Genomic DNA, 56,641 nt, shown 5'->3' with positions numbered 1-56,641 from the left:
GTTGATCCGTAGAAACGTCCAACTTCGGAATAGGTAAGGGCGGCACTTGATGAGTGCAGTCATTCGGGGCAAGTAGTTGCAATCGACACTGCACGACCCGTGCAGTGCCTGGCGAGCTCCAGTCCCGATCATGCAACCGGGCGGACCTGCGCATAGCGTGCATTATAGCGGCGCATTTGAATAACACTATCAGCATAAAGTTAAAAACCGTCAACTTTGTGTGAGCGTTTTGTTACACGACCCCTTGGGTAACTGCGCAAATATTGGCGTCATAAACTCACCTAACTTCGGAGATTAATAAGCACCGCTTAATTTCCAACAGCCCTGCACCCCGGCCATGGCTGTCCGCCGGCAAATTGCGATAATCGATTGGCCGTCCGATAATCGCACAATGTTGTCGGCCCTGCCTTGTGCATCCCGGCTGACGCGGCTTGTAATAGCAGCCAAACCTCCCCTGCGGTTGACAATAAGAGAAAGGATCCCGACATGAACGATCAATTGCGCAATTCCTTCGCGTCAGTGGCGCCGCCGATCGTTGCTTCGCCGGCCAAGCGCATCCAGGCGTTTACCGGTGATCCGGACTTCATGACCTCCCTGGCCCGTGGCCTGGCCGTGGTGCAGGCGTTTCAGGAGCGCAAGCGTCACCTCACCATCGCGCAGATCAGCCACCGTACCGAAATCCCCCGCGCCGCCGTGCGCCGTTGCCTGCACACCTTGATCAAGCTCGGCTACGCCACCACTGACGGGCGGACCTATTCGCTGTTGCCCAAAGTCCTGACCCTGGGCCACGCCTACCTGTCGTCGACGCCGCTGGCGGTGTCGGCCCAGCCTTATCTGGACCGCATGAGCGAGCAACTCCACGAAGCCTGCAACATGGCCACCCTCGAAGGCGACGACATTCTCTACATCGCCCGTTCGGCCACCACCCAGCGCCTGATTTCCGTGGACCTGTCGGTGGGTGGCCGGCTGCCGGCCTATTGCACCTCCATGGGGCGCATCCTGCTCGCGGCGCTGGACGACGCCTCGCTGCAGGATTACCTCGACCATGCCGATCTGCAAACCAAGACCAGCCGCACCCTGACCACGCCTGAGGCGCTGTTCGAATGCCTGCAACAAGTGCGTCAGCAGGGCTGGTGCATCGTCGACCAGGAACTCGAACAGGGCCTGCGTTCCATTGCCGTGCCGGTCTATGACGCCTCCGGCCAGGTGCTGGCTGCGTTGAACGTCAGCACCCACGCCGGCCGGGTCAGCCGCAGCGAGCTGGAACAACGCTTCCTGCCGAGCATGCTCAGCGCCAGCCGCGAGTTGAGCGCGCAGCTGTTTGCCTAAGCTGTTCGGTGACCGCACAGATCCCGGTCTGGTCAATTGACGCTGTTTCCCCTGGCTTATTAATGTGCGGCAGCGCTTTGAGCGCCGCCCAATAATAACGACGACCCCAGGTCGTCAGCCCGCCATCGGTGTGGAAATAAAAATAATGAATCAGCCCTCTGTCGGTACTACGTTGGACGTCCAGTCCTTCATCAACACCCAGCCACTGTCACGCTACCAGTGGCGCGTGGTGATCCTGTGTTTCCTGATTGTCTTCCTCGATGGCCTCGACACCGCCGCCATGGGCTTCATCGCGCCTGCGCTGTCCCAGGACTGGGGCATCGACCGCGCCAGCCTCGGCCCGGTGATGAGCGCCGCGTTGATCGGCATGGTTTTCGGCGCGCTGGGCTCTGGCCCCCTGGCGGATCGTTTCGGTCGCAAAGTGGTGCTGGTGGGTGCGGTGCTGGTGTTTGGCGCGTTCAGCCTGGCCTCGGCCTACAGCAGCAACGTCGACCAGCTGCTGGTGCTGCGCTTCCTCACCGGGCTGGGCCTGGGCGCGGGCATGCCGAATGCGACAACGCTGCTGTCGGAGTACACCCCCGAACGCCATAAGTCGCTGCTGGTGACCAGCATGTTCTGCGGCTTCAACCTGGGCATGGCCGGGGGCGGGTTTATCTCGGCCAAGCTGATCCCGGCGTTCGGCTGGCACAGCCTGCTACTCATCGGCGGCATCCTGCCGTTGATCCTGGCGTTGGTGTTGTTGGTGTGGCTGCCGGAATCGGCGCGTTACCTGGTGGTGCGTAACCGGGGGACCGACAAGGTGCGCAAAACCTTGTCGCCCATCGAGCCTTCTATCGTTGCGCAGGCCAGCCATTTCAGCGTTCCCGAGCAGAAAACCGTCAAGGCGCGCAACGTGTTTGCGGTGATCTTCTCCGGCACCTACAGCGCCGGCACCTTGCTGCTGTGGCTCACCTACTTCATGGGTTTGGTGATCGTGTACCTGCTCACCAGCTGGTTGCCGACCCTGATGCGCGACAGCGGCGCCAGCATGGAACAAGCGGCGTTTATCGGTGCGCTGTTCCAGTTCGGCGGCGTGTTGAGCGCGGTGGGCGTGGGGTGGGCCATGGACCGCTTCAACCCCCACAAGGTCATCGGCACGTTCTACCTGCTGGCCGGGGTATTTGCCTACGCAGTAGGGCAGAGCCTGGGCAATATCACCTTGCTTGCCACCCTGGTGCTGATTGCCGGGATGTGCGTCAACGGTGCGCAATCGGCGATGCCCTCCCTGGCCGCACGCTTCTACCCGACCCAGGGCCGCGCCACGGGCGTGTCGTGGATGCTGGGTATCGGTCGCTTCGGCGCGATCCTGGGTGCATGGATGGGCGCGACCTTGCTCGGCCTGGGTTGGAACTTCGAGCAGGTACTCACCGCGCTGGTGATCCCCGCCGCGTTGGCCACGGCGGCTGTCGTCATCAAAGGGATGGTCAGCCACGCCGATGCTACCTGACGTTCCCTTGTAGGAGCCGGCTTGCCGGCGATGGCATCACCTCGGTAAACCTGATTGACCGAGGTGCCTGTATCGCCGGCAAGCCGGCTCCTACAGAGCGTCGTACCCAGATAAATAGCCAGGCAACAATCCGTTCGATAATCGAACACTGAGTCGATTATCGGATTGTTCGGCCCATTTCCCCGGCTTAATCTTCAAGCACTTCGGCGCCACCTCAGCGCCTTTTTCGATCAACACCGGGAGCCCGAACCCCATGGCTGAAATCCTCGCGCTGCGTGACGCGGTGAAGCAATTCGTGAACGACGGCGATACCGTCGCGCTGGAAGGCTTCACCCATCTGATCCCTACGGCAGCGGGTCATGAAATCATTCGTCAGGGCAAGAAAGACCTGACGCTGGTGCGTATGACGCCTGACCTGATCTACGACCAGTTGATCGGTGCCGGCTGCGCCCGCAAGCTGATTTTCTCCTGGGGCGGCAACCCAGGTGTGGGCTCCCTGCATCGCCTGCGCGACGCGGTCGAGAAGCAATGGCCGCAACCGCTGGAAATTGAAGAGCACAGCCACGCCGACCTGGCCAATGCCTACGTCGCCGGTGCATCGGGCCTGCCTTTTGCGGTGCTGCGTGCCTACGCCGGTTCCGACCTGCCCAAGGTCAATCCACTGATCAAGACTGTGACCTGCCCGTTCACCGGTGAAGTGCTGGCGGCGGTGCCCTCGGTGCGTCCGGATGTCACCGTGATCCATGCACAAAAAGCCGACCGCAAGGGCAACGTGTTGCTGTGGGGCATCCTTGGCGTGCAGAAGGAAGCGGCCCTGGCGGCCAAGCGCTGCATCGTCACCGTCGAGGAAATCGTCGACGACCTCAACGCGCCCATGAACAGTTGCGTGCTGCCGACCTGGGCCCTGACTGCGGTGTGCCATGTTCCCGGTGGCGCGCATCCGTCCTACGCTCACGGCTACAACGAGCGTGACAATCGCTTCTACCAGGCGTGGGACCCGATCGCCCGCGACCGTGAGACCTTTACCGCCTGGATCAACGAATACATCCACGGCACTGCCGACTTCACCGACTTCCAGGCCAAGCTGGCCACCGCGCAGGAGGCCAAGTAATGGCTTACTCGACCAATGAAATGATGACCGTCGCCGCCGCGCGCCGCCTCAAGAACGGCTCCGTCTGCTTCGTGGGCATCGGCTTGCCGTCCAAGGCGGCCAACTTGGCGCGCCTGACGTCGTCGCCGGATGTGGTGCTGATCTACGAGTCTGGCCCGATTGGCGCCAAGCCCACGGTACTGCCGCTGTCCATCGGTGATGGCGAGCTGGCGGAAACCGCTGACACCGTGGTGCCCACCGGTGAGATCTTTCGCTATTGGCTGCAGGGCGGGCGCATTGACGTCGGCTTTCTCGGGGCGGCCCAGGTCGATCGCTTCGGCAATATCAACACCACCGTGGTCGGTGACTACCACCAGCCCAAAGTGCGCCTGCCGGGTGCCGGTGGGGCGCCGGAAATTGCCGGCTCGGCCAAGAGCGTGCTGATCATCCTCAAGCAGTCGGCGCGTTCGTTTGTCGACAAACTGGACTTCATCACCTCGGTCGGCCACGGCGAAGGCGGCGACTCGCGTAAACGCCTGGGGCTGCCGGGCGCGGGGCCTGTAGGGATCATTACCGACCTGTGCATTATGGAACCGGAAGCGGGCACCCATGAATTCGTAGTCACCGCGCTGCACCCTGGCGTAACCCGTGAGCAAGTGGTGGCGGCCACCGGTTGGGCGATTCGTTTTGCTGACCAGGTCGACACCACCGCCGAACCGACTGAAGTAGAGCTGACCGCCCTGCGTGACCTTGAAGCACGCACCGCGGCCGCCCATGGCCAAGCGCCGGGAGAAGCCTGATGCGCGACGTATTTATCTGTGATGCCATTCGTACCCCCATCGGCCGTTTCGGCGGTGGCCTGTCCACCGTTCGTGCCGATGATTTGGCGGCGCTGCCGATCAAGGCCCTGATTGAACGTAACCCGTCTGTGGACTGGCAGGCCGTCGATGAAGTGTTCCTCGGCTGCGCCAACCAGGCCGGCGAAGACAACCGCAACGTGGCACGCATGGCGCTGTTGCTTGCGGGCCTGCCGGAGAGCATTCCGGGTGTGACCCTCAACCGCTTGTGCGCCTCGGGCATGGACGCGATCGGCACCGCCTTCCGCGCCATCGCCAGCGGCGAAATGGAGCTGGCGATTGCCGGTGGCGTCGAGTCGATGTCCCGCGCGCCGTTCGTCATGGGCAAGGCCGACGCGGCGTTCTCACGCAACATGAAGCTGGAAGACACCACCATCGGCTGGCGCTTTATCAACCCGTTGATGAAGGCCCAGTACGGCGTGGATGCGATGCCGCAGACCGCCGACAATGTGGCCGACGACTACAAGGTGTCCCGCGCCGACCAGGACGCCTTCGCCCTGCGCAGCCAGCAACGCACTGCTGCGGCGCAGGCCGCCGGCTTTTTCGCCGAAGAGATCGTGCCGGTGCGGGTTGCGCATAAAAAAGGCGAAACCGTGGTGGAGCATGACGAGCATCCACGCGACACCACCCTGGAAGCCCTGGCCAAGCTCAAGCCGGTCAACGGCCCGGACAAAACCGTCACCGCTGGCAACGCCTCGGGCGTGAACGACGGTGCGGCGGCGCTGATCCTGGCCTCCGCCGAAGCGGTCAAGAAACATGGCCTGACCGCCCGCGCCCGCGTATTGGGCATGGCTAGCGCTGGTGTCGCGCCGCGTGTGATGGGCATCGGCCCGGTGCCGGCCGTGCGCAAGCTGGTCGAGCGTCTTGGCCTGGCCGTGACCGATTTCGACGTGATCGAACTCAACGAGGCCTTCGCCAGCCAAGGCCTGGCCGTGCTGCGTGAACTGGGCATCGCCGACGACGCGCCGCAGGTCAACCCGAACGGCGGCGCCATCGCCCTCGGCCATCCACTGGGCATGAGCGGCGCGCGGCTGGTGCTGACGGCCCTGCATCAACTTGAAAAAACCGGTGGCCGCAAAGGCCTGGCGACCATGTGTGTCGGTGTTGGCCAAGGCCTGGCCCTGGCGATTGAACGCATCTAATAAGAGAGGATTGCTCCATGAGTGACAAGCCCGGATACCGGCGCCCGCAAGCGGGCACTCAACCTGATTACCTGCACCCGGCCTACCAGTCGACGAACCTGCGTTCGCCGTCGCAGCCCTTGGTATTCCTGCCCCATTCCTTGTCGGAAATCACCGGCCCGACCATCGGCGCCGAGCGCGTCAATGAGAAGGACAACGACCTCACCGCCCAGCATGAAGGCGAGCCCCAGGGCGAACGCATCATCATCCACGGCCGTGTGCTCGACGAAAACGGCCTGCCGGTGCCGGGCATCCTTGTCGAGATCTGGCAAGCCAACGCCGCCGGCCGCTACAACCACAAGCGCGATGTGCACGACGCGCCGCTGGACCCGAACTTCACCGGTACCGGCCGCACCGTCACCGACGCCGATGGCTGGTACCAGTTCCAGACCATCAAGCCCGGTGCCTACCCGTGGGGCAACCACCACAACGCCTGGCGCCCGGCGCATATCCACTTTTCGCTGTTCGGCCCGAGCGTGCTGACGCGGCTGGTCACGCAGATGTATTTCCCCGGCGACCCGCTGCTGGAGTACGACCCGATCTACAACTGCGTGCCGGACACTTCGGCCAAGCAACGTTTGATCGCCAGCTTCGACCTGGAAAAAACCATTCCTTCCTATGCCCTCGGCTACCGCTGGGACATCGTCCTGCGCGGCCGCGACGCCACGCCGATGGAGAAATGAGATGACACTCAACGCGACCACGTCCCACACCGTCGGGCCGTATTACCACATCGGCCTGACCTGGCTGAACCGCGAAGACCTCACCGTGGCCGCCACCCTTGGCGAGCGTGTGGCGATCAGCGGGCAAGTGGTGGATGGCAACGGCGATGTCGTCAATGACGCCATGCTCGAAGTCTGGCAGGCCAATGCCGCCGGCAAATATGACCACCCGGAAGATGAGCAGGACAAAGCCGTCGACCCGAACTTCGAAGGTTTCGGCCGGGTGCCGGTGGATGCCGAAGGGCGGTTTCGCTTTACCACCATCAAGCCAGGTGCGGTGCCGGGCCTGAAAGGCACGACCCAGGCGCCACACTTGGTGGTGCTGGTGTTTGCCAGGGGCTTGGTGAAGCACTTGCTGACGCGGATTTATTTCGAGGGCGAGGCGCTGAATGGGGATGACCCGTTGCTGGCGTGTGTGCCGGCAGATCGGCGCGAAACCTTGATTGCCAAGCAGGATGCAGAGGGTGTGCATCAGTGGAATGTGATTTTGCAGGGTACAGACCGGGAAACAGTGTTCTTTGATTATTGAGTTGGCTTGAGAGCATTCGCGAGCAAGCCCGCTCCCACATTCGATCGAGTTTCACCTCTGGAATGCGGTCAACTGTGGGAGCGGGCTTGCCCGCGAAGAGGCCCTCACAGGCACGACATACCTAAAAGTCTTGTTGCGGAACGAGCTTGTTGCAAAGTATGTCTAGGCTACACACGTTCCCACTGAGTGAAAAATCATGACAACAACAACGAGTCACTACACCGGAGAAGAACGCAGCAAACGGATTTTTGCGATCGTCGGGGCGTCCTCCGGCAACCTCGTCGAATGGTTCGACTTCTACGTCTATGCCTTCTGCGCCATTTACTTTGCCCCGGCGTTCTTCCCGTCGGACGACCCCACGGTCCAACTGCTCAACACCGCCGGTGTGTTCGCCGCGGGCTTCCTGATGCGACCTATCGGCGGCTGGCTGTTTGGCCGGGTCGCTGACAAGCACGGGCGCAAGAATTCGATGATGATCTCGGTGCTGATGATGTGCGCCGGTTCCCTGGTCATCGCCTTCCTGCCTACCTACAAAGACATCGGCGCCTGGGCCCCGGCGTTGCTGTTGGTGGCGCGCCTGTTCCAGGGTTTGTCGGTGGGTGGCGAATATGGCACCACCGCGACCTACATGAGTGAAGTCGCGCTCAAGGGCCAGCGCGGTTTCTTCGCGTCGTTCCAGTACGTGACCCTGATCGGCGGGCAACTGCTGGCAGTGCTGGTGGTGGTGATCCTGCAACAGATCCTCACCGAAGAGGAATTGCGCGCCTGGGGCTGGCGGATTCCGTTCGTGATCGGCGCCATTGCGGCAGTGATCTCGCTGCTGCTGCGTCGCACCCTCAAGGAAACCACCAGCAAGGAAACCCGCCAGGACAAGGACGCCGGCAGCATCGCCGCGTTGTTCCGTGACCACAAGGCGGCGTTTATCACCGTGCTCGGCTATACCGCCGGTGGCTCGCTGATTTTCTACACCTTTACCACCTACATGCAGAAATACCTGGTGAACACCGCCGGGATGCACGCCAAGACCGCCAGCTACATCATGACCGGCGCGCTGTTCCTCTACATGTGCATGCAGCCGCTGTTCGGCATGCTGGCCGACAAGATCGGCCGTCGTAACTCAATGCTGTGGTTTGGCGCGCTGGGCACCCTGTGCACGGTGCCGATCCTGCTCAGCCTGAAAACCGTCAGCAGCCCGTTCCTGGCCTTTGTGTTGATCACCCTGGCCCTGGCCATCGTGAGTTTCTACACCTCGATCAGCGGCCTGGTGAAAGCCGAAATGTTCCCGCCGCAAGTGCGCGCCCTGGGCGTTGGCCTGGCGTATGCGGTGGCCAACGCGATCTTCGGGGGTTCGGCGGAATACGTAGCCCTGGGCCTGAAGTCCATGGGCATGGAAAACACCTTCTATTGGTACGTCACCGCCATGATGGCGGTGGCCTTCCTGTTCAGCTTGCGCTTGCCGAAACAGGCGGCGTACTTGCACCACGATTTGTAAGGGACGGGTTATGACACTGCGCACGAGCAATCAATTGTTCGACGCTTACTTCACGGCGGACAGCATGGCCGAGGTGTTCTGCGACCAGGGACGCTTGCAGGGCATGCTGGATTTTGAAGCCGGGTTGGCCCGGGCCCAGGCCCGGGTCGGGGTGATTCCCCAGGCGGCGGTCGCGCCCATCGCCCAGGCATGCCTGGCGTCGCTGTACGACGTCGATGCCCTTGGCGTGGCGATTGCCACGGCGGGGAATTCGGCGATTCCGTTGGTGAAGGCGCTGGGCAAGTTGATTGCCAGTGAAGATGCCGGGGCCGAGCGCTATGTGCACCTGGGCGCGACCAGCCAGGATGTGATGGACACCGGCCTGGTGCTGCAACTGCGGCGAGCGGTTGCGTTGATCGAAGCGGACCTGGCGCGCCTGGGCGACATTCTCGCCAGCCAGGGCCAGCGTTATGCCGGTGTGCCCTTGGCGGGGCGGACCTGGCTGCAGCATGCGACGCCGGTCACCCTGGGGATGAAAATCGCCGGTTGGCTGGGGGCAGTGACCCGCAGTCGCCAGCGTCTGGCAGAGCTGAAGCCGCGCCTGCTGGTGCTGCAATTCGGCGGTGCGTCCGGCACCCTGGCAGCGCTTGGCGAGCAGGCAATGCCCGTGGCCCAGGCGCTGGCAGCGGAGCTGCAACTGAGCCTGCCCGAGCAACCCTGGCACACCCAGCGCGATCGCCTGGTCGAACTCGCCAGCGTGCTCGGTTTGATCGCCGGCAGCCTGGGTAAATTGGGCCGCGATATCAGCCTGTTGATGCAGACCGAAGCGGCGGAAGTTTTCGAACCTTCGGCGCCGGGCAAGGGCGGTTCTTCCACCATGCCGCACAAACGCAACCCGGTGGGCGCAGCCGTGCTGATCAGCACGGCCACCCGTGTGCCGGGCCTGGTGGCGACGATGTTCAGCGCCATGCCCCAGGAACACGAGCGCAGCCTGGGCCTGTGGCATGCCGAATGGGAAACCTTGCCGGAGATCTGCCGCCTGGTGTCTGGTGCACTGCAACAGGCTTTGCTAGTGAGCGAAGGCTTGGAAGTCGACCCGCAGCGCATGGCGCAAAACCTCGAACTGACCCAGGGCCTGGTGTTGGCCGAAGCCGTGAGCATCGTGCTCGCCCAGCGACTGGGCCGGGAAACGGCACACCACCTGCTGGAGCAATGCTGCAAGCGTGCTGTCGCCGAGGGGCGCCACTTGCGTGCGGTACTGGCGGATGAACCGCAGATCACTGCCGAGCTGTCAGCGGCCGAATTGGACCGCCTGCTCGACCCGGCCCATTACCTGGGCCTGGCGCAAACGTGGGTCACCCGCGCTGTAGCCGAACACTTTGCTTGAGGAGACCACCGTGGCATTTGTACACCTCGCCGATGGCGAACTGCATTACCAATTGGATGGGCCCGTGGATGCGCCCGTGCTGGTGCTGTCCAACTCATTGGGCACCGACCTGCATATGTGGGACATCCAGATCCAGGCCTTTACCCAACATTTTCGCGTGCTGCGTTTTGATACCCGTGGCCATGGCAAGTCTCTGGTCACGGCGGGGCCCTACAGCATCGAGCAACTGGGTCGCGATGTGATCGCGTTGCTGGATGCGCTGGATATTCAACGTGCGCATTTCTGCGGCTTGTCCATGGGCGGCCTGATCGGCCAATGGCTGGGCATCAACGCCGGCGAACGCCTGCAGCGCCTGGTGGTGTGCAACACCGCTGCCAAGATCGGCACGCCCGAAGTGTGGAACCCGCGCATCGAGATGGTGCTGCGTGATGGCGCGGCAGCGATGGTCGCGCTGCGCGACGCATCGATTGCGCGCTGGTTCACCGCTGATTTCGCGGCGGCCAACCCGCACCAGGCCAAGCAGATCACTGACATGCTCGCAGCGACCTCGCCTGAAGGTTACGCCGCCAACTGCGCGGCGGTGCGTGACGCCGATTTCCGCGAGCAGCTGTCTTCGATCAAGGTGCCGACCCTGGCAATTGCCGGCACCGAAGACGCGGTCACCCCGCCCGCCGGCAGCCACTTTATCCAGCTCCATGTACAGGGCGCCGAATACGCCGAGTTCTATGCGGCGCACCTGTCGAACGTGCAGGCGGGCGCGGCGTTCAGTGACCGTGTGCTGGAATTTCTGCTGGCGCACTAAACCTGTGGCAAGGGCGCCTGCTGTAGTGAGCGGGCTTGCCCCGCGCTGGGGCGCGAAGCGTCCCCAATGAAGGCAACACACTTTTTCAGATGAGCCCGGAGTTATCAGGTTTAAGGACCGCTCCGCAGCCCAGCGCGGGACAAGCCCGCTCACCACCAGTAATCGATTTGAATACGGAGAATTTTTTTGGACGAGAAACAACGTTATGCCGAGGGCCTGCAAGTGCGCCGTGAAGTGCTGGGCGATGCCCATGTCGACCGCAGCCTCAATGCCCTGACCGAGTTCAACAGCGAGTTCCAGGAAATGATCACCCGCCACGCCTGGGGTGACATCTGGACCCGTCCCGGCCTGCCACGGCATACCCGCAGCCTGATCACCATCGCCATGCTCATCGGCATGAACCGCAGCGAAGAACTCAAGCTGCACCTGCGCGCCGCAGCCAGCAACGGCGTGACCCGCGCCGAGATCAAGGAAGTGCTGATGCAGAGCGCAATCTACTGCGGGATACCCGCGGCGAATGCGACGTTCCACCTGGCCGAATCGGTGTGGGATGAACTGGGTGTCGAGTCACGCCAGGCTGACTGAGTTGAAATACAGTCAAAATGTGGGAGCGGGCTTGCTCGCGAAAGCGGTGGTTCAGTTAATACCTGTGCTGACTGACACATCGCATTCGCGAGCAAGCCCGCTCCCACAGTTAATCTTTACAGGGTTTCAAAAATTAGTGGGAATCCGCATCCCACACCCAATTCCACACCCCCGGCAAATGCACCGGCTCACTCACATCCTTCACCGTCCGCGCCAACGCAGCGCGTTGAAGCCCAGCCGTATCGGTGTAGAACGGTTCGGCAGCAGTCTTCATGCCGTTGATCCGCGCGCTGTCCAGCAGGATCTGCAAGTACTCCTGCATATGCCGCGCGGTATAGCGGTTGATGTCGTGGAAAGTCACCACCACCGGTATCACCCCGTCCACTGTCGGCAACTCACCCAACGCAATGCGCTCGCGCACCACCGACAGTTGCCGGTATAAATTGGCTCGGCGGCGCGGGCTGCCGTTGAAGCCCCATATCTTGCCGTCATTGGCGCTCAGGTCCGTCAGTAATACGTGCATGCCATGGCGCTGGTAAGCGGCGAAGGTGCGTCGGTCGTAATTCCAGAACGGCGGGCGCACCAGCACTGGCGGTGCTCCGGTGATTGAAGCGATGTCTGCTGCACCCTGGCTGAGGGTGCGCTCCAGTTCTGCGTCGCCGAGCCAGCGATGGTTGGTATGAAACCCCGTGGCCGTGTGGAACGCCAGGATATGCCCGCCGGTATACTCACGCGCCATGGTCTTGCGCCCCCGCGAACTGCCGCCGGAGCGCGCGGCTTCGGTCTGCAGGAAGAACACCGCCTTGATCCCCGGCAGTATCGGGTTGTGCGCCAGGTCGGCCATCACTGAACGGCTCGGGTTGTTGTAGCCCGACGCACTGGGGCCATCGTCGAAGGTCAGCAAGAAGCGAATAGGCGCTTGGGTTTGCAAGCGTTGTGCGGTCTGCGGCGTCAGGGCGATGGGGGCACCGATGCAGCCGCTGAGGCTCAGGGCCAGGGCAAGCAAGGCGGATGCGATGGCGAAGGATTTCATGGTGTGCGCGGGCTCGATTGGAAGGCCGCTGCTGGGTGGATCAGCAGCGGCAGGCGCGCACCATACAGCAAGATAGCGAGTGTGAGTTCACCGGCTGACAAACGAGTGTTAATCCGGCTCAGCCAAGGTAATGGGTACGCAAAGGCATACCCATTTCTTCGTTGAAGGCGTTTTCTGTGAAGGGTTTCGGGTTGGCGGGCGTCTCGGGCGTGGTGGGCAGCCCCACGGCTTGAAGTTCGCTGTTGGAAACTTCAACGGAGCTCCCCTCAAAAACCTCCGTGGTTGAGCCCGCCAACGCGGTGCCGTTACCGCCGTTATAGGCGTGGACCATCTCGTGGTAGAGCATTGTGATGGGGGAGTAAGTCACGCCCGCCAATACGCCCAGGGAAGAGCGGTTATAGGTGATTTCAGCCCGATCGGCCTGTGACCCCGGTACACCGTCCACCATGAAGCCCCACTTGGGATCATCGCCGACAACGGGCGGGCGTTCGTGCTGCAATAAGCTCTTGAGCTCCTGGCTGCCATAGGTGTAGCCGCTTCCTGTGTCGAGCAGGTCCTCCACCAGTGTCACGGGTGCACCGTTTCGCTGGGCGATCGCATTGATTTCGGCAAGCATCCGTTGGCCCTGGGGAGAACTGCGCAGCAAGGCCAGATCGTCCTCGACCCTTTGGATAAAAGCGGTCGAGCCTTTGATGGCAAACCCTGAAAGGGGCGAATGGTCCGTGGTGACGGTGGTTAAGACCGATCCATTGAGACGCTTGATTGCATCGCTGGATTGAGCGTAGATCAGGTCGCCAGGGCGATTGGCAATGATCGTGTCGCTGCCGTCGCCGGTGTAGAACGTCGTACGGTCGTGGCCGATCAAACAATCGTCGCCGGCGCCGCCATGCAAGACCGTATGGCCGTTGCCGGCGTACAGTCGATCATTGCCGCGACCGCCGTCCACGTAGCTCGATTTGCCTTTCGGTCCCGCACCGGCGTAGATACGGTCATTGCCTTCGTTACCGTAGATGACGCTATCGCCACTACCGCCGAAAATCATGTCGTCGCCGTCATTGCCTTCGGCGTAGCCAAGGCCGCTGCCCAAACGCAATTGGTCGTTGCCGGCACCACCGAACAGGCGGGTGTCACCGCCGCCGGCACGCACTTGGTCATTGCCGTCTCCGGCGTCCACCGTGATGGGTTGCCTCACATTGGCGTCAATGCGGACCTTGTCGTCACCGTCATGGGTCTTGAGGTGAAAGGTGAGCGGCTGACCGTCCTGATCTTCACTGTCAAAACAATACAACTGGCCGTTGACACGCACATCCAATTGGCCGGGGCGTGACTGGCTGATATGGATCTGGTCTGCGTTGTCGCCGGTTTCAAGGATAAGGCTGTTGCTGACACTGTAGGTTAGGTCATGTTCCCAGACTGACTGCCCAAACGCTTTCAAATTGCCGTCATCCAGAAACGGATGCCGATGAGCTTGGGCCGGATTGTCGGGGGTGAACGCCAGGCGGGGAGGTTGGGCCGGCGAGTAGTGGCTGTTGCTGAAAACCACCGGGCGCACAGCCGGTGAACTGTGCGCTCCATCGGGATGGCGAGGGATACAGTGTGTATTACGATTTGCTACGTCCATGTGTGACCTCTCTCGAAGACCAGGTGTTGGCCTTGCCTCTAGACATTGGCCGGACGCGTCAAATCGTTCCCTTGATCAATGTAATCAAGTTTTACAGCAGGCTTATCGGGTAACTGACGATAAACCGGTTTTCATCGAACTCGTTGTTGCTGTAGTCGCGGCGCATGCTGGAGTTACGCAGGCGTACCGTGAGGTTTTTCAAGCTGCCGCTTTGCACGGTGTAGCCCAATTCGCTTTCGCGGCCCCATTCCTTGCCGTCGGTGAGGGTGCCGGTGTGCACGTTGCTGCCGCTGATGTAGCGGTTCATCAGGGTCAGGCCGGGCACGCCGAGGGCGGCGAAGTTGTAGTCGTGGCGCACTTGCCAGGATTTTTCCTGGGCATTGTCGTAGCTGCTGTTGTAGCTGTCGTTGGCCAGGGTGCCGCCGCTGGTGCCGTTGACGCGCATCCAGGCGCTGTTGCCGGTGAGCTTTTGCAGGCCGACGTAAAAGGTGTTGCCGCCGTATTTGGCGGAGAACAGCCCGGACCAGGTTTTATTGTCCAGGTTGCCAGCGCGGGCGCTGCCGTCGTCCTTGCCGTAGAAAAAGCCGAGGTTGGCCCCCAGGGTCCAGGCGCCGATGGGCTGGCTGTGGATCAGGTTGACGAACTGCTGGCTGTAGATGTCCTTGAGCTGGGCATTCCACAGGCCGATCTGGGTGCGCTTGTCGTTGAACGCATACTCGCCGCCCTGGAAGTTGAAGCGGTCGGAGGTAAAGGCGGTTTTACCGAACATCGACATGTCGCTCATGCTGCTGTCGTCACGCGGGCTGTTGGCACGGAACTGGCCGCCATAGAGGGTCAGGCCGTCGATTTCCTTGGAGGTGATCTGCCCGCCGCGCAGGGTCTGCGGCAGGGAGCGGCCATCGTCCGAGCGCAGGATCGGCAGCACTGGCATCCATTCGCCGACCTTCACTTCGGTCTTGGAAATGCGCGCCTTGAACGCTACCCCCAGCCGCCCGAATTGATCCGCAGGGCGGCCGTCATGGTCCAGCGGCAACAGCTGGGTGCCGCCGGTGCCGCGTCCGCCATCGAGCTTCAACGAATACAGCCCCAGCACATCCACGCCGAACCCCACGGTACCCTGGGTAAAGCCGGACTTGGCGTCGAGGATGAAACTCTGCGTCCACTCCTGCGCGCCACCTTGGGCCTTGGTGGGGTTGGTGTAATTGCGGTTGAAGAAGAAATTGCGCAGGTTGAGGTTGGCGCTGGCGTCTTCGAGAAAGCCGTGTTCCTCGGCGACAACGGGGAGGGCCAGGCTGGCGACAGCGGTAGCCAGCAGCAGCCGGCGCGGGTGGAAAGTGCTCATGGTGTCGGACCTGTTGTTATTGGGTTTATGCAGGTGGCGGCCATGGTGCGCGGCGGTGCGGGGGCGATGAAAGTGGGGGAGAGCGGGTTGTGGGCGATGATCGAACGCAAGTTGCCGGGCGCTCGGGCCCGGCAGGGGGGGTTAGCGCTTGGGCAGGTCGAAGTGGGTCCAGGGCACTTGCGGCAAGTAGTGCTGCGCAGCCACGATCAGCGCCACCATCACCACCAGGAACACCGCTTGCAACGGGCTCCAGAAGGCCCAGTGCAAGCCATTCAGCCACGGGTAGCCTTGGCTGAATTTAACGCTCATGTGACCGATGCGTTTTTTGTGCAGCAGGTTGATCAGGACCATGCCGGCGTAGGTGACCATGCCCAGCACGCCAAGCATCAAGCCGCAAGCTCCCAGCATGACCAACTGTGGCACGCCGTGGCGAATCACCAGCCAGTAGTCGTTGGGGTTGAGCCGCTTGGGGATCAGGTACTCGCTCAGCCACACATCCAGCACCCGGTAGGTAGAGCTCATTGAGGCCCACAGTTGAGTGACGCGAAAGCCAACGGCCGCTGGCACAAACGCCATCAGCATGAAAATCACCAGCGACATCCCATCCATCCGGTCGGGTTTGGCGTGGGCGATGCTCAGGCCAAGCCCTAGGGCGAAAAGGGCCCACAGGCGGATGAACACCTGGGTGTAAATCGGCCGGGGTACGTATTTGCGCCAGAAGAACAGGTCGGTCCGGGGCAGGCGCTCGACCAGTTGCGGGTAGCGCCAGGTCAGGGTTTCGGCCAAGTGCTGGCAGGCATTCCACTCGTTTTCGCCAAACCCGTCGATCATGCGTTTGTGTTGGGTGGCGGTCATGGGCGTCAGTAACAGGCGCGCCGCCAGGGCATCGGCTGAGGTGCGCCGCGGGTCCTGGGCCTTCTCCTGCAAGTGGGTGTAGAAGCTTTCCTGCTCACAGCGCGACACCAGTTCGCGCCACATCCACGCCGGCTCCGGGAACACGCCTTTCTGGTCGTCCCAGCCGAACGCCTGGCACACCCGCTCGAACAACGGCACGCTCCAGGTGGTGTCGTGGAGCAGGTGCAGGATGATGCGTTGCCACTGCTGTTGCAGGTCGAACACCCGCAACCACGGCTGGTTGTTGTAGTGCGTGAGCTGGGTGACGAACTCGCGCTCGGCCTTTTGCTCCAGCCGTTCCTGCAGGGTGCGGCGGTAGTCCTGCAGCAGCTCGCCGGTCAGCGCTTCGTGCTGCCATGGCGTCATGGCCACCTGTTGCCAGGGCGTCAGCCATTCCAGGTGCTGCACCGCCCAACGGGCGATGGCGCTGCGCTCGCCCGGCGCTTCGAAGCAATGACGCAACAGGCCGGCCTGGAATGCATCGGTACAGCCCTGTTGCAGGGCCTGGGCCCAGCGGTGGTCGAGGTTGTGCGCGTTAAGGCCGTCGAGCAACGCCTGGGCCGGGTCGGGTGCAGGCGTCTCGAAAAGCGCAGGACGGACCTGGCTGATATTCATCAGTTCGGCCAGGTCATTCAGGTTGCCGTAGGCTGCTTCGGCCACCGGCGCCTGGACGCTCTCTTGCTCTTCTTCGGCGTCAGCCCGCCAGCGTGCGTAGGCCAGTGCCTCTTCATAGGCTTCGCGCAGTCGCTGGAAGCCGGCAGCATCGTCATCCGGCCGGCAGCTTTTCAGCAGCCGCGCATAGGTGCGCTTGATTGTGCGCTCGTCGGCGTCTTCCGGCAGTTGCAGTACGGTCCAACACTCCATGTCGTGTTTCCTCAGCGCCAGAACCCGTTGTCGAGCTGCTCAAGTTGACGGGTCAGTTCGCTGCGGGCTTCGCGGATGCGGCGCTCGTCCTGGGTGTCGAGTACTTGCTGGAACTGTGCGGCCCAATGCCCGAGTTGCTCGCGCAGTTCGCCGAGGTTTTCCTGATAAAGACGCTCGAGGCGCGCCGTGAGTACGGTGTTGACCTGTTGGTCGCGCGGATGAACCTTCAACTGCGCCAGGGCTTGCAGGCGTTGCTGGATCTCCTCCGGGCTGAGCACGCCTGGGTTGTTCTCGATCACCAGCGAGTGCTGCTCGCCGGTCAGCGGGATGCTCACCTGGGCTTCCAGCAGGCCGTTGTTGTCGTAGGTGAAGCGCACATCCAGCGAGACTTCACCGGCCTTGCGCTTGGGCACCGGGATATCCAGTTGGCCCAGTTCGATGTTGTCTTTGACCAGGCGGCTTTCGCCTTGGTAGATCTTGAGCAGTACGCGGGTCTGGTCATCGTGCAGGGTGACCACGCTTTTGACGCGGCTCACCGGCACGCTGCTGTTGCGTTCGATCAGTGGCAGGTAGTGCCCGCTTTCGATATGGCTACCGTACTGATTCGAGGTTTCGATACCGAGGGTGTAAGGGCACACATCGGTCAGCACCACTTCTTCCAGTGCCGCAGAGCGCGCCTTGAGGGCCGCCTGGATCGCGGCGCCATGGGCGACCACCTGGTCCGGGTCGAGGCTGATGGACGGGAAGCGGCCAAACAGACCGGCGGCTAGTTTGCGCACCAACGGCATGCGCGTGGTACCGCCCACCAACAGGATTTCATCCAGGTCGCCGACACGAATCCGTGCATCACGCAGGGCCCGTTCAATCGGCGCGCGCAGGCGTTCCAGCAGCGGTGTGTAGAGCTTGGCCAGTTCCTGCTGGGTGATGGTTTTCACCCATTGCTGGCCGTCGACACGCAGGGCGAATTCGGCACTGTCGTCCTGGCCCAGGGCTTTGCGCACCCGTTCGGCTTCGCGGCGCAGGGCTTGCAGCACGCTGCTGGTGGGCGGGAAGCCTTGGGCGTTGCGCTGACTGTCGACGAAATGTTCGAGCAACAGGGTGTCGAAGTCTTCGCCGCCAAGGAAGTTGTCGCCGGCGCTGGCGCGGACTTCCATCACACCGTCGAACAGCTCGATGATCGACACGTCAAAAGTGCCGCCGCCGAGGTCGAAGACCAGGAACGAGGTTTCTTTGTCGCGCTGATGCAGGCCGTAGGCGAGGGCGGCAGCGGTGGGTTCGTTGATCAGTTTTTCAACGTTGAGCCCCGCCAGCTCGCCGGCAATGCGCGTGGCCTTGCGTTGGCCGTCGCTGAAATACGCGGGCACGCTGATCACGGCTTCGGTAACGGTGTGGCCGTAAGTACGCTCGATGTCTTCCTTCAGGCTTTTGAGCACCAGCGCGGAGAGTTCTTCCGGACGGAACGAGCGGTCGCCCAGGCGCACTTCGGTGGCACTGCCCATGAAGCGCTTGAACAGCGAAGTGGTCAGGTGCGGGTGGGTGTGCAGGCGCTCTTTGGCAGCCTGGCCTACCAGGACACGGCCTTGATCATCCAGCCCGACCACGCTGGGGGTCAGCAACTGGCCAAGGGCATTGGGCACCAATTCGGCGGCATCACCGCGCCAGACTGCAGCGAGACTGTTGGTGGTTCCCAGGTCGATTCCTACGATCATTACGACAAGCTCCCTCTGTGGTCTGTAAGAATCTGTTACCAATTTTACCCTGAAAGGTTGAAGAGAAAGCAAGCCAGCTCCTACAGGTGGGCGGCGGCAATTCAGGTGGGCGGTGGTGGTGACGGTCAGGCATAAAAAAACCGCTTCCGGTGAGGGAAGCGGTTTTTTGTCTACAACAGCGCTATCAGAACAACTTCAACGCCGGTGCTTCTTCTTTCAACGGTTCGTTCTTCGCGGTCTGCTCGTTCCAGCCACCGCCGAGGGCCTTGTACAGGTTGACCTCGCTGGTCAGCTGCGCCAGGCGGTCGGTGATCAGCGATTGCTGGGCACTGAACAGCTGGCGTTGGGCATCGAGGAACGTCAGGTTGCTGTCGACACCGATGCGGTAGCGACGCTCGGCCAGGCGGTAGTAATCCTGGTTGGCCGCGACGAAGCCACGCTGGGCCTCCAGTTGCTGCTTGTAGGTTTCACGCGCGGCGAGGCCGTCGGAGACTTCCTGGAAGCCGGTCTGGATCGCCTTCTCGTAGTTCGCCACGTTGATCTCTTTCTGGATCTTCGAGTAGTCCAGGCTGGCGCGCAGGCTGCCGGCGTTGAAGATCGGGATGTTGATCTGCGGGGCGAACGACCAGGTTCCCGAGCCGCCTTTGAACAGGCCGCCGAGGTCCGGGCTCAGGGTGCCGGCGTTGGCCGTCAAGCTGATGCTCGGGAAGAACGCTGCACGGGCTGCGCCGATATTGGCGTTGGCGGCCTTGAGGTTGTACTCGGCCTGCAGGATGTCGGGGCGACGTTGCAGCAGGTCCGACGGCAAGCCGGCCGGCACTTCGCTGAGCAGGTCATCCGACAGCGGCTTGCTGGCGATATTCGCCGGCAGGCCGGTGCCCAGCAGCAGGGTCAGGCTGTTTTCGTCCTGGGCAACCTGGCGGGTATACCGGGCAAGTTGCACGCGGGCGTTTTCCACCGAGGTGCGCGCCTGGCTCAGGTCGAGGGCCGAGGCCACGCCGACTTCGTTGCTGCGCGAGGTGAGCTTGAAGCTCTGCTCGAACGCGCCCAAGGTGTCCTGGGTCAGCTTGAGCAGTTCCTTGTCGGCCTGCCAGGTCAGGTAGGCATTGGCCACGCTGGCCACCAGGCTGATCTGGGTACTGCGGCGTGCTTCTTCAGTGGCGAAGTACTTCTGCAGCGCTTCTTCACTCAGGCTGCGCACGCGACCGAACAGGTCCAGCTCATAGGAGCTGATCCCGAGGGTGGCCGAGTACTGGCTGGTGATGTTCGCTTCGCCGGTCTGCGAAGCACGGGCCGGCACACGTTGGCGGCTGCCGCTGCCATTGGCCGACACGGCCGGGAACAGGTCGGCACGCTGGATGCGGTACTGCGCGGCATACGCGTCGATGTTCAGGGCCGCAACGCGCAGGTCACGGTTGTTCACCAGCGCGGTCTGGATCAGCTGTTGCAGGGCAGGGTCATGGAAAAACTGCTTCCAGCCCTGCTCGGCAGCGGCCTGGTTCGGCGCCTGGGCCGACGAATACGCCGGCCCCTGCGGGAACTGCGCGGCCACCGGCGCTTCGGGGCGCTGATAGTCAGGTATCAGCGAGCAGCCACTGAGCACGAATGCCGTGACGGCTAGGGAAAGTAGCGACTTGCTCATTGGCCAGCCTCTTTAGGAGTTTCAGTAGTGTCAGTCTTTTTACGTTCGCCAGCTGCGGATACGGTTGCGAAGAACAATGGCACCCAGAAGATCGCCAGGACAGTGGCCGTGATCATACCGCCAATTACGCCGGTACCGATCGCGTGCTGGCTGCCTGAGCCGGCGCCCGAGGAGATCGCCAGCGGCAGTACGCCGAGGATGAACGCCATGGAGGTCATGATGATCGGCCGCAGACGCATCCGCGACGCCTCGATGGCCGCCTCGACGATGCCTTTGCCCTGTTCGTGAAGCTCTTTGGCGAACTCCACGATCAGGATGGCGTTTTTCGCCGCCAGGCCCACCGTCACCAACAGGCCCACCTGGAAGAACACGTCGTTGGAGAGCCCGCGCATGCTGGTGGCGATCAACGCACCCACCACGCCCAGCGGCACGACCAGTACCACCGCGATCGGGATCGACCAGCTTTCGTACAGTGCCGCGAGGCACAGGAACACCACCAGCAGCGACAGGGCGTACAACGCTGGCGCCTGGGAGCCGGACAGACGCTCTTCGTACGACAGGCCCGTCCAGGCGTAACCCACGCCCGCCGGCAGTTGCTTGGCGATACGCTCGACTTCAGCCATGGCGTCACCGGTACTGTAGCCCGGAGCCGGGGTACCGAGGATTTCCATCGCCGCTACACCGTTGTAGCGCGAGAGTTTCGGCGAACCGAAGATCCACTTGCCCGAGGAAATGGCCGACATCGGCACCATCTTCCCGGAGTCGCTGCGCACGTACCACTTGTCCAGGTCTTCCGGCGACATGCGGCCAGCGGCCTCGCCTTGCACGTACACCTTCTTCACTCGACCACGGTCGATGAAGTCGTTGACGTAGCTGCCACCCAGGGCAATCGACAGGGTCTGGTTGATGCTCGCCAGGCTGATGCCTTGGGCGCTGGCCTTCTCGTCGTCGACGGTGAGTTCGTACTGCGGCTCATCGTTCACGCCGTTGGGACGTACACCTGCGAGGATCTTGCTTTGTGCAGCCATCCCCAGGAACTGGTTGCGCGCTTCCATCAGTTTTTCGTGGCCGACACCGCCCTGGTCTTGCAGGAACACGTCGAAACCGGTGGCGTTACCCAATTCCAGAACCGAAGGCGGCACGATGGCAAATACCATGGCGTCCTTGAATGCCCCGAAGAAGTAACCCTGGGCACGCTTGGCCACCTCGAATACCGACATGGTCGAATCGCGTTCATCCCACGGCTTGAGCATCACGAATGCCAGGCCCGAACTCTGGCCACGACCGGCGAAGTTAAAGCCGTTTACGGTAAATACCGATTTCACAGCCTTGCCTTCGCCCGGCTCGCCTTCCTTGTCGTGGAGCAGGAAGGCACGCATGTCGTCGATGACTTTCTGCGTACGTTCAGCCGAAGAGCCGACCGGGGTCTGCACCTGGGCGAAGATCACGCCTTGGTCTTCTTCTGGCAGGAACGCGCTTGGAATGCGGGTGAACAGCCAGATCATGCCGGCGAAGATGATCAGGTACACGAAGAATGCAGGAAACTTGTGCTTGATCATGTTGCCCACGCCGCGCTCGTAGCTCAGTACGCCACGGTCGAAGGTGCGGTTGAACCAGCCGAAGAAACCACGCTTGGGTTGGCCGTGCTTTTCCGGGTCGATCGGCTTGAGCATGGTGGCGCACAAGGCCGGGGTAAAGATCAGGGCAACCAGTACCGACAACGCCATGGCCGAAACGATGGTGATGGAGAACTGTTTGTAGATCACACCCGTAGAGCCGCCGAAGAACGCCATCGGCAACAGTACCGCCGACAGGACCAGGGCAATACCCACCAGGGCGCCCTGGATCTGGCCCATGGATTTCACCGTCGCTTCTTTCGGCGACAGGTGTTCCTCGGCCATGACCCGCTCGACGTTTTCCACCACCACGATGGCATCGTCCACCAGCAAGCCGATGGCCAGGATCATGCCGAACATGGTCAGGGTGTTGATGGTGAAGCCGAACGCGGCCAGGATCCCGAAGGTACCCAGCAATACCACCGGAACCGTCATGGTGGTGATGATGGTGGCGCGGAAGTTCTGCAGGAACAGGAACATCACCAGGAACACCAGCACGATCGCCTCGACCAGGGTGTGGACTACACCGGAGATCGATTCGGTCACGACTGGCGTGGTGTCATACGGCACCACCGCCTTCATGCCTGGCGGGAAGAACGGCTCCAGGGACGCCACGGTGGCACGGATGGCCTTGGCGGTGTCCAGGGCGTTGGCGCCCGATGCCAGCTTGATCGCCATGCCGGAAGCCGGCTTGCCATTGAACTGTGCACTGATGCTGTAGTTCTGGCCGCCCAGTTCGATGCGGGCGATGTCACGCAGGCGCACTTGCGAGCCGTCGGCATTCACCTTCATGAGGATCTTGCCGAACTCTTCGGCAGTCTGCAGGCGGGTCTTGCCGATGATGGTCGCGTTCAGCTGGGTGCCGGGCAGGGCAGGCAAACCGCCCAGTTGGCCGGTGGCCACCTGTACGTTCTGGGCCGAGATGGCGGTGCTGACGTCTACCGGGGTCAACTGGTAGTTGTTCAGTTTGGCCGGGTCGAGCCAGATACGCATGGCGTACTGCGAACCGAACACCTGGAAGTCACCGACGCCCGCGGTACGCGAGATCGGGTCCTGGATGTTGGACACGATGTAGTTGGACAAGTCGTCCTTGGTCATGCTGCCGTCTTCCGACACCAGACCGATCACCATCAGGAAGTTCTTCACCGACTTGGTCACGCGGATACCCTGCTGCTGCACTTCTTGCGGCAGCAGTGGGGTCGCCAGGTTCAGCTTGTTCTGCACCTGAACCTGGGCGATGTCCGGGTTGGTACCCTGGTTGAACGTCGCGGTGATGGTCATGCTGCCGTCGGAGTTACTGTCCGAGGCGACATAACGCAGGTTGTCGATACCGTTGAGCTGTTGCTCGATCACCTGCACCACGGTGTCCTGCACGGTTTGTGCGGACGCGCCTGGGTAGGTCACCTGGATGTCGATGGCGGTTGGCGCGATGGCCGGGTATTGGTTGATGGGCAACTTCAGGATCGACAGTGCCCCGACCAGCATGATCACCAGGGCAATTACCCAGGCGAAAATGGGACGGTCGATAAAAAATTTCGACATGGGTTACTCCCCCTGGCCAGCAGCGGCAGCAGGAGCTGGAGCAGTACCGGCAGGCTTGGCGTTGTCGGCGTCCTTGACCTTGACTTCGATGCCCGGCTTGATGAATTGCAGGCCTTCAGTGATCACGCGGTCACCGGCGTTCAGGCCTTTTTCCACCAGCCAGTAGGCGCCGGCAGTGCGGTTGGCCACCAGTTGACGCTGCTCGACCTTGTTGTCCTTGTTCACCACCATGGCGGTCGGGATACCTTTGATATCGCGGGTCACGCCTTGTTGGGGTGCCAGGATGGCCTTGCTGTTCACACCGGCTTGCAACTGGGCGTGCACGAACATGCCCGGCAGCAGGGTGTGGTCAGGGTTGGGGAACACGGCGCGCAGGGTCACGGAACCGGTGGTCTGGTCAACCGATACTTCGGAGAACTCCAGCTTACCGTCCTGGCCGTAGTCGCTGCCGTCTTCCAGGGTCAGCTTGACCTTGGCGGCATTAGCGCCGGCTTTTTCCAGTTGGCCGCTTTCCAGGTCACGGCGCAGTTTCAGCATTTCGGCCGAAGACTGCGTGACGTCGACGTAGATCGGGTCCAGTTGCTGGATGACGGCCATGGAATCGGCCTGGCCATTGCTGACCAGCGCGCCTTCGGTCACCGAAGAGCGGCCGATACGCCCGGAGATCGGCGCGTACACCTTGGTGTAGCGCACGTTGATCTGGGCCGTTTGAACGTTTGCTTCCGCGGTCATGCGGTTGGCGACAGCGGTGTCGTATTCCTGGCGGCTCACGGCCTGCTCATCGACCAGCTGCTTGTAGCGGTCGGTGATGGACTTGGTCTGGGTCAGGCTGGCCTGTGCGCTTTTCAGGGTGGCTTCATACACCGACGGGTCGATCTGGTAGAGCTGTTGCCCTTCCTTCACGTCCGCGCCTTCCTTGAACAGGCGCTTGAGGATGATGCCGTTGACCTGTGGGCGAACTTCCGCGATGCGGTAGGCGGTGGTGCGGCCTGGCAGCTCGGTGGTCAGGGTATAGGCTTGCGGTTGAATGGTGACCACGCCGACCTGAGGGGTTTGAGCGGGCGGAGCCGCTTCTTCCTTTTTACATCCGCTGAGCAGCGATGCCAGGGCGACGGCAGTGACCAGAGCGGTAACAGCTGGCTTAAGTTGCATGAAGATCCTCGGGTCAGGCGCGCAGGGTGCGCACAAGAAGTGTGGAAGGGTAAAAAACAAGCTGTGAGTAGATAAGTAGCTTGCTACGCAATATACTTACGTTCATGGTTGTTTGTAAACTCTTGACAGGCTTCGCGGAATGTTGACAAAGCAACGCCCAAAGCCTCGATTTTAGTACGTTCGGTGCCCATGACGGTGCCGTCCCACAATTATTCAGATCATCGTTACCGCCTATTAAATCTGCGTTACCGATAGTCCCAAGTACCCTGATTGAGGTTTTACTGCCATGGTTCGTCGCACCAAAGAGGAAGCTCAGGAAACGCGCAGCCAGATTCTCGAAGCCGCCGAGCAGGCCTTTTACGAGCGCGGCGTTGCGCGGACCACGCTGGCGGACATCGCCGCACTGGCCGGTGTGACGCGAGGCGCTATCTATTGGCATTTCAGCAACAAGTCCGATTTGCTGCAGGCGCTGCTCGACACCCTGCATGAGCCGCTGGACGAACTGGCCAGGGCCAGTGAAAGCGAGGATGAACTCGACCCGCTGGGTTGTATGCGCAAGCTGTTGATTCATTTGTTTCATCAAGTAGCCCTGGACCCGAAAACCCGGCGCATCAACGAGATCTTGTTCCATAAGTGCGAATTCACCGATGAAATGTGCGACATGCGCCGCCAGCGTCAGACCCACAGCCTGGAGTGCAACCTGCGCATCGGCCTGACATTGCGTAACGCGGTCCATCGCGGGCAACTTCCGGAAAATCTCGACACTGCCCGCGGCGCAGTGTGCATCCACGCCTACATCAACGGTCTGATCGGCCAGTGGCTCCTGGTGCCCGACAGCTTCCAACTGCATCAGGAAGCCGAACGCTGGGTGGATGCCGGGCTGGACATGCTGCGCTGGAGCCCCAGCCTGCGCAATTGAGACAAAATGCGTAATTGCATCAGGTTGTGTCAACAGTAAAGCCCAAGGACAGTCAATCGTCCTTTTGCCTGATGGGTGGGGTGACTTTATATACGGGCTGGCGGGCGGTTGATAGGTAGCCGACTAAGTATTTTGTAGCGATTTTGTTGCAGGGCTGTGAAGGGATGTTACCCAGCCTCCATGAAAAAGCCCCGGTTCCTGCGAACCGGGGCTTTTTCGTTTCAGCACGTCACATTACAGCGCCAGCGTCGGGTAATCGATGTAGCCGACCGGGCCTTTGCTATAGAAGGTGTCTGGACGTGCTTCGTTGAGCGGCGCATCAGCCTTCAAGCGCGCTGGCAAATCCGGGTTGGCAATGAACGGCACACCCCAGGCCACGGCATCGGCTTTGCCTTCGGCCAGCCAGGTGTTGGCGCTGTCCTTGGTGAAGCGTTCGTTGGCGATGTAGGTGCCTCCGAAGGCCTTTTTCAGCTGTGGGCCGAGGCTGTCGGCGCCTTCTTTTTCACGGGAGCAGATAAACGCGATGCCACGTTTGCCCAGTTCACTGGCGACGTAGGTGAAGGTCTGCGCCAGGTTGTCGTCGCCCATGTCATGGGAGTCGGCGCGCGGCGCGAGGTGCACACCCACGCGGCCGGCGCCCCAGACTTCGATGGCGGCGTCGGTCACTTCCAGCAGCAGGCGTGCACGGTTTTCCAGGGAGCCGCCGTACTGGTCGGTGCGCTGGTTGGTGCTGCTCTGCAGGAACTGGTCGAGCAGGTAGCCGTTGGCGCCGTGGATTTCCACGCCGTCGAAACCGGCAGCCTTGGCGTTCTCGGCACCGGTGCGGTAGGTGTCGATAATGTCGGCGATTTCAGCGGTTTCCAGGGCGCGTGGGGTCGGGTAGTCGGCCAGCGGGCGAACCAGGCTGACGTGGCCTTTGGGCTGGATCGCGCTCGGTGCGACCGGGGTTTCGCCGTCCAGGTACGACTCATGGGAAATACGCCCCACGTGCCACAGTTGCAGGAAGATCTTGCCGCCCGCGCCATGCACGGCCTTGGTGACGTTGGCCCAGCCGCGCACCTGATCGCTGGACCAGATGCCCGGGGTGTCCGGGTAGCCCACGCCCAGTGGCGTCACCGAGGTGGCTTCGCTGAGGATCAGCCCGGCGGAAGCGCGTTGCACGTAGTACTCGGCCATTAGCGCATTGGGTACGCGACCGTCGTCGGCACGGCAGCGGGTCAGCGGCGCCATGATGATGCGGTTCGACAGTTCCAGGTCGCCCAGTTTGATTGGATCGAAAATAGTCGTCATGGGGAAAGCACCTTTGTCTTTGAAGTGGATCAGTTAGTCGCAGGGGCCAGGTCGGCATCGCCGCTCTGACGGAAAGTAATCAGGGTCACCACCAGCGCGAGAATCGCCAGGGCCGCTGCGGCCAACGGCACGCTGGTCAGGCCGAAACCGTGGGCGATTACACTGCCGCCCACCCAGGCCCCGAGGGCGTTGCCGATGTTGAACGCGCCGATGTTCAGGGTGGACACCAGGTTCGGTGCGGCTTTGCCGAAGGTCACTACGTTGATCTGCAGCGCAGGCACTGCGGCGAACGAGGCGGTGGCCCACAGGAACAGGGTGATTTCAGTCGGAATCACAGCGATGCTGGTCCAGGTCAGTGCGGTGGAGACCACCGCCATGCTGATGAACACGCCGATCAGGGTGGCCGCCAGGCGCTTGTCCGCGAGTTTGCCGCCGATAATGTTGCCGACAGTGAGGCCCAGGCCGATCAGCAATAGGGTCCAGGTCACGCCCTTGGGCGACACGCCGGTGACATCGCCGAGCAGCGGCGCGACGTAGGTGAAGAGGGTGAACATGGACGCGGCAAACAATGCGGTCATGGTCAGCGACAGCCAGATACCGGCGCCCTTGAGGGCCGCCAGTTCGGCGCGCATGTCGAGTTTCTCTTCATCACGCTTGGCGGGCAGGAAGCGGATCAGGCCGATCAACGCCACCACACCAATCACCGTCACCGCCCAGAAGGTCGAACGCCAGCCGGCTTCCTGGCCGAGTGCAGTACCCAGCGGTACACCGAGCACGTTGGCCAGGGTCAAGCCGGTGAACATCAGGGCCACGGCCGAAGCACGCTTGTTGGCCGGCACCAGGTTGGCTGCGACCACCGAACCAATACCAAAGAACGCACCGTGGCACAGCGCGGTAACCACACGGGCGAACATCAGCACGTTGTAGTCACTGGCCAGGGCACAGAGCAGGTTGCCGATAATGAAGATCCCCATCAACGCTACCAGGGCCGCCTTGCGTGGCAGCTTGGCGGTGGCCAGTGCCATGAAGGGGGCACCGATGGCCACGCCCAGGGCGTAGCCGGTGACCAGCCAGCCAGCGCCGGGAATCGATACGCCCAGGTCCGTCGCCACATCGGGCAGCAAGCCCATGATGACGAACTCGGTGGTGCCGATGGCGAAGGCGCTGAGGGCCAGTATGAGTAGCGAGAGGGGCATTATCGTTTCCTTGTTACAGCGGTGCGTTGTCGTCAGCGCTGAGTTCAGTGATGAGCGCCGCGAGGAAGGCCTGGATGGTTTCCTCGTTGCGTTTGAAAAAGTGCCATTGGCCAGCCTTCTGGCTGCTGATCAACCCCGCCCGTTGCAACGTGGCCAGGTGGGCCGACACGGTCGACTGGGACAGGCCGCAGCGCTGGTCGATCTGCCCGGCGCAGATGCCGTATTCGTGGTTGTGCAGTTGTTCGGGGAATTGCACTTTCGGGTCTTTCAGCCAGGTGAGGATGTCTCGTCGTACTGGGTGCGCCAGGGCTTTTATTATTTCGTCGAGGTCGATGGACATGGCAGGTGCTCGGTGTCGTACAGCGTTATATCGCGATGAGGCGAACTTTATATCGGTCTATCCCGATAGACCAATATGATTTTGGTCTGAGCCTAGGCTCATTCGGTATATCGGGTTATAACGATACGTTAAGGGCAGTGGTAGACTGCGCGCCATGAATTATCTCGCACATCTGCACCTGGGCGGCCAACTTCCTGCGCAACTGCTGGGCAGCCTCTATGGCGATTTCGTCAAAGGCCGCCTGCAGGGCCAGTTCAGCCCGCAAATCGAAGCGGCGATCCAGCTGCATCGTTCCATCGACCGCTTCACCGACAGCCATCCTTTGGTCGATGCGGCGTTGTCGCGCTTTAGCCTGACTCGCCGACGGTATGCCGGGATCGTCCTGGATGTGTTCTTCGACCACTGCCTGGCACGGGACTGGACGCTCTATGCCGACCAGCCGCTGGAGCGCTTCACGTCGCAGGTGTACCGGGTGCTGGCGGCCGAGCCGCAATTGCCCGGTCGACTGGCGCAGATTGCGCCCTATATGGCAGCGGATGATTGGTTGGGCTCGTATCGAGAATTTGCGGTGATGGAGCAGGTGCTGCGGGGGATTTCGCGGCGACTGACACAGCCGGAGGCGTTGGGGTTTGCGATGCAGGAGTTGCGTCAACTTTATGAGCCGCTAAGCGAAGACTTCCGGCTGTTCTATCCAGAACTGCAAAAATTTGCACAAGCTCAACTGACTACTGAGGTCTGAGTGTGGGAGCTGGCTTGCCTGCGATTGCAGTCTGCCAGTTGATACAGGTATTGCTGACCCACCGCTATCGCAGGCAAGCCAGCTCCCACATTTTGATCGGTGTTCACTTAATTCAAGCGGCGAATGCCGGCCGAGCATCAACTTCTTCTGCTTCCGGCAACGGCCCAAACAACGCCTTCTGCACCGCCTGCTGCGCCTGATACGCCAGCGCCGCACGTTCCTGCCCGGCGCAGGCAATCGGCTTGAGCACATGGATTTCCACATCGCCCTGGTCGTTGGCAAACAAGCGCATCAGGTGCGAGAGCAAATCATCATCGCCAATAAAGGGAGCCAGCGGGTCCACTAGCCCCTCACGCAGGTAACGGATCGCCACCGGTTGCAGCGACACATCCGCATCGATCGCACTGGCCAGCAAGCGCCCGTGGAAGGTGCGCACGCTGCGCCCGTCGGTGGTGGTGCCTTCCGGGAACATCAGCAGCGGGTGCTGTTGCTCCAAATGGCGCGTCATCTGTTTGCGGATCAATTGGCTGTCGCCCGAACCCCGGCGGATAAACAAGCTGCCAGCCTTGGCCGCCAACCAACCTGCTACCGGCCAGGTGCGCACTTCGGCCTTGGACAGGAATGACATCGGCGCCACAGCGCCCAGCAGCGGAATATCGGTCCAGGACACGTGATTGCTCACCCACAGCATCGGCTGCGTCGGCAATTCACCGTGTACCGTCACGCGAAAGGGCAGGGCGTTGGTCAGTCGCGCCATGAAAAACCGCGACCAACGCTGGCGCCGCACCATCGAATTGGCGATGCCCATGCGCTCGAACACACCAAACACGCTGGCCATGCTCAAGCCGAGCGCCACCACCACCAGCACGCGGGCAATGCGCCCGTAAACCCGCAGGCGGCTCATCACATTGCAGCCTTGAAGTGGCGCGCGTAACGCGGGCACAGTTCATCGCGCTTGAGCAGGATGAACACGTCAGCTACCTGGAAATCCTCATCCCAGCACGGTTCGCCGCAGATCTTCGCACCCAGGCGCATGTACGCCTTGAGCAATGGCGGCATCTCGGCGATCACGTTGGACGGCAGGTCCAGCGCCGGCAGTGGTTTTTTCGGTTCGGCGCGCAGGTGTTCGTTGCACAGGTAGCGTTCGCGCAGGCGCTGCATGATTGCGTGGGCCTGGATGCCGCCATCGTGCATCGGGATGCTTGCGCAACCCATCAAGTAGCTGTAGCCGCCCTGGTTGAGCACTTCGGCCAATTCGCCCCACAACACGGCGATGGTGCCGCCGTTGCGGTAGGCCGGGTCGACGCACGTGCGGCCGATCTCCAGGATCGGGCCCTGCAAGTGCAGCAGGCCATGCAGGCTGAATTCTTCTTCGCTGTAGAACCGGCCCAGGGTGCTGGCAGCCTGGTGGTCGAGCAAACGGGTGGTGGCGACGAGTCGACCGCTGTTCAAATCCCGCACGCCGATGTGGCTGCAGTGAACATCATAGTCATCCATGTCCAGGCCCAGCTCAGCGCCTTTCAGCTTGGCGTTGAACTCGCCGCTGAATACGTTGAACCGCAGGGCCTGGGCTTCCTGCAACGCCTGCGCGCCAACCAGGCGTTCGGCTTGCAGACGGCGTTCATTGCCGGTGTCGCTGATGCGGGCGATCTGAGTCATGGCGAGTCTCCGAGTGCCGGCCACGATTTCGGCCGGTCGACTTTGTTGTCCAAAGTCAGGCTATGTAGCCTCGGTGTCATCTCCATGAAGTTATGGTGACGCTTGGATGACAGCCATCCCTGTCGCAAATCTGTCATCACCCTCGGCTAGGCTCGCGGGCTTGAATGCCCCCTTGAGTTTGCGTCCATGGTCAGAGGCCTGTTGTGTGTTGCCCTGCTGTTCTTCACCGTTGCCGCTCACGCCGAAACCTGGCCCGATAAGGAATGGGCCAAGGGCACACCGCTCACGGGCCCTGCTGTCGATGCCTTGGACACCTACGCGTTCCCGGCGCGCGACGACGCCACCCGTCAAGGCATTCGCACCGATGCGTTGCTGGTGATCCGCGACGGCGAGGTCATCTACGAACGCTATGCAGCGCCCACCACCGCCAGCACGCCGCACCTCACCTGGTCCGTCAGCAAAAGCCTGATGGCCACCGTATTAGGCGTGGCCTACGGCGATAACCGTTTCAAACTCAGCGACCCGGTGGCGCGTTTCTACCCGCCGATGAAGCAGCACCCGAACGTGACCATGGCCGACCTGCTGCACTGGGCCTCGGGCCTGGACTGGCAGGAAGACTACGAATACGCACCGTTGAAATCCTCGGTGGTGGCAATGCTCTACACCCGCGGTCGCAGCGATATGGCCGACTTTGCCGCAGATACCGCGGCGGCCAGCGCCCCGGGCCAGCTCTTTCGCTACTCCAGCGGCGACACCAACCTGTTGTCCGCTGCCCTCAAAGGCATGCTCGGCCACAAGGCTTATATGAGTTACCCGTGGGATGCGCTGTTCAAACCCTTGGGCATTCGTAATGCCACCTGGGAAACCGATGCCGACGAAACCTTCGTCGCGTCTTCCTACGCCTACCTCACCGCCCGCGACCTGGCGCGTGTCGGCCTGCTGATGGCACGCAATGGCCGCTGGGGTGATCAACAACTGCTGCCCAAAGACTGGATCGCCTTCAACCGCCAGCCGTTCGATAAATACAAAACCGGCCAGGACGAAGCCGTCCCGGGTGGCCATTGGTGGCTCAATCAAGGCGCATCACGTCCCTGGCCCGATGCCCCCGCCGACACCTTCGCCGCCCTCGGCCACTGGGGCCAGGCGCTTTATGTGATGCCCGACGAACACTTGGTGATCGTGCGCTACGGCGATGACCGCGACGGCAGCTATCGCCACAACGAACTGCTCAAACGCGTGCTGGCGGCGGTGCAGCCATGATCCGTCGTCGTCCGTTTACCAGCCTGTTTCTGCTGCTGTTGCTCGCCCTGCTGGGGTGGATCTGGCACGAGCGCGTCAACCTGCAAGCCTTCCCCGACATCATCGCGGCCTACACCGCCAAGGAATACTGCTCGTGCCGCTATGTGGCGAACAACCCGGCGGAGTATTGCCGGGGGTATGTGAAGCAGTACGTGCCGACCAGCGCATTCAGCGACAACCCGGAGCGCAGTGAAGTGACGGCGAGCGGGATGGGGCGAACGCACAGTGCACGGTGGCTAGGCGACCGCCAGGGTTGTCGCCTCAATCCCTGACACGCCACCGACCCATTCCATTGCGCCCGGCACACGGCGCAGTTAAGGTTCGTGCAGGTTTTTTGCCTCATGAGTCTTTATGTTCAATGTCAAACCACTGGCTTTCACACTGTTGACCTGTGCCGCTGTGCCTGCCCACGCCGATTGGTACCTGGACAACGAGTCCTCGCGGCTGTCGTTCGTCACCACCAAAAACACCGAGATCGCTGAAGTCCATCGCTTCCTGGTGCTGCACGGTAAGGTCGACAGCAAGGGCGCGGCGCAAGTGGAGGTGGAGCTGGAATCGGTCAACAGCGGCATACCGCTTCGCGATGAGCGTATGCGCAATCAACTGTTCGAGATCAAGACGTTCCCCGATGCGCTGATCAACGCGCAGATCAATCTGCAACCTATCAACGACCTGGCGCCTGGCGCGCAGTTGGAGTTGCGCCTGCCGTTATCCGTGACCCTGCACGGCAAGACCCAGACCTACAGCGCCGAACTGCTGGCGACGCGCCTGGATGACCGGCGTTTCCAAGTGGTCACCCTGGAACCGCTGGTGGTGCATGCCGAGGACTTTGACCTGGCGCCGGGTGTGGCGGCGCTGCGTAAGGCGGCGGGGCTCAAGTCGATCAGCCTGTCGGTGCCGGTGGGTGCGGTGCTGATTTTTACGGCGCGCTGACGTGAGCGGCGCGGTGTTCCCGTGGCGCAGCGCCAACCGTTTCGAGTTGTTGATCGACGGGCCGAATTTTTTCCCGCAGATGCTGGTGGGCATTGCCCGCGCGGAACACCAGGTTGACCTGGAGTTGTACCTGGTCGAAGCCGGCGCCTGCGCTGAAGAAATGGTTAAAGCCCTGGTGCAGGCTGCCGAACGCGGTGTGCGGGTGCGTTGCCTGTTCGATGATTACGGCAGCCTGGCGTTTACCCTCGGGCTGCGCAAACGCCTGACCGATGCCGGGGTGGAGTTGCGGTTCTACAATCGCCTGAGTTGGCGCCGCTGGATGCGCAACTTGTATCGCGACCATCGCAAGCTGTTGCTGATCGACCAGGAAAGCGCAGTGGTCGGCGGCACGGGTGTAACAGATGAGTTCTGGACGCCGGGGCAAGACACCGCCGACTGGCATGAAGTGATGGTGCACATCATTGGCCCGTTGGTGCTGGATTGGCAGGCACTGTTCGATCGCCAATGGCACGCCAATGCCGCGCGCCGTGAGTGGAAGCCCGCCACTCATTTCGGTTTGCCGCGTTTGCCCAAGGTGCCGGCCACCGGCCCAGGCCTGGGGCGCGTGGCCTATGCCGATGCCCGCCAGCACCGGGATATCCTGCAATCGCTGATCCGCGCCTTGAACAGCAGCCAGCAGCGTATCTGGCTGGCTACTCCGTACTTCCTGCCGACCTGGAGCGTGCGCCGTGCCTTGCGCCGTGCCGCCGGGCGCGGCGTCGATGTGCGCTTGCTGCTTACCGGCCCGCGTACCGATCACCCGTCCGTGCGGTATGCCGGGCACCGTTATTACCCGCGCTTGCTGCGCGCGGGTGTGCAGATCTTTGAATACCAGCCGTGCTTTCTGCACTTGAAAATGGTGCTGGTGGACGACTGGGTGAGCATCGGCTCGTGCAACTTCGACCACTGGAATTTGCGCTTCAACCTGGAAGCCAACCTGGAAGCGCTGGACCCTGAGCTGACGCGGGCGGTGGTGGGCAGTTTCGAGCGGGATTTCGAGCAGAGCCAGGCGGTGAGCCTGGAGGCGTGGAAGTCGCGGCCGTTGTGGCGGCGGGTGAAGCAGCGGGTGTGGGGGTGGATTGATCGGTTGGTGGTGAATTTGCTCGACCGACGGGGTTAGCAAGAGCGCCGCTAATCTAATGTGGGAGCTGGTTTGGCTGCGAAGGCGGCCTTATTGGCGACCACAATCTAACGGTCACCCCGTGATCTAAGTGTAGGAGCTGGCTTGCCGGCGATGGCGGTGGTGCGGTGTACATATCCGTTATTTAGGTAACGGCTGCTATGGGTTCCGCCCTTACGGCGGCTCACTTTTGAAAAGCGCAAAAGTAAGCAAAACGCTCTTGCCCCAACACTCGGCACCTCGCTCACGCTCGGTGTGCCCGTAATCCGACAGGTATTTGGGGGGCCGCCGCCACGCGCCATCCATGGCGCGGGGCGGCTAAACCGGCATCCCTGCCGGTTTACCCCCCAAATACCTGTCGAATTCCGGCCAGCGTGTTTGACGGGGCGCCTGAGATCAAAAGCAGGATCAAGAGCAAGAGCAAGAGCGGCTCGCTTCGCATCGTGGTTGGTGTTGGGGGGGGGCAACGTTGTGTTGATACCTATGCTGCGATAGCAGTGGTGAATTTTCCACCGCTATGGCAGGCAAGCTCCCACATTGATTGTGTCTACAGCTTTAGATCAGAGCAGTTCGAAGGTTTGTTGCTGCACATCCTGGGAGTCCAGTCCGATCTGCACATTGAACTCACCCGGTTCCGCGGCGAACTTCAGTTGGGTGTTGTAGAACTTCAAGTCTTCTTCGGTGATGGTGAAGTGCAGCGTGCGCTCTTCACCCGCCTTGAGCACGACCTTCTGGAAGTTCTTCAGCTCCTTGATCGGGCGGATCATCGAACCGGCTACGTCCTGGATGTACAGCTGCACGACGGTTTCGCCATCGACTTTGCCGGTGTTGGTCACCGTCACACTGGCGTCGAGCTTGCCGGTCTTGTTCAAGGTGGTGGACGACAGCGCCATGTCCGACAGGCCGAACGTGGTGTAGCTCAAGCCATACCCGAACGGAAACAGGGGGCCGGTGGTGTCATCGAAGTACTGCGAGGTGTAGTTGCCCGGCTTGCCCGGCGTGAACGGCCGGCCGATGGTCAGGTGGTTGTAGTAGGTGGGAATCTGCCCCACCGAACGTGGGAAGGTGATCGGCAGCTTGCCCGAAGGGTTGTAGTCACCAAACAGCACGTCGGCGATGGCATTGCCGCCTTCGGTGCCGGCGAACCAGGTTTCCAGGATCGCATCGGCCTGTTGGGTCTCTTCGAGAATCGACAGGGGACGGCCATTCATCAGCACCAATACCAGCGGCTTGCCGGTGGCTTTCAGGGCCTTGATCAAGTCACGCTGGCTCTGCGGGATGTTCAGGTCGGTGCGGCTGGAGGATTCGTGGGACATGCCACGGGACTCGCCCACGGCGGCGACCACCACATCGGCATCTTTGGCAGCCTTGACGGCCTCGTCGATCATCACCTGGGCAGGGCGGGTGTCATCCACCACTTCCGGCGCATCGAAGTTGAGGAAGTTCAGGTAGTCGACCACGGCCTTGTCGTTGGTGATGTTGGCGCCACGGGCATAGATGATCTTGCCCTTCTCGCCGATCACCGCGTTCAAACCGTCGAGCAGGGTGACTGACTGCTCCGGCTTACCAGCGGCGGCCCAACTGCCCATCATGTCGATTGGCGCCTTGGCCAGCGGGCCGACCAGGGCGATGGTCGCGGATTTTTTCAGCGGCAGGGTGCTGTTCTGGTTTTTCAGCAAGACCAGGCTGCGGCGTGCAACATCACGGGCTTCGGCGCGATGCAGGCGGCTTTCGGCGTAGGTGTCGGCCGGGTCATCCTCGGCCTTGCCGATGCGCAGGTACGGGTCCTTGAACAGGCCCATGTCGTACTTGGCGCCCAGCACTTCGCGCACGGCGTTGTCGATGTCGCTCTGTTCGATCTCGCCGGACTTGAGCAGCCCCGGCAGCTCCTTGCCGTAGAGCGAGTCGTTCATGCTCATGTCGATGCCGGCCTTGATCGCCAGCTTGGCGGCTTCACGCCCGTCCTTGGCCACGCCGTGCTTGATCAGCTCGAAGATCGCGCCATGGTCGCTCACGGCCAGGCCCTTGAAGCCCCAGTCTTTGCGCAGCAGGTCGTTCATCAGCCAGGTGTTGGCGGTGGCGGGCACGCCGTTGATCGAGTTCAGCGCCACCATCACGCCGCCGGAGCCGGCCTTGATCGCCGCGTGGTACGGCGGCAGGTAGTCCTGGTACATCTTGACCGGGCTCATGTCGACCACGTTGTAGTCGCGGCCGCCTTCCACCGCGCCATACAGGGCGAAGTGCTTGACGCTGGCCATGATGCTGTCGGCATTCGCGGGGCTTACGCCCTGGAAGGCCTTGACCATCACTTCGGCGATACGCGAGACCAGGTAGGTGTCTTCACCGAAACCTTCGGAGGTGCGGCCCCAGCGTGGGTCGCGGGAGATGTCGACCATCGGCGCGAAGGTGATGTCGAGGCTGTCGGCGGCGGCTTCCTGGGCGGCGATGCGCCCGGAGCGGCCGATGGCGTCCATGTCCCAACTGGACGCCAGGGCCAGGCTGATCGGGAAAATCGTGCGGTGGCCGTGGATCACGTCGTAGGCGAAGAACATCGGGATCTTCAAGCGGCTGCGCATGGCCGCGTCCTGCATCGGACGGTTTTCCGGGCGGGTGATGGAGTTGAACGTGCCGCCGATGCGGCCGGCGGCGATTTCCTTGCGGATCAGCTCGCGGGGCATCTCGGGGCCGATGCTGATCAGGCGCAATTGGCCGATCTTTTCATCCAGGGTCATCTGCTTGAGCAGGTCGCTGACGAAGGCGTCCTTGTCTTTAAGCGCAGCAGGCTTTGTTTCTGCCCATACGGGGTGACTGGCCAGAGTGGCAACAAGGCCGAGCAAACACAGCTTTTTCATGAATATCCTTTTTCGGCTCACTGCACAGCATCCAGGGAACGCTGGCGGCCAAAATGTGGGGAGCGTCTATTGTTGTTCGGGTGTTGTTCAGATAAATGCAGCACACTCTGAACTCTTTTTCGCGCTGGGCATCTTTGTAGCTGATTGGCTCAATGCATGCCAGTGGTGGCGGATTATGCCCCAAGCGCGCGGTGTATAGGGTGAGTCGTCACATTCCATCAAGATTGGGCAGGAGAAACACCATGCAAGCAGCACAAGGTTACCGCTGGGGCTTGAAAGCCGCGGTTTTGCTATTGATCGGCACGGTGCTGAGCGGTTGCGGCATCAACAACATCCCGACCCTGGACGAACAGGCCAAGGCCGCCTGGGGCCAGGTGCAGAACCAGTACCAGCGCCGGGCCGACCTGATCCCCAACCTGGTGGAAGTGGTCAAGGGCTATGCCGCCCATGAACAGGACACCCTGACCGCCGTCATCGAAGCACGGGCCAAGGCCACCTCGATCCAAGTGGATGCCAGCACCCTCGACAACCCGGAAAAACTCAAGCAGTTCCAGCAAGCCCAGGATGGCTTGAGCGGCGCACTCAGCCGTTTGATGGTGGTGTCCGAGCGCTACCCGGACCTGAAAGCCAACCAGAACTTCCTGGCCCTGCAATCCCAGCTTGAAGGCACCGAAAACCGTATCGCCGTGGCGCGCCGCGACTTTATCCAGGCGGTGCAGGCCTACAACACCGAAATCCGCACCTTCCCGGGCCGCCTGTGGCACAGCGTGATGTACAGCGACCTGCCGATCCGCGCCACGTTTGAAGCCACCAGTGCCGACGCCGATAAAGCGCCGCAAGTGAAGTTCAAATAAAGCTGCACTGAGGTGTCGATGCGTTTATTACGGATAGGCCTGGCGCTGTGGCTGTTGGCCTGCGTGGGCATGGCCCAGGCGGCGCTGACCTTCCCGGCGCTGACCGGGCGGGTGGTGGACACCGCCGAGATGATCGACCCCGCCACGCGCCAGCAACTGACACAGCAGTTGCAGGCGCTGGAGCAGACCTCCGGTGACCAGATCGTGGTGGTCACCGTGCCTGACCTGCAGGGCGTGCCCATTGAGGACTTCGGTTATCAGTTGGGCCGCCAGTGGGGCATCGGCCAGAAGGGCAAGGACAACGGTGCGCTGTTGATCGTCGCGCGCGATGAGCGCAAATTGCGCATCGAGGTCGGCTATGGCCTGGAAGGGGTGCTCACGGATGCGCAGGCGTGGGTGATCATCAACCAGGTGATTGCACCCAAGTTCAAGGCCGGCAATTTCAGCCAGGGCATCAGCGACGGCGTGGCGGCGATGGTGCAAGTGGTGGGCGGTGAACCACTGGCCGTGCCGGCACATGTGGCGGACGCCAACTTTGCCAAGGATAATCCGGGGTTTTCCATCGGCTTGTTTATCCTGCTGATCGGCGTGTTGTGGCTATGCAATCGCATGGGGCTGCCGGTGGGCGCGATCCTGCTGGCGATTCTCAGCAGCAGCGGACGCGGCGGTGGCGGCGGGGGAGGTGGCGGTGGTTTCCGGGGCGGCGGTGGTGGCTTCGGCGGCGGTGGAGCTTCAGGCGGCTGGTGATGACAATAATTAGAGAGCAACTACAACCATGGCATTACTGACTGAACACGAGCAGCGCCAAGTCGCCGAGGCGATCGCCCGGGTGGAAAAAACCACCGACGCGGAACTGGTGACCGTACTGGCCGCCCGCGCCGATGACTACGCCTACATCCCGCTGCTGTGGGCCAGCCTGATCGCGCTGGTGGTGCCGGGTGTGGTGCATTACCTGTCGGGCTACCTGACCATGTACACCTTGCTGCTGGCGCAATGGGCGACGTTCATCGTGTTGTGCCTGGTGTTCCGTTTGCCCAAGGTCACCACCCGCCTGATCCCGCGCTCGGTAAGGCATTGGCGCGCGTCGAACCTGGCGCGCCGTCAATTCCTGGAGCAGAACCTGCACCACACGCTGGGCAGCACCGGCGTGCTGATTTTTGTCAGCGAGGCCGAGCGGTACGTGGAGATCCTGGTGGATGACGGCATCTCCAAGCATCTGGATGACAGCAGTTGGGATTCGATCGTCACTGCGTTTACCCAGCAGGTGAAGCAGGGGCAGACGTTGGTGGGGTTCATTGCGTGCATCGAGGCCTGCGGCGAGTTGTTGAAGGTGCATGTGCCGGTCACCCAAACCCGTAACGAACTGCCCAATCGCCTGGTGGTGTTGGAATAGACTCTGTGGGAGCCCGGCTTGCCGGCGAGGGGGCCCTTAAGACCGCCATCGCCGGCAAGCCGGACGCCTACAATAATGACCGCTGATCAAATAACCCCGTGCCCTCCCGGCCCATCCCCCCTAAAATGCCCGGCATTCCCTGCCCGAGGCGTTTTTGTTCATGTCTGTCACTGCTCAACCGGATCATCACGCCCAGTTCATTGAACTGCTCAGCGCAAGCCTCGCGCAGAATGCCTTTATCAAACTGGTGCTGGCCAAATACGTCGGTGACGAGGCTGACCTGCAGCGGCTGATCATCAAGCCGGTAACGGTCAAGGAGCAGGCGTGCCTGTCCTTTGTCTACCGCTACAAGACCCGCGATATCACCAAGAATTTGCCAGTGGCCGACGCTGTTGCGGCGATTGCCGAGCTGCTGCCGGCGCAGTTCAAGAACGCGCACCTGCTGTCGCTGACCGACGAAGCGCAGCTGGAATACAGCAAGAAAAACAAAAGCTCACTGTTCAAAAGCAAACCGCAGCAATTGCGCGAAGCGCCGTCGGCCGAGCATAACCGCGAGAAGAACCGCTTCCTTGACCTGAGCCGGCCGTTCCTCGCCGACCTGGGCGTCACCGACGCCAAGCAAGCGCTGATCCCGTCGATGTCGCGCAAGTGGAAGCAGATCAACAAGTTCATCGAAGTGTTCAGCCACGCGCTCACCTCGTCCCCCTTGAAGCTGGACCAGCCGGTGCGCGTTGCCGACTTCGGCTCGGGCAAGGGCTACCTGACGTTTGCGATTCACGACTACCTGCGCAACACCCTCAAGGCCGAAGGCGAAGTGACCGGCGTCGAGCTGCGTGAAGACATGGTGACCCTGTGCAACACCGCCGCCGCGCGCCTGGAACACCCTGGGCTGGTGTTCAAGTGTGGCGATGTGCGCAGCGTGGCGCCCAGCGAGCTGGACGTGATGATCGCCCTGCATGCCTGCGACGTTGCCACTGACTACGCCATCCACACCGGCATCCGCTCCGGCGCGTCGATCATCATGTGCTCGCCGTGCTGCCACAAGCAGATCCGCCTGCAAATCCAGAGCCCGGTGCTGCTCAAGCCCATGCTGCAATACGGCCTGCACCTGGGCCAACAGGCGGAAATGGTCACCGACAGCTTGCGTGCGCTGTTCCTCGAAGCCTGTGGCTATGAAACCAAGGTGTTCGAATTCATCTCGCTGGAGCACACCAACAAGAACAAGATGATTCTTGCGGTCAAGCGCGCCGAACCTTTGGACAGTGCGCAGTTGCTGGAGAAAATCCAGGAACTCAAGGCGTTCTACCACATCACTGAACACTGCCTGGAAACCCTGCTGCGCGCAGACGGCTACTTGGCCTGAATACGGTCTTTTGTAGGAGCCGGCTTGCCGGCGATAGCAAGGGTGGCTGACACTCCGTCATCGCCGGCAAGCCGGCTCCTACATTAGATCGGGGTGGCCTTTGGCGTGGGGGCTGGCTGCACCGCCGTCTTGCGCCCTAGCATCACCGTCACGATCACTCCGCAGGCAAACAGCCAGGTAATCGGCTCGATGTGTTCGCCAAAGAACAGCGCCGAAAACGCAATGGTGAAGAAGATCTGCAACAGTTGGATTTGGCTGACCCGCGCAATTCCGCCCATGGCCAACCCGGCGTACCAGGCAAAGAAGCCCAGGAACTGCGAGAACAGCGACACGTACCCAAACGCCCACCAGGCGCGCATGGAAATCGCCCCTTGATGCTGCGCCGCCAGGTACCACACCGGGCCGATCAGCACCGGCGTCGACAGCACCAGCGCCCAGCAGATCACCTGCCAGCCGCCCATTTCCTTGGCCAGTCGGCCGCCTTCGGCGTAACCCAGGCCGCCCACCGCGATCGCACCGAGCATCAGCAAATCACCGGCCTGGATACTGCCGGCCCCGGTGATCAACGCGTAGCTCAACACCAAGCCGCTGCCCAGCGCCGCACAAGCCCAGAAGGCTTTCGACGGCCGTTCATGGGACAGCCATGCCGCATACAGCGCCACACACAGCGGTTGCAGGCCGTTGACCAGCGCACCGTGGGACGCCGGCAAGGTCTGCATGGCCCAGGCTGACAACACCGGGAAACCCAGGATCACGCCCGCGATCACCAGGCACAGCCCGCGCACCTGGCGCCAGGTCGGCCAGCGCTCGCGGCGCCACAGAAGCAGCGCCGCTGCCGGGATCGCCGCGAACAGCGCACGGCCCAGGCCGTTGAGCAACGGGTGGATTTCCTGCACCACGATACGGGTGAAGGGCAGGGTCAGGCTGAAGATGATGACGCCCAGCAGGCCGAGGGCCATGCCGGTGTTTTCGCGCGAGCTCATGAGGTAGAACCGAAATCTAGAGGGCTTCAAGGGAAGCCCATCTAGCCACATCCCCCGCCGATTGCGGGCCTACAGCTGGGTGCGGATTTATCCGTACAGTTTTTTCAGAAGAAGCGCGTGATGCTGATCTTGGCGTTGCGGCCTTGGCTGTAGACACCTTCACCGCTGAGTGCAGGTTGGTAGAAGCGGTTGAACAGGTTGTCGACGGTGAAGTTGATCTCTGTGCCCTTGAGACCGGCCTGCTGCGGTTTCCAATTGGCGAACAGGCCTTGTGTGTCGTAGCTGGCGTTTTCCGTCTGGTCGTAGATAAAGTCGCCGATGCTGGAGTTCAAACCACCCGCGTAAACATCGGTGGGCACGCGATCGGTCTTGCGTACGAACTGACCCTGCCAGCCCACCTGCGCGTCCCAGCTCGGGATCTTGGTACCCAGCACCGCCACCCATTTGGCCGGTGGGATATCCCGCGCCCATACGTGCAGGTTGGTCGCCCAGGGGTTGGTGTAGGGGTTGTCGCGCTTGCCTGTGGCCCAGGAGTAAGTCAGGGAACCGAACAGGTAGGTCGAGTCGTAGTAGCTTTCCAGCTCGAAGCCCTTGATGGTCATGCCGCCCACATTGCGATAGTTGGTCCGGGATGCCGCGTCACTGCATACCGAATCGATACTGCCCGGTACTGTCAGTTGCCGTTCGCAGCCGATGCCGGTGGCCTTCATGATTTCGTCTTCGATGCGGTTATGGAACAACGTGGTGCGCAGTTGCAGGTTGTCCTCGCGGGTGAAGAGCCCCGAGAAGTTGGTGACGTTGCCTGCGGTAATCGCCGTAATGCGCTCCGGGTCGAGGTTCAGGCTGGTGGCGCTGCGGGTGCTGATGGCGCCCTGGACTTCGTACTGTTCATCGATCACCGGCGCACGCCACGTGCGGTTCCAACTGGCGAAGAACGCCACATCCGGGGTCACGTTCCAGAACGCCGCCAGGCGCGGCGACCAACCGGTGTAGGTACGGTCGCTGTAGTCGTGGCCCACTTTCGGGTCCGGGTTGCTGTAGTACGGCGCATCGTTGGCTTCGCCGCGGTTGCGCACGTGGTCGTAACGCAGGGACGGCGTAATGGTCACGTCGCCCAGGGTAATCGCGTCCTGGATGTAGAACGCGTTGCTATCGACCTTGCCGTGAGGCATGAAATACGGCTGGAAATGTCCATAGTTGTATCTGGCGGTGTTGTAGGTTGCACCCGGCATCCAGCTTTCGGTTTCACGCTTGTGCTTGCGGATCTGCACGCCCGTGGTCACCGCGTGTTCCAACGGGCCGGTGGTCAGCAGGCTGGTATTGCGCAGTTCGAGGATGCGGTCTTTGTAGGAAGTATCCATCTTGCGTCCACCGGTAGCCAGGCTAATGACGGCATTCTCGGCGCGCTCATCGGTCTGGTCGGTATTGGACTCCGAGTAGCTCAGCTTCAGGTCGATCAGCGGGTTGTTCAGCGGGTGGTATTCGTACTTGCTCGACCAGGTGGTGTCCACCGTGTCGCGGTCGGCCAGGAAGCGTGATACGGCCGTGGCGTAGCCGTAGCGGTCGATGGCCGATTGTGTCGGGGGTGATGGGTAGGACTTTGCCGAGAACGGCGTCATACGTTGGCTTTGGGCGCGTGAGTAAGACAGGCCTATGCTGTGTTCGTCGGTGAAATACGCGTTGAACTTGAACAGCTGGCCTTCGACATCCTGCGCGCTGTTGGGCAAGCGTTTGGGGTTGATCGGGTATTGGTTGCGCGGATCAGGCGGTGTGTCGGCCAGCTTGAGGTCGTCGCCGTCGCGTTTGGTCAGGTAGACCAGGCCGTCCATGCGGCCGTCGTCGGTACGGCCATACACAGCGCCGGTGTAGACCTGCTCGTGGGTGTTGCTGGCGTAGCCGTATTTGACCATCGCCCCGGCATTTTGCCCGTCCTTGAGCAGGTCCGGTGCGTCCTTGGTGATCATGTTGACCGTGCCGCCAAAACCGCCGTTACCGGTAAATGGCGAGTAAGGGCCTTTCTCCACCTCGATGCTTTTGATCAACTCGGGTTCAATGAAGATGGTGCCTTGTTGATAACGCTCGAAACCGCTTTTGGCCGCACCATCCACGGTCATCGGCACATCTTCGGCATCGCCCATGCCGCGGATGTTCATGGTCTGGCCGCCCGGCTTGGGTGAGCCGCCCATCGATACCCCTGGCAGGGTCTGCAACAGCGAAGGAATGTTATCGGGCTGGTAGCGGTCGATGTCCGCTTGGCTCAGGGTGGAGCGGCCCACGGTGCTGGAGTCGACCTGGCTACCGGTGCCGATCACGCTCAGTGCATCCAGTTGAACAACGCCGCTATTGGTGGTCTTGGCCTCTTCGGGCCTTACCACATAGGTGCTGCCAACCTTGATCAGGGAGAACTCGCCGTTTTTCAGCAGGGTGCGAATCGCCACTTCTGGCGTGAAGTCACCATTGAGCGCAGGGGCATGCACGTTCTTGAGCAGCTCTTCGTCGAACAGCAGTTGGATCTGTGCCTGTTGCGCCACCTGGCTCAGGGACGTGGCCAGTGCCTGGGCGGGCAGCTTGAATGTCTCGGCTTGGGCAGTGAGGCTGAACGCCAGGCAAGTGGCAATGAGCGTCGGTCGAAGAAACAGGTGCGAAGCGTGGCAAGGCGCGCGAAACATGAAATCCCCCGGTGCGGCCAAATGGCCAAAAAGGTGTGCGTATCAGGTACAGACCGGAGGAAGACGGGGCAGGGAAAAAAAACCACACCTGCGAATGCAAAATATTCTCAAATAAGAATTCAGTCGGGTTATTTGCTCGGTTCGATCCTTACGATGCCATCGGCCGACGCCACGGTTTTTACCGGCAACAGGGCGGGCAAGGCGTTGAGCAGGGCGTCGGGATCGTTCACATCCAGATTGCCCGAGACCTTCAGGTGGGCCACGGCGCTGCTGACCTGCAGCGGTGCCTGGGGGCGGTACAGGCTCAATTCATCGATCAGGCTGGCCAGTTCGCGGTTGCGAAACGACAAGTGCCCACTGCGCCAGTCGGCGACCTCTTCAGCGGTGAGGGTTTGCTGCTGCAACGTGCCCTTGGCATAGCTGTAGATCGCGCGTTGCTGTGCACCCAAGAGGCTCACGGGGCTTTTTGCATCCGGCTCGAAGGCGACCTGGCCATGGGCGACGCTGACCACCAGTTGCTGCTGGCTGCGGCGCACATCGAAGCCAGTACCGACCACGCGCACACGGGCTTCGCCTGCTTGCACGAACAGCGGCCGCTCCTTGTCGGCGGCCACTTCGATGTACACCTGGCCCTTGTCCAGGTGCACGATGCGCTGGTACGCGCTGAAATCGACCCGCACGCGGGTGTTGGCATTCACGTACAAGGTGCTGCCATCGGGCAGGTCCAGGGTGCGCATGCCTTTGGCATGGGCCGCTACCTGAGTGTGATAAAGCTCGCGCGGCGCGCCGATGTGAGTGGCCAACACCGCGCACAGCAGGGCGGCGGCCACGGCCAGGGCAGGGCGCCATACCGACGGTTTGCGCTGGGGTAGCGCCACGGGTTTGTTCAGTTGTTGCAACTGGGCGAGGTCTGCCCACAGTTGTTCGAATTCGGCATAGGCGCGGGCATGGGCGGGCTCGGCTTGCCAGGCAGCAAAGGCCTTGCGGTCGGCGCGCCCCGCGTCATTGCGGTTGCGGGCAAACCAACTGGCGGCTTGGGCATCAATGGCGTCACTGTCTTCGATGTCCAGGGCGTCGGTGTCGCTCAGGCGGTTCATTCTGGCTGCTCCGTGCCGGGTTCGTGTTGAAGGCGTCGCTTGCAGTGCAGCAGGGCAAACGCGATGTGCTTTTCCACCATGCTGGTCGAAATGCCCATGCGCTCGGCAATCTGCGCCTGGCTCAAGCCTTCGAAGCGGTGCAGCATAAGGGCTTCTCGCCTGCGGGGCGAGAGTTCGGCGAGGACTTCCTTCAACTGTTCCAGGCGTTGCAAGCGTTGAGCGGCGGCCATGGGATCGTTTTGCTCGTCGGTGACCGGCTCGGCGTCCATTTCGGCGGGGTCAAAGTGGGCGGTCTGCCGTACCTTCTGTTTGCGCCAGTGATCACGCAGCAGGTTGCGCGCCACCTGGAACAGAAACGCCCGTGGCTGCTCGACCTTGGCCCGGTCGCGGTAGTCCAGCCACTGAGTAAAGACATCCTGGGTCATGTCCGCCGCGTCGCTGGCGTTGTCCGTGCGTTTGCGCAGGAAATACAGGATATCTGTATAGAACCCGCGAAAGGCATCGGCCGACAACGGGTCGGGCTTGGGACGAGACATGGATATCCTTCTTGACGAAGCACGACTTGGAGAAAGTCGCGAATGGTATCGAGAACCATTGTCATTTGTCTCTATTTTACGGATCTACGCGGCAAAAAATGTGGGCTTGCTCGCGAAAGCGGTGTGTCAGTCGATTTATCCGGTGACTGGCACACTGCATTCGCGAGCAAGCCCGCTCCCACAGGGGAACGTGGGTTAGCGCAGTAATGCTTTCAATTGTTCGATCCCCACGTCACCCAGCGGGAACACTGGCAACCGAGGATCACCCGCTTCCAGCCCCGTCAAACGTAATCCCGCCTTGATCGTCGCGGGCAACCCACCCTTGAGGATGAATTCCAGCAAGGGCAACTGGCGGTAAAACAGCTCCCGCGCCTGGGTCAGGTCATTCGCCAACACCGCCTCATACAACGCCAGGTTGAGCTGTGGGATCAGGTTCGGCGCCGCCGTGCACCAACCCTTGGCACCCGCCGCAAAGGCTTCCAGCGCCAGCGGATTGCAACCGTTGTAGAACGGCACGTCACTGCGGCGATGCAACTGGTGCATGCGTTGGATATCCCCGGTGCTTTCCTTGACCATGGTCACGTTGGCCACCTGCTTGAGGATGCGCAGGATCAACTCCACCGACATGTCCGTGCCGCTGGTGGCCGGGTTGTTGTAGAGCATGATCGGCACGCCGATGCTGTCGCCGATCGCGGCGTAGTGGGCGAGGATCTCCGCTTCGCTGAGTTTCCAGTAGGACGCCGGCAGCACCATCACCACATCAGCGCCATTGGCCTCGGCGTAACGGGCGCGACGCACGGCTTTGGCGGTGGTCAGGTCCGAGACGCTGACGATGGTCGGTACGCGCCGGGCGATTTTCGCCAGGCTGAAGGCGCTGACTTCATCCCACTCGGCGTCGCTCAAGTACGCACCTTCACCGGTGCTGCCCAGTGGCGCGATGGCGTGCACGCCGCCGTCAATCAGGCGGTCGATGGAACGGCCGAGGGCGTCGAGGTCAACGCGTTGGCCGTCGGCGCTGAAGGGGGTGATGGTGTAGCCGATGATGCCGTGAATGGTTGGGCTGGACATGGAACGTCTCCGGTCAGAAAAGGGCAAGTCAGTTCAGGCAATCGGCGTGTTGACGCAGGTTCTGCCGGGCGTAGTAGTTGAAGGCGGCGCCATGGCGCTTGGGCCGGGAGATCCAGTCATGGGCCTCGCGCCCCAGCTCCGGCAGGATCGGCTTGATGGTGCCGGCTGCCATCGCGAGCAACTGCAACTTGGCCGCGCGCTCGATCAACTGTGCGATCACACAGGCTTCCTCGATGCTCGCCCCGGTGGACAACTGACCGTGGTGCGAAAGCAGGATCGCGCGTTTGTCACCCAGTGCCGTGGTGATGATTTCCCCTTCTTCATTGCCCACCGGCACACCCGGCCAGGCCTCCAGGAATGCGCAGTCTTCGTACAGCGGGCAGAGGTCCATATGGGACACCTGCAACGGCACTTCCAGCATCGACAATGCGGCGATGTGCGTGGGGTGCGTGTGGATGATGCAATTCACATCCGGCCGCCCACGGTACACCCAGCTGTGGAAACGGTTGGCCGGGTTGGGGATGCCATGGCCCTCCAGCACTTCAAGATCCTCGTTTACCAGCAACAGGTTGCTGGCGGTGATCTCATCAAAACCCAGGCCCAATTGCTGAGTGTAATAGGTGCCCTGTTCCGGCCCACGCGCGGTGATCTGCCCGGCCAGGCCGGAGTCGTGGCCGTTCTCGAACAGGATGCGGCACGTCAACGCCAGCTTTTGCCGGACGGTCCACGTATTATCCGCCAGGGTGTTTTGCATCTGGACCAGTGCTTGCTTGACCAGTTGGTCTTTTGGGAGTGCTAATGTCTTGGCCATATCGGGTGCCCTCGGTGGCTGCAAATGACACTAATGATGCTATATGACACTTTGTGTCATTGGCAAGCACAGCTCATCGCTTACTGCATGGATTAATCGCGGCGCATGTCTATCCGTTTGAAATTATTAAGAAAAAAACTTGGCGTTACCTTGGAGACCCTGGCCGAAAAGTCTGGGATGACCAAGAGTTACCTGTCCAAGGTCGAGCGCGGGCTGAACACGCCGTCGATTGCCGCCGCGTTGAAACTGGCCAAGGCGTTGAACGTGAAGGTCGAAGAGTTGTTCAGCGAAGACAGCGTCAGCCTCGACAGCTACAGCCTGGTGCGCAGCCATGAGCGGCCCGACACCTCACCGGGTTATGCGGTGCTGGCCCATCAGGTCAGCGAACGCAGCCTGCTGCCGTTCATCATCTACCCGCCGGCGGAGTTCACCGACAAGACCTTCAAGGAGCATGTGGGGGAAGAGTTTCTGTTTGTGCATGAAGGCCAGGTGGAAGTGGACTTCATGAACGAACGGGTGATCCTGGAGCGCGGGGATGCGCTGCACTTCAATGCGCAGAAGCCTCATCGGTTGCGCTCGGTGGGGCCGATGCAGGCACAATTGCTGGTTGTGGTGCACAGCTCGGAAGATTGACGCAATCCTCTGTAGGAACCCGGCTTGCCGGCGATGGCGTCCGCAGAAACGCTATCGCCGGCAAACCGGACTCCTACAGGTAATGGGTTATTCGGGGGATCAGCGTTCGACAGGCACTGACAGCGCTGGGTTGCCCAATGGATGCGTGCGCGCCGCAAAAAACTTCAGTTCCACGCCCGTCCCATCGAACAACTCCGAATACCGCCGCTTCTGCTGACGGATAAACCCATCACTGCGCCCCGACACCGAGATCGCCAGCGTGGTTAGCCTGGCCTGGCGAATCGCATCCACCAGGTGTTTATCCTGCGGTCCCAGGTCATGGCCAAAGATGCACAGTGCACCTTCGTGGCTGAGCAACTGCTCATAGCAGAACGACAGGTAATCCGAACTGCGGATCGTCTTGAGCTTCTCCTCAACCTTGCCCTCGCTGACAAACAGCGGCACATCGTCCAGGGTCTTGATCGTGTTGTTGATCGCAAAGCTGCTGAGCAAGGTGCTGTCGGTGGTCGGCAATTTGCGCGCGGTGCCGTCGAGGTTGCGCACCAGGTGCAGGCCGCCGTGCAAGTACAAAATGCGCGTGGCGTCGGTACGGGTATTGCGCAGGTCGAAGCTGGCGTCGGCGCTGCGGAACAAGTCGTCGATGCCGGGGGCGTGCAGGATCGCCCAGTAGTTGAGCAGGTCGTAGTTGCTGGTGAATACCGTCGAGTAATGCTTCAGCTCAGCGTTGATCGTTGCCAGCGTCGACGGTTGCACCAGGCGCCACGGGATATGCACGGCGTGGATGGTGTTGATCAACGCTTCCTTGATCGCGTAGTAACGATTGCGCGGCGCCGCCGAGCTGACCGCCAGGGCCTTGTTGACCCGGCTGGTGGTCTTCAACGCGCCCAGTGCCTGCTCGAAGCTGCGGGTTTGCAGGGCGTCGAATACACTGAGCTCGGACTGGCTCAGGGGCTTTTCCTCAACGGTGCGAGCGTTTTCGAACAGCGAGTCGTAGGCAAAGTCTTCCCAAATGGCACGGCTCGCACCATTGCCGATCAGAATCCCGCTGAAGTCCGTACTGCTGCGCAGGGCGCTCCAGTCTTCAAGGTGGGCGTCAATATCCTGGAAATCCTTCATTGCGGCGGGTCTACTCGAAATCGGCTGGACGGAGACTTTATCACGGGTCGGCGTTGATCCTGATCAAGATGCGCTGGGTAGCGCAGGTTGATGCTGTAGGCATAAAGCCTCTGAGGATTGACCATGAGCAGCACCTTCTTTATCCCCGCCGTGAACATCATGGGCACCGACTGCCTCGACGAAGCGATGACCGCCATCCGCAACTATGGTTTTCGCAAGGCGCTGATCGTCACCGACGCCGGCTTGGCCAAGGCCGGCGTCGCGAGCATGATCGCCGAGAAACTGGCGATGCAGGACATTGACTCGGTGATCTACGACGGCGCCAAGCCCAACCCGAATGTGGAAAACGTTGAGAAAGGCCTGGCGCTGTTGCAGGAAAGCGCTTGTGATTTCGTGGTGTCCCTGGGCGGCGGTTCACCCCATGACTGCGCCAAAGGCATCGCCCTGTGTGCCACCAACGGTGGGCATATCGGCGACTACGAAGGCGTTGACCAGTCCGGCAAACCGCAACTGCCCCTGGTGGCCATCAACACCACCGCCGGCACCGCCAGCGAGATGACACGTTTCTGCATCATCACCGACGAAACCCGCCATGTGAAAATGGCCATCGTCGACCGCAACGTCACGCCGCTGCTGTCGGTCAACGACCCGGCGCTGATGGTCGGCATGCCCAAGGGCCTGACCGCCGCCACCGGCATGGACGCGTTGACCCACGCCATCGAAGCCTACGTGTCCACCGCCGCCAACCCAATCACCGACGCCTGCGCCATCAAGGCCATCGAACTGATCAGCGCCAACCTGCGCCTGGCGGTCCGCGACGGCAGCGACAAGGCCGCCCGTGAAAACATGGCTTACGCGCAGTTCCTCGCCGGCATGGCGTTCAACAATGCGTCCCTGGGCTTCGTGCATGCCATGGCCCACCAACTGGGCGGTTTCTACGACCTGCCCCACGGCGTGTGCAACGCGGTGTTGCTGCCCCATGTGCAAAGCTTCAACGCCAGCGTTTGCGCCAAACGCCTGAGCGATGTGGGCCGTGCGCTGGGCGCCGATATCAAGGGCATCACCGACGAAGAGGGTGCCCAGGCCGCCATCGCCGCCATTCGTAGCCTGGCCCACGACGTCGAAATCCCCGCCGGATTGCGGGAACTGGGCGCCAAGCTGCAGGACATTCCCTTGCTGGCGACTAACGCGCTGAAGGATGCGTGTGGGCTGACCAATCCACGGCGGGCGGATCAGCGGCAGATCGAGGAGATCTTTCGCAACGCGTTTTAATCCGCCCGACAACGGGCGACGCACACCGATGCGGCGCCCGCCAACATCACACATAACAACGCCAACGGCCACGCCTGCTGACTCACCAGCAGGCTTGCCACGCCACCGATCAATGCGGCCATCAATTGATGCATAAAACCGCTCAACGCCATGGCGTAGGAGCCGCTCACCGGTGAGGCATCGTTGGCCAGGGACAAACTGATCGGGTAACTCATCGATTGCCCCAGCACCGCCACGCAGTAAGGCAGCCACAGCAAGACAGCGATTCCGCCAGCAAGCACACTGCCCAGCAGCATCACGGCCGTTCCCGTCAGAACCAGTGCCACGCCCCAGCCCATCATCTTTACCCGACCGGTGCGAGCCACGAAGCGGTTGACCATTAATGCCCCCGCCAGATACGCCGCGCTGATTGGCCAACCCAGCCAGCCATATTGCGCCGCGCTCCACTCGAAACGGCCTTGCAGAATCAACGGTGCACAGGTGTTGAAGGCGATGATCACTCCATAACCCAGACCACCGGCCAAGGCAGCGTGCAGAAACGGCGGGTGCCGCACGATCGTGGCGTAGATGCGCCAGGCGGAGAGAGACGCGTCGGCCTTCGCCAGCGCCGGGAACGTCACCCGTTGCAACACCAGCATCAACCCGAGCGCGCCAATCGCCAACCCGTAGAAGATCGCCTCCCAGCCAAAGATCACCTGCAACAACGAACCTGCGAATTGACCGATGCCCAAAGCGATCACGAAAGTCATGCCCAGCCACGACAACCCTTTTGCCAGCAATGCACCGCTGAAGCTGTCACGCACCAACACCCGTGCCATCACCGAAACACCGCCTGCCCCCAAACCTTGAATCAGCCGCAATGACAGGAAGACTTCAACGCTGGAGGCCGAGGGGATCGCTGCACTCGCCACGGCGTACACGGCGAGCGCCGTCAACAGCACAGGCTTACGCCCAAAACGTTCGCCCAGGCTGCCCCATAGCAGCATCGGCAAAGCCATGCCGACGAGGTAGATCGCCAAGGCCAGCGCGACGTGGTCTTCGGCGGCTGGGAGGGCGCGGGCGATGGCGGGGACGGCAGGCAGGTAGCTGCTGATGCCGACTTGGGCGAGGAAGGCGGCGCTGCAGGCCAGGGCGAGGGTGGTGGTATTGTTCAAAGGCAGGCTTTTCCTTTTTCAGCGGTAAGCTACAAGCTGCTAGTGTGTTTGTCTCTAACGTGCGGCTAATCGTTTGTAACCAAGGAACCAACCCATGAGAGTTCTGTTATTCGGCGCCACCGGCATGGTCGGCCAGGGTGTCCTGCGTGAGTGCCTGTTGGCCGCTGACGTGCAGGAAGTCGTCGCCGTTGGCCGCACGCCCCTGACCCAGGAACACGGCAAACTGCACCAGGTGTTGCACAGCGACATGCTGGATTTCCAGCCCCTGGAAAACCTGTTGCAAGGCTTTGATGCGTGTTTCTTCTGCCTCGGCGTTTCGTCGGCGGGGATGAATGAAGTCAAGTACACCCATCTCACCTATGACCTGACGCTGGTCGCCGCCAGCACCCTGGCGCGGCTTAATCCGCAGATGACCTTTATCTACGTCTCAGGCGCCGGGACGGACAGTTCCGAGGCGGGTAAGTCGATGTGGGCGCGGGTTAAGGGCAAGACCGAGAATGCCTTGCTGCGCCTGCCGTTCAAGGCGGTGTATCTGTTCCGGCCTGGGGTGATCCAGCCGTTGCATGGCGTGCGGTCGAAGACGCCGTTGTATCAGTCGTTTTATTCGGTGCTCGGGCCGTTGCTGTCGTTCGTGCGGCGGCTGAAACCAGGCTGGGTGGTGAGTACCGAGACCGTAGGCCGGGCGATGTTGCAGGCTGCCAGCCAGGGTGCGCCGCAGCCGGTGGTGGAGCAGGCCGAGATCAATCGGCTGGCCAGCGAGCGTCGCTGATGTTGCACAAGAGTCTGGTGCGTCGCTTGGACCTGATCACGCTGCAGTTGTTTGTGGCGGTGTTCGAGGAAGGCACGCTCACCCGTGCTGCCAACCGTGAGGCCATTGCAGTGTCGGCTGCCAGCAAGCGCTTGATGGAGCTGGAGCAGGTGCTGGGCGTCAGCCTGTTCGTGCGCCGCGCCAAGGGCATGGACCTGACGGCAGCCGGTGAAACCCTGCTGCACCATGCGCGGCAGATGCTTTTCAACGTTGAGAAGATGGGCCTGGAACTGGGCGAACACAGCCATGGTGTGCGCGGCTATGTGCGAATGCTGGCCAATCTATCGGCAATTATTCAGTTTCTTCCGGAAGACCTGCGGGGCTTTTCCGAACTGCACCCCGAAGTGAAAACCGACCTGGAAGAACGTCCCAGCAAGGGTGTGGTGCAAGGTGTGTTGGATGGCGTGGCGGACCTTGGGATTTGTTCCAGTGATACCGACATCAAAGGCCTGCCCAGCGTGACGTATCGACGCGACAAACTGGTGGTGCTGATGCCGGCGGATCACCCGTTGGCAGTGCGTGAAACCCTGGCGTTCAGTGAAACCCTCGACAGCGATTACGTCGGCCTGCACGCCGCCAGCTCCATCAATATGCGCACCCATGCGGCCGCGCGCGAGGCGGGCAAGATGCTGCGCCTGCGCATTCATGTGCCGGGGTTCGACGCGATGTGTCGGATGGTCCAGGCCAACATGGGCATCGGAATACTGCCGCAGAAAGCGTATGAACTGTTTGGTCGTGCACTGGGTTTGCATGCCGTGCCGCTGACGGACGATTGGTCGGATCGCAGCCTGATCCTGGTGGTGCGTGATAAAACACAACTGTCGCCGGTCAGCCGCCTGCTCTTCGATTATCTCCACAACCCCGTGTAGGAGCCCGGCTTGCCGGCGATGGCCATTTCAAGGCATGCGTCGGTTTCAAAGACACCATCGCCGGTAAGTCGGCTCCTACAGGGATGTTCGTGTTTGGCGAACGCTTGTTGCCAACTGACGGTTGGATTTCCTTTGCACCTGCCCTCTAGTCTTGGCGTCACATTCCAAGAATAAGAGGTACACCCCATGACGGCTCCTTTGAGCGGTATCAAGGTGATCGAGATCGGCACCCTGATTGCTGCGCCGTTCGCCGCTCGGCTGATGGCCGAGTTTGGCGCCGAGGTGATCAAGATCGAAGCCATGGGCCAGGGCGATCCGCTTCGCAAATGGCGAAAGCTGCACGAAGGCACGTCGCTGTGGTGGTACCTGCAATCGCGTAACAAAAAGTCCCTGGCGCTGGATCTCAAGTCGCCCGAAGGCCTGGACCTGATCAAGCAATTGCTCGGTGACGCCGATGTGCTGATTGAAAACCTGCGCCCCGGCGGCCTGGAAAAACTCGGCCTCGGCTGGGACGTGCTGCACGCCCTCAACCCCAAGCTGACGTTGGTGCGCATCTCCGGTTACGGCCAGACCGGCCCGTATCGCGACCGCCCTGGCTTTGGTGCCATCGGCGAGGCCATGGGCGGTATCCGCTACACCACTGGCAACCCGGACTCGCCACCGGCGCGGGTCGGCGTGAGCCTGGGGGATTCCCTGGCGTCGTTGCACGGTGTGATCGGCGCGCTGATGTCACTGCTGCGGGTCAAGACGGGGCAGGGCGACGGGCAGATTGTCGATGTGTCATTGGCCGAAAGCGTGTTCAACCTGATGGAAAGCCTGGTGCCGGAATACGACATGCTCGGCCATGTGCGTGAACGCAGCGGCGGTGCCTTGCCGGGCATTGCGCCCTCCAACACCTACCTCACAGCCGACGGTGCCTACGTGGTGATCGCCGGCAACAGTGACCCGATCTACAAGCGCCTGATGCACACCATTGGTCGCGCCGACCTGGCCGAAGCGCCCGAGTTTGCCCACAACGATGGGCGCGCCGCCAAAAGCGGGTTGCTCGACGCCGCGATCACCCACTGGACCAGCAGCCTGCCCATCGACCACGTACTCAGCGCGCTTGAAGCCGCAGAGGTACCGGCGGGGCGCATCTACTCCGTCGCGGATATCGTCAGTGACCCGCACTACCAGGCGCGTGACATGTTGCTCAATGCCGAGCTGCCTGGCGGTGTGTCGGTAAAGATGCCCGGCATCGTGCCCAAACTCTCGGACACCCCTGGCGGCGTGAACTGGCAGGGCCCGTCCCTGGGGCAACACACCGACGAAATTCTCGGCAGCCTGGGCCTGGCCGGCGCCGATATCCAACGCCTGAAAACCTCGGGAGTGGTGCAATGATCACAGACTATTCAGACCCGCTGATCGTGCAGGAAGTGTCCCCGCGTGACGGCCTGCAAATCGAGCCGACCTGGGTCGCAACGGCGGACAAGATCGCCTTGATCGACCAGCTTTCCCTGGCCGGTTTTTCACGGATCGAAGCCGGTTCGTTTGTCTCGCCCAAGGCCATTCCAGCATTGCGCGATGGCGAGCAAGTGTTCCAGGGCATCCAACGCAAGCCGGGTGTTATCTATGTCGCACTGATCCCCAATCTCAAGGGCGCCCTGCGTGCCATCGAGTCCCGTGCCGATGAGTTGAACCTGGTGATGTCCGCCAGCCAGACCCACAACCTGGCCAATATGCGCATGCGCTGTGAAGCGTCGTTGGCGGCGTTTGGCGAGATCGTCAGCGTTGCCGCCGACCACCCGGTGAGGCTCAACGGCAGCATCGCCACCACGTTCGGTTGCCCGTTTGAAGGCACGATCGATGAAGACCGCGTGCTGCAATTCGTTGACGCTTACCTTGAACTGGGCATCCAGGGTATCAGCCTGGCCGACACCACGGGCATGGCCAATCCACGCCAGGTGGAACGCCTGGTCAAGCGCGTGTTGCAGCGCGTATCCGCCAGCGACCTGACCCTGCACTTTCACAACACCCGCGGCCTGGGTTTATGCAACGTGCTGGCCGCTTATGAGGCCGGTGCCCGTCGATTTGACGCGGCGCTCGGCGGTTTGGGCGGCTGCCCGTTCGCACCGGGGGCGTCGGGCAATATCTGCACTGAAGATTTGGTCAACCTGTGCGAAGAGGTCGGGATTCACACCGGCATCGACCTGCCGCACCTGCTGCACATGTCCCGCCGCCTGCCGGCCCTGTTGGGCCATGAACTGCCTGGCCAGGTGGCGAAGGCCGGGCGCAATGGCGACCTGCATCCGCCGCCGGCCTACATCGCCACGCTGTAGCACCGCACCAGACAACAAAAACAATCGGGCGCCTGTGAGCAGCCCGCTGGAGAGAAACCATGAGCACTAATACGTTGGAGGCCGGCGCGCGCCCGGCTGCTGAAATCGATGCCGAAAAAGCCCTGGTCAGCAAGGTCGCCTGGCGCCTGATGCCACTGATCATGGTGTGCTACCTGTTCGCGTTTTTTGACCGTATCAACATCAGCTTTGCCAAGTTCCAGTTGCAAGCGGACCTGAGCCTGAGCGACACCGCCTATGGCCTGGGCGCCGGGTTGTTCGTGGTGGGATACGTAATCTTCGAAGTGCCAAGCAACATGATGCTGTACAAGGTCGGCGCGCGGCGCTGGATTGCGCGGATCATGATGTCGTGGGGGCTGGCGACGGCGGCCATGGTGTTTGTCACGGCAGAATGGCAGTTCTATGTGCTGCGCTTCCTGATCGGCGCAATGGAGGCAGG

Annotated in this window: 50 protein-coding genes (1 of these 50 only partly in view); 28 read left to right on the top strand and 22 right to left on the bottom strand. The window is 61.7% G+C overall.

From position 1 onward, the window contains the following. Positions 1 to 486 precede the first annotated feature (486 nt). The 11 genes from pcaR to pcaC all read left to right on the top strand — a co-directional run bounded on the left by pcaR (position 487) and on the right by pcaC (position 11,439). The gene (pcaR, locus tag AC0IYN_RS03525) at positions 487 to 1,329 is read left to right on the top strand and encodes a pca regulon transcriptional regulator PcaR (RefSeq protein WP_025855315.1); all 843 of its coding nucleotides are present in this window, start codon (positions 487 to 489) and stop codon (positions 1,327 to 1,329) included. 145 nt (positions 1,330 to 1,474) lie between these two features. Continuing rightward, on the top strand, positions 1,475 to 2,815 hold the full coding sequence (gene pcaK / locus AC0IYN_RS03520) for a 4-hydroxybenzoate transporter PcaK (RefSeq protein WP_406597781.1): 1,341 nt from the start codon (positions 1,475 to 1,477) through the stop codon (positions 2,813 to 2,815). 253 nt (positions 2,816 to 3,068) lie between these two features. Then, positions 3,069 to 3,926 (top strand): CoA transferase subunit A, encoded by an 858-nt coding sequence (locus tag AC0IYN_RS03515; RefSeq protein ID WP_406597782.1) that lies wholly within the window; start codon positions 3,069 to 3,071, stop codon positions 3,924 to 3,926. Beyond that, the gene (locus AC0IYN_RS03510) at positions 3,926 to 4,705 is read left to right on the top strand and encodes a CoA-transferase subunit beta (RefSeq protein ID WP_457266669.1); all 780 of its coding nucleotides are present in this window, start codon (positions 3,926 to 3,928) and stop codon (positions 4,703 to 4,705) included. Before AC0IYN_RS03515 ends, AC0IYN_RS03510 begins: the two co-directional genes overlap by 1 nt. Beyond that, on the top strand, positions 4,702 to 5,904 hold the full coding sequence (gene pcaF, locus AC0IYN_RS03505) for a 3-oxoadipyl-CoA thiolase (RefSeq protein ID WP_406597803.1): 1,203 nt from the start codon (positions 4,702 to 4,704) through the stop codon (positions 5,902 to 5,904). The genes AC0IYN_RS03510 and pcaF overlap by 4 nt, the downstream gene beginning before the upstream one ends. A gap of 17 nt (positions 5,905 to 5,921) precedes the next feature. Beyond that, the gene (pcaH, locus tag AC0IYN_RS03500; protein ID WP_078047275.1) at positions 5,922 to 6,626 is read left to right on the top strand and encodes a protocatechuate 3,4-dioxygenase subunit beta; all 705 of its coding nucleotides are present in this window, start codon (positions 5,922 to 5,924) and stop codon (positions 6,624 to 6,626) included. 1 nt (position 6,627) lies between these two features. Further along, on the top strand, positions 6,628 to 7,194 hold the full coding sequence (pcaG, locus tag AC0IYN_RS03495; protein ID WP_323623890.1) for a protocatechuate 3,4-dioxygenase subunit alpha: 567 nt from the start codon (positions 6,628 to 6,630) through the stop codon (positions 7,192 to 7,194). Positions 7,195 to 7,390: 196 nt separating this feature from the next. After that, positions 7,391 to 8,686, top strand: coding sequence for an MFS family transporter (locus AC0IYN_RS03490; protein ID WP_078047277.1), 1,296 nt, complete (start codon positions 7,391 to 7,393; stop codon positions 8,684 to 8,686). Between the two features lie 10 nt (positions 8,687 to 8,696). Next, positions 8,697 to 10,052, top strand: a complete 1,356-nt coding sequence (locus tag AC0IYN_RS03485) for a 3-carboxy-cis,cis-muconate cycloisomerase (protein ID WP_471840540.1) — start codon at positions 8,697 to 8,699, stop codon at positions 10,050 to 10,052. A 10-nt stretch (positions 10,053 to 10,062) separates the two neighbouring features. After that, positions 10,063 to 10,854 carry a 3-oxoadipate enol-lactonase gene (gene pcaD, locus AC0IYN_RS03480; RefSeq protein WP_406597785.1) on the top strand — a complete coding sequence of 264 codons (792 nt, stop codon included), beginning with the start codon at positions 10,063 to 10,065 and terminating at the stop codon, positions 10,852 to 10,854. A gap of 186 nt (positions 10,855 to 11,040) precedes the next feature. Further along, the gene (gene pcaC / locus AC0IYN_RS03475; RefSeq protein ID WP_010212318.1) at positions 11,041 to 11,439 is read left to right on the top strand and encodes a 4-carboxymuconolactone decarboxylase; all 399 of its coding nucleotides are present in this window, start codon (positions 11,041 to 11,043) and stop codon (positions 11,437 to 11,439) included. Between the two features lie 133 nt (positions 11,440 to 11,572). On the opposite strand, the gene AC0IYN_RS03470 is transcribed toward pcaC, so the two are convergent. From AC0IYN_RS03470 to AC0IYN_RS03435, 8 genes are all read right to left on the bottom strand, one after another. Next, the gene (locus tag AC0IYN_RS03470) at positions 11,573 to 12,472 is read right to left on the bottom strand and encodes a polysaccharide deacetylase family protein (RefSeq protein ID WP_471840538.1); all 900 of its coding nucleotides are present in this window, start codon (positions 12,470 to 12,472) and stop codon (positions 11,573 to 11,575) included. A 118-nt stretch (positions 12,473 to 12,590) separates the two neighbouring features. After that, on the bottom strand, positions 12,591 to 14,093 hold the full coding sequence (locus AC0IYN_RS03465; protein ID WP_471840536.1) for a M91 family zinc metallopeptidase: 1,503 nt from the start codon (positions 14,091 to 14,093) through the stop codon (positions 12,591 to 12,593). Positions 14,094 to 14,184: 91 nt separating this feature from the next. Further along, complete coding sequence (locus AC0IYN_RS03460) at positions 14,185 to 15,435, bottom strand: OprD family porin (protein WP_457248279.1); 1,251 nt, start codon at positions 15,433 to 15,435, stop codon at positions 14,185 to 14,187. Positions 15,436 to 15,576: 141 nt separating this feature from the next. Then, entirely contained in the window at positions 15,577 to 17,193 is a 1,617-nt protein-coding gene (locus tag AC0IYN_RS03455) for a J domain-containing protein (protein WP_406597789.1), read from the bottom strand. Between the two features lie 11 nt (positions 17,194 to 17,204). Continuing rightward, on the bottom strand, positions 17,205 to 18,902 hold the full coding sequence (locus tag AC0IYN_RS03450; RefSeq protein WP_406597790.1) for a molecular chaperone HscC: 1,698 nt from the start codon (positions 18,900 to 18,902) through the stop codon (positions 17,205 to 17,207). Positions 18,903 to 19,086: 184 nt separating this feature from the next. Next, on the bottom strand, positions 19,087 to 20,544 hold the full coding sequence (adeC, locus tag AC0IYN_RS03445; RefSeq protein ID WP_100491342.1) for an AdeC/AdeK/OprM family multidrug efflux complex outer membrane factor: 1,458 nt from the start codon (positions 20,542 to 20,544) through the stop codon (positions 19,087 to 19,089). Continuing rightward, positions 20,541 to 23,702 (bottom strand): efflux RND transporter permease subunit, encoded by a 3,162-nt coding sequence (locus AC0IYN_RS03440; RefSeq protein WP_406597791.1) that lies wholly within the window; start codon positions 23,700 to 23,702, stop codon positions 20,541 to 20,543. The genes adeC and AC0IYN_RS03440 overlap by 4 nt, the downstream gene beginning before the upstream one ends. A gap of 3 nt (positions 23,703 to 23,705) precedes the next feature. Then, positions 23,706 to 24,854: an efflux RND transporter periplasmic adaptor subunit gene (locus AC0IYN_RS03435; protein WP_406597792.1), complete on the bottom strand. Its 1,149-nt coding sequence runs from the start codon at positions 24,852 to 24,854 to the stop codon at positions 23,706 to 23,708. 286 nt (positions 24,855 to 25,140) lie between these two features. On the opposite strand from AC0IYN_RS03435, the gene AC0IYN_RS03430 reads away from it, so the two are divergent. Beyond that, positions 25,141 to 25,773 (top strand): TetR family transcriptional regulator, encoded by a 633-nt coding sequence (locus tag AC0IYN_RS03430; RefSeq protein ID WP_078047286.1) that lies wholly within the window; start codon positions 25,141 to 25,143, stop codon positions 25,771 to 25,773. A gap of 234 nt (positions 25,774 to 26,007) precedes the next feature. Here the strand turns inward: AC0IYN_RS03430 and AC0IYN_RS03425 are convergent, their stop codons facing one another. The 3 genes from AC0IYN_RS03425 to AC0IYN_RS03415 are packed head-to-tail and all read right to left on the bottom strand — an operon-like array spanning position 26,008 to position 28,599. Further along, a complete protein-coding gene (locus AC0IYN_RS03425) occupies positions 26,008 to 27,063 on the bottom strand; it encodes an alkene reductase (protein WP_471840532.1) in 1,056 nt (351 codons plus the stop codon). Between the two features lie 29 nt (positions 27,064 to 27,092). Further along, entirely contained in the window at positions 27,093 to 28,259 is a 1,167-nt protein-coding gene (locus tag AC0IYN_RS03420) for an MFS transporter (RefSeq protein ID WP_078047288.1), read from the bottom strand. A gap of 13 nt (positions 28,260 to 28,272) precedes the next feature. After that, on the bottom strand, positions 28,273 to 28,599 hold the full coding sequence (locus AC0IYN_RS03415; RefSeq protein WP_368983361.1) for an ArsR/SmtB family transcription factor: 327 nt from the start codon (positions 28,597 to 28,599) through the stop codon (positions 28,273 to 28,275). Positions 28,600 to 28,753: 154 nt separating this feature from the next. Here AC0IYN_RS03415 and AC0IYN_RS03410 point away from each other — a divergent pair, with 154 nt between their 5' ends. Continuing rightward, complete coding sequence (locus AC0IYN_RS03410; RefSeq protein ID WP_099493783.1) at positions 28,754 to 29,338, top strand: acyl carrier protein phosphodiesterase; 585 nt, start codon at positions 28,754 to 28,756, stop codon at positions 29,336 to 29,338. A gap of 112 nt (positions 29,339 to 29,450) precedes the next feature. Here AC0IYN_RS03410 and AC0IYN_RS03405 read toward each other — a convergent pair whose 3' ends face one another. After that, on the bottom strand, positions 29,451 to 30,242 hold the full coding sequence (locus tag AC0IYN_RS03405) for a lysophospholipid acyltransferase family protein (RefSeq protein WP_471840529.1): 792 nt from the start codon (positions 30,240 to 30,242) through the stop codon (positions 29,451 to 29,453). Beyond that, positions 30,242 to 30,997 carry an L-ornithine N(alpha)-acyltransferase gene (gene olsB / locus AC0IYN_RS03400; protein WP_003172415.1) on the bottom strand — a complete coding sequence of 252 codons (756 nt, stop codon included), beginning with the start codon at positions 30,995 to 30,997 and terminating at the stop codon, positions 30,242 to 30,244. The genes AC0IYN_RS03405 and olsB overlap by 1 nt, the downstream gene beginning before the upstream one ends. Before the next feature lie 186 nt (positions 30,998 to 31,183). Between olsB and AC0IYN_RS03395 the strand changes: the two genes are divergently transcribed. The 4 genes from AC0IYN_RS03395 (at position 31,184) to AC0IYN_RS03380 (ending at position 34,388) form a co-directional block, all read left to right on the top strand. Then, positions 31,184 to 32,257 (top strand): serine hydrolase domain-containing protein, encoded by a 1,074-nt coding sequence (locus AC0IYN_RS03395; RefSeq protein ID WP_471840527.1) that lies wholly within the window; start codon positions 31,184 to 31,186, stop codon positions 32,255 to 32,257. Further along, positions 32,254 to 32,568 (top strand): amidase, encoded by a 315-nt coding sequence (locus AC0IYN_RS03390; protein WP_471840526.1) that lies wholly within the window; start codon positions 32,254 to 32,256, stop codon positions 32,566 to 32,568. Before AC0IYN_RS03395 ends, AC0IYN_RS03390 begins: the two co-directional genes overlap by 4 nt. 79 nt (positions 32,569 to 32,647) lie before the next feature. Then, entirely contained in the window at positions 32,648 to 33,229 is a 582-nt protein-coding gene (locus AC0IYN_RS03385; RefSeq protein WP_458376494.1) for a YceI family protein, read from the top strand. A gap of 1 nt (position 33,230) precedes the next feature. Then, complete coding sequence (locus AC0IYN_RS03380; protein WP_457239968.1) at positions 33,231 to 34,388, top strand: phospholipase D-like domain-containing protein; 1,158 nt, start codon at positions 33,231 to 33,233, stop codon at positions 34,386 to 34,388. Between the two features lie 560 nt (positions 34,389 to 34,948). Here AC0IYN_RS03380 and bglX read toward each other — a convergent pair. Beyond that, a complete protein-coding gene (bglX, locus tag AC0IYN_RS03375; protein WP_471840524.1) occupies positions 34,949 to 37,240 on the bottom strand; it encodes a beta-glucosidase BglX in 2,292 nt (763 codons plus the stop codon). A gap of 242 nt (positions 37,241 to 37,482) precedes the next feature. Between bglX and AC0IYN_RS03370 the strand changes: the two genes are divergently transcribed. The 4 genes from AC0IYN_RS03370 to AC0IYN_RS03355 all read left to right on the top strand — a co-directional run bounded on the left by AC0IYN_RS03370 (position 37,483) and on the right by AC0IYN_RS03355 (position 40,850). Beyond that, positions 37,483 to 38,094: a LemA family protein gene (locus tag AC0IYN_RS03370; protein WP_025855347.1), complete on the top strand. Its 612-nt coding sequence runs from the start codon at positions 37,483 to 37,485 to the stop codon at positions 38,092 to 38,094. Between the two features lie 18 nt (positions 38,095 to 38,112). Then, the gene (locus AC0IYN_RS03365; RefSeq protein ID WP_457239835.1) at positions 38,113 to 38,841 is read left to right on the top strand and encodes a TPM domain-containing protein; all 729 of its coding nucleotides are present in this window, start codon (positions 38,113 to 38,115) and stop codon (positions 38,839 to 38,841) included. 28 nt (positions 38,842 to 38,869) lie between these two features. Next, entirely contained in the window at positions 38,870 to 39,487 is a 618-nt protein-coding gene (locus AC0IYN_RS03360) for a TPM domain-containing protein (RefSeq protein WP_457239836.1), read from the top strand. A gap of 160 nt (positions 39,488 to 39,647) precedes the next feature. After that, positions 39,648 to 40,850 carry a class I SAM-dependent methyltransferase gene (locus AC0IYN_RS03355; protein WP_406598064.1) on the top strand — a complete coding sequence of 401 codons (1,203 nt, stop codon included), beginning with the start codon at positions 39,648 to 39,650 and terminating at the stop codon, positions 40,848 to 40,850. Between the two features lie 83 nt (positions 40,851 to 40,933). Here AC0IYN_RS03355 and AC0IYN_RS03350 read toward each other — a convergent pair whose 3' ends face one another. The 6 genes from AC0IYN_RS03350 to AC0IYN_RS03325 all read right to left on the bottom strand — a co-directional run bounded on the left by AC0IYN_RS03350 (position 40,934) and on the right by AC0IYN_RS03325 (position 48,014). After that, positions 40,934 to 41,833, bottom strand: coding sequence for a DMT family transporter (locus AC0IYN_RS03350; RefSeq protein WP_338571737.1), 900 nt, complete (start codon positions 41,831 to 41,833; stop codon positions 40,934 to 40,936). A 104-nt stretch (positions 41,834 to 41,937) separates the two neighbouring features. Then, complete coding sequence (locus AC0IYN_RS03345) at positions 41,938 to 44,502, bottom strand: TonB-dependent receptor (protein WP_471840523.1); 2,565 nt, start codon at positions 44,500 to 44,502, stop codon at positions 41,938 to 41,940. A gap of 128 nt (positions 44,503 to 44,630) precedes the next feature. Beyond that, entirely contained in the window at positions 44,631 to 45,599 is a 969-nt protein-coding gene (locus AC0IYN_RS03340; protein WP_406598066.1) for a FecR family protein, read from the bottom strand. After that, positions 45,596 to 46,135, bottom strand: coding sequence for an RNA polymerase sigma factor (locus tag AC0IYN_RS03335; RefSeq protein WP_457239838.1), 540 nt, complete (start codon positions 46,133 to 46,135; stop codon positions 45,596 to 45,598). The genes AC0IYN_RS03340 and AC0IYN_RS03335 overlap by 4 nt, the downstream gene beginning before the upstream one ends. Positions 46,136 to 46,330: 195 nt before the next feature. Further along, positions 46,331 to 47,203, bottom strand: coding sequence for a dihydrodipicolinate synthase family protein (locus AC0IYN_RS03330; protein WP_471840521.1), 873 nt, complete (start codon positions 47,201 to 47,203; stop codon positions 46,331 to 46,333). A gap of 28 nt (positions 47,204 to 47,231) precedes the next feature. Continuing rightward, positions 47,232 to 48,014 (bottom strand): aldolase, encoded by a 783-nt coding sequence (locus AC0IYN_RS03325; RefSeq protein ID WP_028619303.1) that lies wholly within the window; start codon positions 48,012 to 48,014, stop codon positions 47,232 to 47,234. 105 nt (positions 48,015 to 48,119) lie between these two features. On the opposite strand from AC0IYN_RS03325, the gene AC0IYN_RS03320 reads away from it, so the two are divergent. Next, the gene (locus AC0IYN_RS03320) at positions 48,120 to 48,647 is read left to right on the top strand and encodes a helix-turn-helix domain-containing protein (RefSeq protein WP_457239840.1); all 528 of its coding nucleotides are present in this window, start codon (positions 48,120 to 48,122) and stop codon (positions 48,645 to 48,647) included. Between the two features lie 99 nt (positions 48,648 to 48,746). On the opposite strand, the gene AC0IYN_RS03315 is transcribed toward AC0IYN_RS03320, so the two are convergent. Further along, a complete protein-coding gene (locus AC0IYN_RS03315; RefSeq protein ID WP_457267548.1) occupies positions 48,747 to 49,763 on the bottom strand; it encodes a DUF4917 family protein in 1,017 nt (338 codons plus the stop codon). Between the two features lie 123 nt (positions 49,764 to 49,886). On the opposite strand from AC0IYN_RS03315, the gene yiaY reads away from it, so the two are divergent. Continuing rightward, complete coding sequence (gene yiaY, locus AC0IYN_RS03310) at positions 49,887 to 51,035, top strand: L-threonine dehydrogenase (RefSeq protein WP_406598071.1); 1,149 nt, start codon at positions 49,887 to 49,889, stop codon at positions 51,033 to 51,035. Here yiaY and AC0IYN_RS03305 read toward each other — a convergent pair. Continuing rightward, positions 51,032 to 52,189: an MFS transporter gene (locus tag AC0IYN_RS03305; protein WP_457239841.1), complete on the bottom strand. Its 1,158-nt coding sequence runs from the start codon at positions 52,187 to 52,189 to the stop codon at positions 51,032 to 51,034. The genes yiaY and AC0IYN_RS03305 overlap by 4 nt on opposite strands. A 94-nt stretch (positions 52,190 to 52,283) precedes the next feature. Here AC0IYN_RS03305 and AC0IYN_RS03300 point away from each other — a divergent pair, with 94 nt between their 5' ends. The 5 genes from AC0IYN_RS03300 to AC0IYN_RS03280 form a co-directional block, all read left to right on the top strand. Further along, positions 52,284 to 52,958 carry an NAD(P)H-binding protein gene (locus AC0IYN_RS03300; RefSeq protein ID WP_406598073.1) on the top strand — a complete coding sequence of 225 codons (675 nt, stop codon included), beginning with the start codon at positions 52,284 to 52,286 and terminating at the stop codon, positions 52,956 to 52,958. After that, positions 52,958 to 53,866 (top strand): LysR family transcriptional regulator, encoded by a 909-nt coding sequence (locus tag AC0IYN_RS03295; RefSeq protein WP_406598074.1) that lies wholly within the window; start codon positions 52,958 to 52,960, stop codon positions 53,864 to 53,866. The genes AC0IYN_RS03300 and AC0IYN_RS03295 overlap by 1 nt, the downstream gene beginning before the upstream one ends. Before the next feature lie 186 nt (positions 53,867 to 54,052). Continuing rightward, positions 54,053 to 55,246 (top strand): CaiB/BaiF CoA transferase family protein, encoded by a 1,194-nt coding sequence (locus tag AC0IYN_RS03290; protein WP_457248998.1) that lies wholly within the window; start codon positions 54,053 to 54,055, stop codon positions 55,244 to 55,246. Continuing rightward, the gene (locus AC0IYN_RS03285) at positions 55,243 to 56,184 is read left to right on the top strand and encodes a hydroxymethylglutaryl-CoA lyase (RefSeq protein ID WP_457267545.1); all 942 of its coding nucleotides are present in this window, start codon (positions 55,243 to 55,245) and stop codon (positions 56,182 to 56,184) included. The genes AC0IYN_RS03290 and AC0IYN_RS03285 overlap by 4 nt, the downstream gene beginning before the upstream one ends. Before the next feature lie 59 nt (positions 56,185 to 56,243). Beyond that, positions 56,244 to 56,641 carry the 5' end (the start) of an MFS transporter gene (locus tag AC0IYN_RS03280; protein WP_406598077.1) on the top strand. The gene runs 934 nt beyond the window's last position, so the window shows 398 of its 1,332 coding nt (coding positions 1–398); its start codon is at positions 56,244 to 56,246; its stop codon lies beyond the right edge, outside the window.

The organism is Pseudomonas sp. AC112 (assembly GCF_979253545.1).
The sequence above is the reverse complement of the archived record's forward strand: the minus strand, read 5'-3'. Positions and strand labels throughout refer to the sequence as shown.

What these genes read in the sequence shown, in the direction of transcription:
- AC0IYN_RS03335 (WP_457239838.1), bottom strand. Translation starts at nt 46,135, where the DNA reads ATGTCTCGTCCCAAGCCCGACCCGTTGTCGGCCGATGCCTTTCGCGGG.
- AC0IYN_RS03350 (WP_338571737.1), bottom strand. Translation starts at nt 41,833, where the DNA reads ATGAGCTCGCGCGAAAACACCGGCATGGCCCTCGGCCTGCTGGGCGTC.
- AC0IYN_RS03450 (WP_406597790.1), bottom strand. Translation starts at nt 18,902, where the DNA reads ATGATCGTAGGAATCGACCTGGGAACCACCAACAGTCTCGCTGCAGTC.
- AC0IYN_RS03430 (WP_078047286.1), top strand. Translation starts at nt 25,141, where the DNA reads ATGGTTCGTCGCACCAAAGAGGAAGCTCAGGAAACGCGCAGCCAGATT.
- AC0IYN_RS03490 (WP_078047277.1), top strand. Translation starts at nt 7,391, where the DNA reads ATGACAACAACAACGAGTCACTACACCGGAGAAGAACGCAGCAAACGG.
- AC0IYN_RS03455 (WP_406597789.1), bottom strand. Translation starts at nt 17,193, where the DNA reads ATGGAGTGTTGGACCGTACTGCAACTGCCGGAAGACGCCGACGAGCGC.
- AC0IYN_RS03515 (WP_406597782.1), top strand. Translation starts at nt 3,069, where the DNA reads ATGGCTGAAATCCTCGCGCTGCGTGACGCGGTGAAGCAATTCGTGAAC.
- AC0IYN_RS03340 (WP_406598066.1), bottom strand. Translation starts at nt 45,599, where the DNA reads ATGAACCGCCTGAGCGACACCGACGCCCTGGACATCGAAGACAGTGAC.
- AC0IYN_RS03415 (WP_368983361.1), bottom strand. Translation starts at nt 28,599, where the DNA reads ATGTCCATCGACCTCGACGAAATAATAAAAGCCCTGGCGCACCCAGTA.
- bglX (WP_471840524.1), bottom strand. Translation starts at nt 37,240, where the DNA reads ATGAAAAAGCTGTGTTTGCTCGGCCTTGTTGCCACTCTGGCCAGTCAC.
- AC0IYN_RS03325 (WP_028619303.1), bottom strand. Translation starts at nt 48,014, where the DNA reads ATGGCCAAGACATTAGCACTCCCAAAAGACCAACTGGTCAAGCAAGCA.
- AC0IYN_RS03345 (WP_471840523.1), bottom strand. Translation starts at nt 44,502, where the DNA reads ATGTTTCGCGCGCCTTGCCACGCTTCGCACCTGTTTCTTCGACCGACG.
- AC0IYN_RS03300 (WP_406598073.1), top strand. Translation starts at nt 52,284, where the DNA reads ATGAGAGTTCTGTTATTCGGCGCCACCGGCATGGTCGGCCAGGGTGTC.
- pcaK (WP_406597781.1), top strand. Translation starts at nt 1,475, where the DNA reads ATGAATCAGCCCTCTGTCGGTACTACGTTGGACGTCCAGTCCTTCATC.
- AC0IYN_RS03320 (WP_457239840.1), top strand. Translation starts at nt 48,120, where the DNA reads ATGTCTATCCGTTTGAAATTATTAAGAAAAAAACTTGGCGTTACCTTG.
- AC0IYN_RS03285 (WP_457267545.1), top strand. Translation starts at nt 55,243, where the DNA reads ATGATCACAGACTATTCAGACCCGCTGATCGTGCAGGAAGTGTCCCCG.
- AC0IYN_RS03315 (WP_457267548.1), bottom strand. Translation starts at nt 49,763, where the DNA reads ATGAAGGATTTCCAGGATATTGACGCCCACCTTGAAGACTGGAGCGCC.
- AC0IYN_RS03410 (WP_099493783.1), top strand. Translation starts at nt 28,754, where the DNA reads ATGAATTATCTCGCACATCTGCACCTGGGCGGCCAACTTCCTGCGCAA.
- AC0IYN_RS03440 (WP_406597791.1), bottom strand. Translation starts at nt 23,702, where the DNA reads ATGTCGAAATTTTTTATCGACCGTCCCATTTTCGCCTGGGTAATTGCC.
- AC0IYN_RS03355 (WP_406598064.1), top strand. Translation starts at nt 39,648, where the DNA reads ATGTCTGTCACTGCTCAACCGGATCATCACGCCCAGTTCATTGAACTG.
- AC0IYN_RS03420 (WP_078047288.1), bottom strand. Translation starts at nt 28,259, where the DNA reads ATGCCCCTCTCGCTACTCATACTGGCCCTCAGCGCCTTCGCCATCGGC.
- AC0IYN_RS03390 (WP_471840526.1), top strand. Translation starts at nt 32,254, where the DNA reads ATGATCCGTCGTCGTCCGTTTACCAGCCTGTTTCTGCTGCTGTTGCTC.
- AC0IYN_RS03295 (WP_406598074.1), top strand. Translation starts at nt 52,958, where the DNA reads ATGTTGCACAAGAGTCTGGTGCGTCGCTTGGACCTGATCACGCTGCAG.
- olsB (WP_003172415.1), bottom strand. Translation starts at nt 30,997, where the DNA reads ATGACTCAGATCGCCCGCATCAGCGACACCGGCAATGAACGCCGTCTG.
- AC0IYN_RS03370 (WP_025855347.1), top strand. Translation starts at nt 37,483, where the DNA reads ATGCAAGCAGCACAAGGTTACCGCTGGGGCTTGAAAGCCGCGGTTTTG.
- AC0IYN_RS03435 (WP_406597792.1), bottom strand. Translation starts at nt 24,854, where the DNA reads ATGCAACTTAAGCCAGCTGTTACCGCTCTGGTCACTGCCGTCGCCCTG.
- yiaY (WP_406598071.1), top strand. Translation starts at nt 49,887, where the DNA reads ATGAGCAGCACCTTCTTTATCCCCGCCGTGAACATCATGGGCACCGAC.
- AC0IYN_RS03460 (WP_457248279.1), bottom strand. Translation starts at nt 15,435, where the DNA reads ATGAGCACTTTCCACCCGCGCCGGCTGCTGCTGGCTACCGCTGTCGCC.
- AC0IYN_RS03485 (WP_471840540.1), top strand. Translation starts at nt 8,697, where the DNA reads ATGACACTGCGCACGAGCAATCAATTGTTCGACGCTTACTTCACGGCG.
- AC0IYN_RS03465 (WP_471840536.1), bottom strand. Translation starts at nt 14,093, where the DNA reads ATGGACGTAGCAAATCGTAATACACACTGTATCCCTCGCCATCCCGAT.
- pcaH (WP_078047275.1), top strand. Translation starts at nt 5,922, where the DNA reads ATGAGTGACAAGCCCGGATACCGGCGCCCGCAAGCGGGCACTCAACCT.
- AC0IYN_RS03385 (WP_458376494.1), top strand. Translation starts at nt 32,648, where the DNA reads ATGTTCAATGTCAAACCACTGGCTTTCACACTGTTGACCTGTGCCGCT.
- AC0IYN_RS03395 (WP_471840527.1), top strand. Translation starts at nt 31,184, where the DNA reads ATGGTCAGAGGCCTGTTGTGTGTTGCCCTGCTGTTCTTCACCGTTGCC.
- AC0IYN_RS03365 (WP_457239835.1), top strand. Translation starts at nt 38,113, where the DNA reads ATGCGTTTATTACGGATAGGCCTGGCGCTGTGGCTGTTGGCCTGCGTG.
- AC0IYN_RS03330 (WP_471840521.1), bottom strand. Translation starts at nt 47,203, where the DNA reads ATGTCCAGCCCAACCATTCACGGCATCATCGGCTACACCATCACCCCC.
- pcaR (WP_025855315.1), top strand. Translation starts at nt 487, where the DNA reads ATGAACGATCAATTGCGCAATTCCTTCGCGTCAGTGGCGCCGCCGATC.
- pcaG (WP_323623890.1), top strand. Translation starts at nt 6,628, where the DNA reads ATGACACTCAACGCGACCACGTCCCACACCGTCGGGCCGTATTACCAC.
- AC0IYN_RS03425 (WP_471840532.1), bottom strand. Translation starts at nt 27,063, where the DNA reads ATGACGACTATTTTCGATCCAATCAAACTGGGCGACCTGGAACTGTCG.
- AC0IYN_RS03405 (WP_471840529.1), bottom strand. Translation starts at nt 30,242, where the DNA reads ATGAGCCGCCTGCGGGTTTACGGGCGCATTGCCCGCGTGCTGGTGGTG.
- adeC (WP_100491342.1), bottom strand. Translation starts at nt 20,544, where the DNA reads ATGAGCAAGTCGCTACTTTCCCTAGCCGTCACGGCATTCGTGCTCAGT.
- AC0IYN_RS03290 (WP_457248998.1), top strand. Translation starts at nt 54,053, where the DNA reads ATGACGGCTCCTTTGAGCGGTATCAAGGTGATCGAGATCGGCACCCTG.
- AC0IYN_RS03510 (WP_457266669.1), top strand. Translation starts at nt 3,926, where the DNA reads ATGGCTTACTCGACCAATGAAATGATGACCGTCGCCGCCGCGCGCCGC.
- AC0IYN_RS03470 (WP_471840538.1), bottom strand. Translation starts at nt 12,472, where the DNA reads ATGAAATCCTTCGCCATCGCATCCGCCTTGCTTGCCCTGGCCCTGAGC.
- AC0IYN_RS03360 (WP_457239836.1), top strand. Translation starts at nt 38,870, where the DNA reads ATGGCATTACTGACTGAACACGAGCAGCGCCAAGTCGCCGAGGCGATC.